This is a genomic window from Chloroflexaceae bacterium (genome assembly GCA_025057155.1).
In the GTDB taxonomy this organism is placed as follows: domain Bacteria; phylum Chloroflexota; class Chloroflexia; order Chloroflexales; family Chloroflexaceae; genus JACAEO01.
In genome coordinates, this window is the sequence record JANWYD010000002.1 from 288,357 (window position 1) to 332,499 (window position 44,143).

General features: G+C 64.5%; 45 protein-coding genes (1 of these 45 running past the window's edge). 15 read left to right on the forward strand and 30 right to left on the reverse strand.

The window, feature by feature from the left end; all coding sequences use genetic code 11:
- Nucleotides 1-51, forward strand: partial view of a cyclic nucleotide-binding domain-containing protein gene (locus NZU74_02465; GenBank protein MCS6880169.1) — the 3' portion only. Its footprint begins 2,145 nt before the window's first position; 51 of the gene's 2,196 nt are visible here — the last part of the coding sequence; the start codon falls outside the window, past its left edge; its stop codon occupies nt 49-51.
- Between the two features lie 54 nt (nt 52-105).
- On the opposite strand, the gene NZU74_02470 is transcribed toward NZU74_02465, so the two are convergent.
- The 19 genes from NZU74_02470 to NZU74_02560 all read right to left on the reverse strand — a co-directional run bounded on the left by NZU74_02470 (nt 106) and on the right by NZU74_02560 (nt 18,910).
- Entirely contained in the window at nt 106-1,416 is a 1,311-nt protein-coding gene (locus tag NZU74_02470; protein MCS6880170.1) for a hypothetical protein, read from the reverse strand.
- A 76-nt stretch (nt 1,417-1,492) separates the two neighbouring features.
- Nucleotides 1,493-2,683, reverse strand: coding sequence for a DegT/DnrJ/EryC1/StrS family aminotransferase (locus NZU74_02475; GenBank protein ID MCS6880171.1), 1,191 nt, complete (start codon nt 2,681-2,683; stop codon nt 1,493-1,495).
- Nucleotides 2,684-2,724: 41 nt separating this feature from the next.
- Nucleotides 2,725-3,678: an ACP S-malonyltransferase gene (fabD, locus tag NZU74_02480; protein MCS6880172.1), complete on the reverse strand. Its 954-nt coding sequence runs from the start codon at nt 3,676-3,678 to the stop codon at nt 2,725-2,727.
- 28 nt (nt 3,679-3,706) lie between these two features.
- Nucleotides 3,707-4,303, reverse strand: a complete 597-nt coding sequence (locus tag NZU74_02485) for a hypothetical protein (protein ID MCS6880173.1) — start codon at nt 4,301-4,303, stop codon at nt 3,707-3,709.
- A gap of 147 nt (nt 4,304-4,450) precedes the next feature.
- The gene (locus NZU74_02490) at nt 4,451-4,762 is read right to left on the reverse strand and encodes an acyl carrier protein (protein MCS6880174.1); all 312 of its coding nucleotides are present in this window, start codon (nt 4,760-4,762) and stop codon (nt 4,451-4,453) included.
- Nucleotides 4,749-6,131, reverse strand: a complete 1,383-nt coding sequence (locus tag NZU74_02495) for a fatty acid--CoA ligase family protein (GenBank protein ID MCS6880175.1) — start codon at nt 6,129-6,131, stop codon at nt 4,749-4,751. The genes NZU74_02490 and NZU74_02495 overlap by 14 nt, the downstream gene beginning before the upstream one ends.
- 1 nt (nt 6,132) lies before the next feature.
- On the reverse strand, nt 6,133-6,834 hold the full coding sequence (locus NZU74_02500; GenBank protein MCS6880176.1) for an SDR family oxidoreductase: 702 nt from the start codon (nt 6,832-6,834) through the stop codon (nt 6,133-6,135).
- Between the two features lie 212 nt (nt 6,835-7,046).
- Nucleotides 7,047-7,475, reverse strand: coding sequence for a 4'-phosphopantetheinyl transferase superfamily protein (locus NZU74_02505; GenBank protein ID MCS6880177.1), 429 nt, complete (start codon nt 7,473-7,475; stop codon nt 7,047-7,049).
- 3 nt (nt 7,476-7,478) lie between these two features.
- Nucleotides 7,479-8,543, reverse strand: coding sequence for a ketoacyl-ACP synthase III (locus tag NZU74_02510; protein MCS6880178.1), 1,065 nt, complete (start codon nt 8,541-8,543; stop codon nt 7,479-7,481).
- 62 nt (nt 8,544-8,605) lie between these two features.
- Complete coding sequence (locus NZU74_02515) at nt 8,606-8,848, reverse strand: hypothetical protein (GenBank protein MCS6880179.1); 243 nt, start codon at nt 8,846-8,848, stop codon at nt 8,606-8,608.
- 159 nt (nt 8,849-9,007) lie between these two features.
- Entirely contained in the window at nt 9,008-9,664 is a 657-nt protein-coding gene (locus tag NZU74_02520) for an acetyltransferase (protein ID MCS6880180.1), read from the reverse strand.
- An 83-nt stretch (nt 9,665-9,747) separates the two neighbouring features.
- The gene (locus NZU74_02525) at nt 9,748-10,398 is read right to left on the reverse strand and encodes a PIG-L family deacetylase (GenBank protein ID MCS6880181.1); all 651 of its coding nucleotides are present in this window, start codon (nt 10,396-10,398) and stop codon (nt 9,748-9,750) included.
- Between the two features lie 239 nt (nt 10,399-10,637).
- The gene (locus NZU74_02530; protein MCS6880182.1) at nt 10,638-11,507 is read right to left on the reverse strand and encodes a GNAT family N-acetyltransferase; all 870 of its coding nucleotides are present in this window, start codon (nt 11,505-11,507) and stop codon (nt 10,638-10,640) included.
- A gap of 225 nt (nt 11,508-11,732) precedes the next feature.
- Entirely contained in the window at nt 11,733-12,410 is a 678-nt protein-coding gene (locus NZU74_02535; GenBank protein ID MCS6880183.1) for a sugar transferase, read from the reverse strand.
- A gap of 119 nt (nt 12,411-12,529) precedes the next feature.
- Nucleotides 12,530-13,327: a polysaccharide deacetylase family protein gene (locus NZU74_02540; GenBank protein ID MCS6880184.1), complete on the reverse strand. Its 798-nt coding sequence runs from the start codon at nt 13,325-13,327 to the stop codon at nt 12,530-12,532.
- Nucleotides 13,324-14,583 carry a glycosyltransferase family 4 protein gene (locus NZU74_02545; protein MCS6880185.1) on the reverse strand — a complete coding sequence of 420 codons (1,260 nt, stop codon included), beginning with the start codon at nt 14,581-14,583 and terminating at the stop codon, nt 13,324-13,326. The genes NZU74_02540 and NZU74_02545 overlap by 4 nt, the downstream gene beginning before the upstream one ends.
- A gap of 20 nt (nt 14,584-14,603) precedes the next feature.
- Entirely contained in the window at nt 14,604-15,986 is a 1,383-nt protein-coding gene (locus tag NZU74_02550) for a hypothetical protein (protein MCS6880186.1), read from the reverse strand.
- 4 nt (nt 15,987-15,990) lie between these two features.
- On the reverse strand, nt 15,991-17,292 hold the full coding sequence (locus tag NZU74_02555; protein ID MCS6880187.1) for an oligosaccharide flippase family protein: 1,302 nt from the start codon (nt 17,290-17,292) through the stop codon (nt 15,991-15,993).
- A gap of 190 nt (nt 17,293-17,482) precedes the next feature.
- The gene (locus NZU74_02560; GenBank protein MCS6880188.1) at nt 17,483-18,910 is read right to left on the reverse strand and encodes a polysaccharide biosynthesis tyrosine autokinase; all 1,428 of its coding nucleotides are present in this window, start codon (nt 18,908-18,910) and stop codon (nt 17,483-17,485) included.
- Between the two features lie 762 nt (nt 18,911-19,672).
- On the opposite strand from NZU74_02560, the gene NZU74_02565 reads away from it, so the two are divergent.
- The 4 genes from NZU74_02565 to NZU74_02580 all read left to right on the forward strand — a co-directional run bounded on the left by NZU74_02565 (nt 19,673) and on the right by NZU74_02580 (nt 22,834).
- Nucleotides 19,673-20,206 carry a hypothetical protein gene (locus NZU74_02565; GenBank protein MCS6880189.1) on the forward strand — a complete coding sequence of 178 codons (534 nt, stop codon included), beginning with the start codon at nt 19,673-19,675 and terminating at the stop codon, nt 20,204-20,206.
- A gap of 273 nt (nt 20,207-20,479) precedes the next feature.
- Nucleotides 20,480-20,857, forward strand: a complete 378-nt coding sequence (locus NZU74_02570) for an ATP-binding protein (protein MCS6880190.1) — start codon at nt 20,480-20,482, stop codon at nt 20,855-20,857.
- 198 nt (nt 20,858-21,055) lie between these two features.
- Complete coding sequence (locus tag NZU74_02575; protein MCS6880191.1) at nt 21,056-21,478, forward strand: rhodanese-like domain-containing protein; 423 nt, start codon at nt 21,056-21,058, stop codon at nt 21,476-21,478.
- A 9-nt stretch (nt 21,479-21,487) separates the two neighbouring features.
- Nucleotides 21,488-22,834 (forward strand): FAD-dependent oxidoreductase, encoded by a 1,347-nt coding sequence (locus NZU74_02580; GenBank protein ID MCS6880192.1) that lies wholly within the window; start codon nt 21,488-21,490, stop codon nt 22,832-22,834.
- 120 nt (nt 22,835-22,954) lie between these two features.
- Here NZU74_02580 and NZU74_02585 read toward each other — a convergent pair whose 3' ends face one another.
- From NZU74_02585 to NZU74_02595, 3 genes are all read right to left on the reverse strand, one after another.
- The gene (locus NZU74_02585; protein MCS6880193.1) at nt 22,955-24,145 is read right to left on the reverse strand and encodes an NAD(P)/FAD-dependent oxidoreductase; all 1,191 of its coding nucleotides are present in this window, start codon (nt 24,143-24,145) and stop codon (nt 22,955-22,957) included.
- Nucleotides 24,146-24,395: 250 nt separating this feature from the next.
- On the reverse strand, nt 24,396-25,106 hold the full coding sequence (locus NZU74_02590) for a DUF1641 domain-containing protein (GenBank protein MCS6880194.1): 711 nt from the start codon (nt 25,104-25,106) through the stop codon (nt 24,396-24,398).
- Nucleotides 25,107-25,185: 79 nt separating this feature from the next.
- Nucleotides 25,186-26,592: a rhodanese-like domain-containing protein gene (locus NZU74_02595; protein ID MCS6880195.1), complete on the reverse strand. Its 1,407-nt coding sequence runs from the start codon at nt 26,590-26,592 to the stop codon at nt 25,186-25,188.
- A 623-nt stretch (nt 26,593-27,215) separates the two neighbouring features.
- Here NZU74_02595 and NZU74_02600 point away from each other — a divergent pair.
- The 4 genes from NZU74_02600 to NZU74_02615 all read left to right on the forward strand — a co-directional run bounded on the left by NZU74_02600 (nt 27,216) and on the right by NZU74_02615 (nt 30,579).
- Nucleotides 27,216-27,647, forward strand: a complete 432-nt coding sequence (locus NZU74_02600; protein ID MCS6880196.1) for a tetratricopeptide repeat protein — start codon at nt 27,216-27,218, stop codon at nt 27,645-27,647.
- 721 nt (nt 27,648-28,368) lie between these two features.
- Nucleotides 28,369-29,295, forward strand: a complete 927-nt coding sequence (locus tag NZU74_02605; protein MCS6880197.1) for a LysR family transcriptional regulator — start codon at nt 28,369-28,371, stop codon at nt 29,293-29,295.
- 194 nt (nt 29,296-29,489) lie between these two features.
- Nucleotides 29,490-30,164 carry a Crp/Fnr family transcriptional regulator gene (locus tag NZU74_02610; GenBank protein ID MCS6880198.1) on the forward strand — a complete coding sequence of 225 codons (675 nt, stop codon included), beginning with the start codon at nt 29,490-29,492 and terminating at the stop codon, nt 30,162-30,164.
- A gap of 193 nt (nt 30,165-30,357) precedes the next feature.
- Nucleotides 30,358-30,579: a DUF2892 domain-containing protein gene (locus NZU74_02615; GenBank protein ID MCS6880199.1), complete on the forward strand. Its 222-nt coding sequence runs from the start codon at nt 30,358-30,360 to the stop codon at nt 30,577-30,579.
- A gap of 125 nt (nt 30,580-30,704) precedes the next feature.
- Here the strand turns inward: NZU74_02615 and NZU74_02620 are convergent, their stop codons facing one another.
- Both NZU74_02620 and trxA read right to left on the reverse strand, forming a co-directional pair.
- Nucleotides 30,705-31,259 (reverse strand): NUDIX hydrolase, encoded by a 555-nt coding sequence (locus NZU74_02620; protein ID MCS6880200.1) that lies wholly within the window; start codon nt 31,257-31,259, stop codon nt 30,705-30,707.
- Nucleotides 31,260-31,416: 157 nt separating this feature from the next.
- Nucleotides 31,417-32,187 carry a thioredoxin gene (gene trxA / locus NZU74_02625; GenBank protein ID MCS6880201.1) on the reverse strand — a complete coding sequence of 257 codons (771 nt, stop codon included), beginning with the start codon at nt 32,185-32,187 and terminating at the stop codon, nt 31,417-31,419.
- Nucleotides 32,188-32,307: 120 nt separating this feature from the next.
- Here trxA and NZU74_02630 point away from each other — a divergent pair, with 120 nt between their 5' ends.
- From NZU74_02630 to NZU74_02650, 5 genes are all read left to right on the forward strand, one after another.
- The gene (locus NZU74_02630; GenBank protein MCS6880202.1) at nt 32,308-33,489 is read left to right on the forward strand and encodes an MBL fold metallo-hydrolase; all 1,182 of its coding nucleotides are present in this window, start codon (nt 32,308-32,310) and stop codon (nt 33,487-33,489) included.
- A gap of 88 nt (nt 33,490-33,577) precedes the next feature.
- Nucleotides 33,578-33,829, forward strand: a complete 252-nt coding sequence (locus NZU74_02635) for a sulfurtransferase TusA family protein (protein MCS6880203.1) — start codon at nt 33,578-33,580, stop codon at nt 33,827-33,829.
- A gap of 197 nt (nt 33,830-34,026) precedes the next feature.
- Nucleotides 34,027-34,602, forward strand: coding sequence for a DsrE/DsrF/DrsH-like family protein (locus NZU74_02640; protein ID MCS6880204.1), 576 nt, complete (start codon nt 34,027-34,029; stop codon nt 34,600-34,602).
- A gap of 16 nt (nt 34,603-34,618) precedes the next feature.
- On the forward strand, nt 34,619-35,119 hold the full coding sequence (locus NZU74_02645; GenBank protein MCS6880205.1) for a protein tyrosine phosphatase family protein: 501 nt from the start codon (nt 34,619-34,621) through the stop codon (nt 35,117-35,119).
- 113 nt (nt 35,120-35,232) lie between these two features.
- Nucleotides 35,233-37,005 carry a solute carrier family 26 protein gene (locus NZU74_02650; GenBank protein MCS6880206.1) on the forward strand — a complete coding sequence of 591 codons (1,773 nt, stop codon included), beginning with the start codon at nt 35,233-35,235 and terminating at the stop codon, nt 37,003-37,005.
- Between the two features lie 79 nt (nt 37,006-37,084).
- Here the strand turns inward: NZU74_02650 and NZU74_02655 are convergent, their stop codons facing one another.
- The 6 genes from NZU74_02655 to NZU74_02680 form a co-directional block, all read right to left on the reverse strand.
- Complete coding sequence (locus NZU74_02655; GenBank protein ID MCS6880207.1) at nt 37,085-37,345, reverse strand: zf-HC2 domain-containing protein; 261 nt, start codon at nt 37,343-37,345, stop codon at nt 37,085-37,087.
- Entirely contained in the window at nt 37,342-37,959 is a 618-nt protein-coding gene (locus NZU74_02660; GenBank protein MCS6880208.1) for a sigma-70 family RNA polymerase sigma factor, read from the reverse strand. Before NZU74_02660 ends, NZU74_02655 begins: the two co-directional genes overlap by 4 nt.
- Before the next feature lie 121 nt (nt 37,960-38,080).
- Nucleotides 38,081-38,737: a thioredoxin family protein gene (locus NZU74_02665; GenBank protein MCS6880209.1), complete on the reverse strand. Its 657-nt coding sequence runs from the start codon at nt 38,735-38,737 to the stop codon at nt 38,081-38,083.
- A gap of 189 nt (nt 38,738-38,926) precedes the next feature.
- A complete protein-coding gene (locus tag NZU74_02670) occupies nt 38,927-41,680 on the reverse strand; it encodes an HAD-IC family P-type ATPase (protein MCS6880210.1) in 2,754 nt (917 codons plus the stop codon).
- A 208-nt stretch (nt 41,681-41,888) separates the two neighbouring features.
- Complete coding sequence (locus tag NZU74_02675; GenBank protein MCS6880211.1) at nt 41,889-42,626, reverse strand: hypothetical protein; 738 nt, start codon at nt 42,624-42,626, stop codon at nt 41,889-41,891.
- Nucleotides 42,627-42,759: 133 nt separating this feature from the next.
- The gene (locus NZU74_02680; protein MCS6880212.1) at nt 42,760-43,248 is read right to left on the reverse strand and encodes a DUF1269 domain-containing protein; all 489 of its coding nucleotides are present in this window, start codon (nt 43,246-43,248) and stop codon (nt 42,760-42,762) included.
- A 653-nt stretch (nt 43,249-43,901) separates the two neighbouring features.
- Between NZU74_02680 and NZU74_02685 the strand changes: the two genes are divergently transcribed.
- On the forward strand, nt 43,902-44,143 hold a 242-nt coding region (locus NZU74_02685; GenBank protein ID MCS6880213.1), incomplete at its 3' end, for a hypothetical protein.

Sequence of the window (44,143 nt, forward strand, 5' to 3'; positions counted from 1 at the left end):
CGAGCGCTCGGTGCGCCGAGCGCTGGCGACGCAGGTGTTTCGTTCGCGTAAACACAGGGATGCGGAGAGGCCCGGCCTCCCGCATCCCGCTCAGAACTGTTTGCCTCAGCGCGCTGCCTTGAAAACATACACGTGCACGGCCATCGCTTCCAGCGACCCCTGCAAGCGGCCCGCATTGAAGGTCATCCCTCCTGGACGCCGGTCAAAGACAGGCTTTGCCGGCCCTGACACCGGCGTGGCCAGGTTGACCGTTACCGCGGACGCCCGATCGGTCGCGTTGACGACCATCACATACACTTCATCGCCGTAGCGCCACTGCGCCGCCAGGAGATCCGGCTTGCCGGTTGGCAAGGGTGTATAGAGGCCGTCGAGCAGTATTGGCGTCAGCCGTTGCACTTCGGGCGCCAGTTCCCGCAGCGCCCCTAATACCGCCGGATGCTTCTCCAGCCGCCAGTAGCCGTCATTGTAGGTGTAGTAGATAATGCCACGCACGTTGTTGACCAGCGCCTGGTAGGTCATATTGCGGATCTCAACCGCCGTCGGCTCACGCTGCTCTGGCCAGGCAAAGGCCTGGAGATTGGCGATAATCGGGCGATTGAAGGGTCGGGCCGCGGCGATTGCGGTTGCAAGCGCGTAGTTCACGTGCCCGATACGAGCGTGCTCCCAATAGGTTTTACCAATCGGATATGACTGCATCGCGACCGTATCAGCGCTCTGCATGAATAAATGGATGCGTTGGGGGACGAAACCGCTGATGTAGGTTGGATGCTGGCGATCAACGCTTTTGACCAGTTGATTGATCCGACTTACCAGTTCCGGGGTGTAGTACTCGCCGTCGTCCACATCGTCGGCGATACTGTAGGCCAGCAGCGCCGGCCCGTCTTTGACGTGTCGAATGGCGCGCACAATGCCGGCGTCATCGAGTTCATACGGGTAGATCTCGGCGATCAGGCGCATCCCCAGCCTTGCCGCATCGGCCTGGAGGTCGGGGTAGTTGAGGCGGATCGGGGCGAGCAAAGTATTAAACCCGCTGGCGGCAATCGAGCGTAGCGTCTCTGGACGAAACTCTTCGCTGTTGTACTGGGGGTACAGCCCAAAGCCAAAGGGAAAAAAGGGCTGCCCATCCACCAGCAGGGCGCTGTCGGCGCGGATACGCACCCCCCTCTCGCTCAGCGCGCCCCCGGCGGATGGAACAGCAGTTGGCGGCGTTGTCGGCGCGGTAGGCGACGGCGCCGGTTGCTCAGCGGGGCGCGTGGGTCGCTCGGTAGCCGGGGGAACTGGGATGGACATTGGCGAAACGCTGGCGACTGGCGGGCTGGAGACAGCCGTTCCGCAGGCCAGCAACAGGATGCAGCCGAGCGGCAGTACGGCGCTCCGGCGCAGCATCCAGGCGAGTATGGAAAGTGCATGTTGCATCGTCGCTGTTCTCTGATCTCCAGAGAGCGCCACTGGAAGGTTGGGTCTGGGAGGACGCGGCCCTCCGAGACCGACTTTAGCCGGCGAGGCAGCGTTGCAGTTGCGTACAGACGTAATCCACTTGATCCTCACTCATGACACTTGAGAATGGCAAGGCCAGCGACACGTCACCCAGGTGCTCGGTTACAGGCAAATCGCCGCGCCGGTAGCCAAAGCGACTCTGGTAGAAGGGCTGCAGGTGGATGGGAGTGAAGTAGGGCCGGCTGGGGACGCCCGCCTCTGCCAACTGGCGCATCACCTGGTCGCGGCTGGCGGGCGCCACGATGCGCACTACATAGACGAACCAGCTCATCGCAGTGGTGGTTGGCGCAATGTACGGGCGTTCGACCAGTTCCAGATCGGCCAGGCGCTCGTTGTACCAGCGCGCCACCTGGGCGCGCTTCGCCAGCAGCTCGTCCAGACGCCGCACCTGCACCAGCCCCAGCGCGGCGCTCAGTTCATCCAGGCGGTAGTTATAACCCAGGCGGGTGTGGTTGAGCCAGGCGTCAAAGACATCACGCCCCTGATTGCGCAGGCTGCGGAAGAGGTCAGCCCACGCCGCGCGGTTGGTGACGATCATGCCGCCTTCGCCGGTCGTCATTTGTTTGTTAGGATAAAAGGCGAAAACCGCCGCGTCGCCGATGGCGCCTGCGGCGCGACCTTTGTAGGTTGCGCCAATTGCCTCGCAGGCGTCTTCGATCACGGCCAGGCCGTGGTCGCGGGCCACTCCCAGAATGGGATCCATGTCTGCCGGTTGCCCAAAGGCGTGGACTGGCAGCAGCGCCTTCAGCCGGCCCTTTGGCGCATGGTCGCGCAGGGCGGGCGGCAGCCAGCGCCTGGCGGCCGGCCCGCCCCGCGCCAGATCCGCAGCCGCTTCCGCCGCCAGGTTTGGATCGATATTACCGGTTGCCCGATCAACGTCTATGAAGACCGGCACCCCGCGCTCGTACAGAATGCAGTTCGCCGAGGCGATGAACGAGAACGAGGGCGTCAGCACCAGGTCGCCGTCACCGATGCCGGCGGCGATCACGCAGAGGTGCAGGCCGCTGGTTCCCGAGTTTACGCCTACCGCGTGGGCGACTCCCACCCGGTCAGCCAGGGCCTGTTCAAAGGCCTTAATCTGTGGCCCGATGCTAAGGATGGGAGTATGCAATACCTCCGTGACGGCGGCAATCTCGGCATCGGTCAGATCCGGCGAGGACATCGGAATGGATACCGTTGTGGTCATGCTAAACTCCGCGAATGCTGCTAGATGTTGAGGCCGGCCCTTTACACGCCTTGCAGGGCCTCAACCAGTTCCGCGAGACCGGCCGGGTTGTCACCGAAGTTCATGCGCCCGACGCGCCGATCAATGGCCCGCATCAGGCCGGTAAGCACCTTCCCCGGCCCCACTTCGACCACGGTGCTAATCCCCGTTTCAATCAGGCGACGCATCGAGGCGACCCAGCGCACCTCGCGGGTAAGTTGCTCGCTCAACTCCTGTCGCACCGCCTCAGCCGAGGCGAGCCAGTCGGCAGATACGTTGCCGAGCACAGGGATCGCCGGCGCCGCAATCGGCGTCGCCGCCAGCACTTCCAGAAAGCTCCCTAGCGCGGGCTGCATGAGCGGTGTATGGGGGGCCACGCTGACCTTGAGCGGAGTGGGCGGGAGGGCGCCTGGCTGCTCCTGCACCAGCGCCGCGAAGGTCTCCAGAGCGCGCCGATCACCGGCAACTACGATTTGACCGGGGCAGTTATCGTTGGCAATGGTGATCACTGCGTCGGTGATTTGCGCCGCCCTGTCGCAGAGCTGGCTCACCGTGTCCCGCGACTGGCCCAGTACGGCCATCATGCCGCCGGGAGCCAGTTCGCCTGCCGCCTTCATGGCCAGGCCACGCGCCCGTACCAACCGCAGCGCGTCGGCGAACTCGAGCGACCCTGCCGCGACCAGGGCGGCATACAGGCCCAGGCTGTGACCGGCTACTGCGGCCGGCGGCGTCGTCAGGGCCTCGCGCAGCGTTCTCCAGGCCGCGATGCTGGCCACGAAGATCGCCGGCTGAGCGTTCGCTGTATCATTCAACTCCAATTCCGGTCCATCAAAGCAGAGCGTTGACAGGGCGAAGTCAAGCACAGCGTCGGCCTCGGCAAAGACTGCCGCCGCTACAGGCGATCCCTCGACCAGCGCCTTGCCCATCCCCACAAATTGTGAGCCTTGACCGGGAAAAAGGGCCGCGTACATTGTCATGGTCTCGTTTCGCTCCTTGTGTGCGCCCCTACCGCTCCGCGGCTTCTCGCGTAAAAACCGGCCTGGCGGGATTGCCTACCACCGTCGTATCCGCCGGCACAGAACGAGTCACCACCGCGTTGGCGCCGATTGTAACGTTGTCGCCGATGGTGATGTCGCCAAGTATCGCCGCTCCGGCGCCGATGGCGACATTATTGCCAATGCGAGGGGCGCCGATGTTCGAGATGCCAATAACCGAAACTCCAATGGTCACGCTGTGCAGCAGGGTGACATTGCTGCCGAGGATCGCCCGGTAGTGAATGACCGTTGGGCCGAGGTGCAGCACCTGCAACCCCGGTCCCACCGTGGTCTGCGGCAGCAGTTCCAGCCCCGAGTACATGCGCACCAGCGGGTAGAAGGCCAGGTAGCCGAGAAACGCCAGGAAAATGAGCGGATTGCGCCGGTTCAGCCACAACCAGTGCCCGATACGGTAGTACAAAACGCCCGCCAGCGCGGGGTGCAGATACGCTGATCGAAGGAAAACCACCAGCAGCGGAGCATCGCGGGAATAGCGGCGCAGGTCTTGCCGGATGGCGTCAATGGTCCAGGCCAGGGTCTTGCGGGAGGGGAATGGTACGGTGTTCACAACAGGCTCTCCGCGATGCGCTGTGTCCTCGTACTCGAATGCGATTTCGCTCCAGCCTCCCCCCAACGGGGGGGCGCCGGGGCTCTACCCCGCTGGGGGAGGATTGGAGGGGTAAGGGTTTAGCGAAAAATGTAGTTCGCAGACTGATCAGGCTGCCTGCTGGTGCTCCTCGGCCAGGAGGCGCACAATGTAATCGGCCAGACTGCCGACGCTGCGGAAGGGGCTGCGCTGCTGCGACATGGCCCGGCTGTCGGCGATGGTGATGGCGGTGTCCAGCCGAGCATTGATCTCCTGCTCCAGGTCGAGCACCAGGCTCACCAGGCGCAGCGAGTCCAGCAGGCCCTCGGGGCCATAGAGCCGGGTGCTTTCCTCGATCGGCAGGCCGGCTCTGGCCGGGTCGCCGGCCAGCAGATCCCGCAGGGTTGTCACGATCAGGTCCATCACGTCACTGCGGTTCATTCGTGATTCCTCCTGTAGCCGCCGGTTGACGGCGCATCTTCTTAAAGCGCTGGCTGTACTGTGCGTTCTCGACGATCAGGATCTTGGCCGGGATCTTGAACGCGGCCATGCGGTCACGGCAAAAATCGCGCACCCGCTTGCGGAACTGCGCCGCATCCTCCGGCTCGAACAGGTTGAAGCGTGCAACGACAATCTGCCCGGTTATCGGATTGGATTCACCGGTCACGGCCACATCGCGCACATTAGGCATCTGGAGCAGGACGCTCTCCACCTCGGCCGGATACACCTTCTGGCCGCCGACATTGATGATCTCCGACGTGCGTCCCAGGATGCGGATGTACTCGCCGTCCACCTCGACTGCATCGCCGGTGTTGAACCAGCCGTCGGCGTCAAAGGGCGAGGGCGCGTTCAGATAGCCGAGCATCGCGGAGCGCGCCTTGATCCACAGCGTGCCGTCCTGGATCTTCGTTTCGAAATCTTCGCCGCCAACTTTGACCCAGAGGGAGTCCGAGCTGCGCGACTTGGAGCGCATGATGCCGATCTCCGACAGGCCATAGGTTTGCAGCAGTTCTGCGTGGGGCAGGATCTCGTGGATGCGTCGGAGGGTATGCTCGGGCATCGGCTCGGTGCCGTAGGTGACCCGTTTGAGCGAGGAGAGATCGTGCCGCTTGTAGGCTTCGGAGATCAGCAACAGGTTGAGAAAGGTGGGCGAGGTGGGCAACACTTCCACCCGATGCCGTTCAATGGCCGCGCAGACCTTGTCGGGGTCGCGGTCCTCCACCGTGACGACGCAGCCGGTGTTGGAGAGTACATAGAGCAGGGTGTTGATGCCCCCGATGTGATCAAGCAGGAGGAAGGTCAGGGTGACCATCGAGTGGCGGGGCGTTTTGAACTTCTCCAGCAGATTGGTGAAGTTGTGCAGCGCGGCTTTGCTCTTGCCGGTCGAGCCAGAGGAGAAGAGCACCAGGCCCGGATCGCCACTGGCAATCAGTTTACGGGTCAGTTCGTTCGTCACTTCGGTGGGGCGGCGACTGATGCTGCTCTGCTCATTGCGGTCAATTGCAATCACCACCTGCACCTCGGCGATCTGCTTGAACTCCTCTTTGTGGACCTCGACGCTGGCGGTCAGCGGAACAAGGATCGTTCCCCGCTCGATAAGCGCCAGCATCAGGGCAACGACGTGGGGCGAATAATCGCCCTCAATCGCCACGACCGTTCCCGGTGCTACATCGGCGGCATCAAGGCGCGTTTCCCACTCGCGGATATGTTCCGTGAGCCACGCATAGGTGTAGGGTTGATCGCGCCAGATGATGAAGTTTCGCTCAGGTTCTCTGGCGAAACGCTCGAACAACCACGTCAGGCAACCCATATCAGGCTCCTCCCAGATAGATGATCTGGCCGGTAATGTAGTCGCTCTCTGGCCGGATAAAAAACTCCACCACATTGAACACATCGGCTGGCTGACCAAGCCGTTTGATCGCCAGCCGGTTCACAATTTCCTCAATTTTGTCGCGAGGAACGTTGCGGATCAGATCGGTCTCCACCGGCGTGGGACCGACGGCGTTCACCGTAATGCCAAACGGCGCCAGTTCGCGGCTCAGGACCCGCGTCAGCGCCTCAACGGCGCTCTTTGAAGCCACGTAAATCGACTCGCCCTCCAGCGACAGCGGAACGGCCACGGTGGTCAGATTAACGATCCGCCCGTACTGGCGCTTGCGCATCAAGCGGGCGCTCTCACGCGACACCAGGAAGGCGCCGCGCACGTTGATCTCCATGACCTGGTTGACCGTTGCGGCGGGGATCAGCAGAGCATGGTTCATCGAAGCGACGCCGGCATTGTTGATCGTAACGTCGAGCCGGCCAAAGCGCTGGCGGATCTGGCTCAGTAACCGTTGCACCTGCTGCTCATCACTGACATCGGCGCAGAGATGCCAGTAGCCCGCGCGTTCCCAGTCGGCAGGCTCGCGGCTGCATCCCACCACCTGGTAGCCGCGGTCGAGCAACTGTTCAGCAATAAACTTGCCCAGCCCCTTGCGACTTCCGGTTACCAGCGCGACACGTTGCGGTTCCATCTGGTTCGTTGTCCCTTCTGCTGTTAGAGCGCTGACCGATTGATTCACCGAGGACCCCGAGCCGTGTGGCTCGCTGCGCTCGCGCTGCTATCATGACGGGTCAAACTTTCGAGAAACGCTATAGCGCTCTACGGTCTGCGATCAGGAAGAAGAATGGGTTCGCAGGAAGCCAACGCGTCTTCCTCGCTTTCAGCTCTGTGACTAGAGAGGGGTCAAAGGTTATTCTGCGAGTTTTGCGACCTCCTGAAGCCTCCTGCTCCCGGCCAGGCGATGACCATGGCCAGCGCATAGGTGCGCGAGTGGGCGAAACTTACCGACCACTCGTGTAACGCCAGTTCAGCGGCGCGGATCCGCGCTGCGCCATGCAACCACACTTGAGACGGCCCGCGCGGGCCTGCAGCGATAATTTCCATCTCGCGAAGATCGACTCCGGTGGCGGCCAGGTAGTTCAACCCGGTTCCGAGCACCTTGGCGACCGCCTCTTTTGCGGCGAAGAGGCAGGCCAGCAGCGCCGCCTCCCGACCGCACTGCTTCTGCTCGCGGGGGGTGTAGATGCGGTCGAGGAACCGCGCGCCGTGCCGGTCGAGCAAGCGGGCAAAGGGGGCGATATCGGTCAGGTCGATCCCCATCGTAATAGACATAGGTTACTCGTCCGCTACACCCGGCTCGATTGGCGCCTGGACGACTGCAGCGCGTTCGTTCCACTCAAACGCCGTCACACCCCACGACAGCCCGTTGCCAAAAGCCGCGAGCAGCACGCGCATTCCCGGCTGGAGCCTGCCCTGGCGCGCCGCCTCGGCCAGAAGAATGGCCGTTGATGCGCCCGAGGTGTTGCCGAGTTCCTCCATCCAGTAAAAACGCTTCTCCGGCGGCACCTTGAGCGCCCGATAGATCTGATCAACCATCGTCTTGTTGGCCTGGTGCAGCAACACCAGATCAACATCATCGAGGGTACACTGGAAACGCTCCAGTGCCAGCCGGATCATCTTCGGAACATGCTGAACCGAAAAGAAGAAGACCGCCGGGCCGTCCATATGCAGGTGCTCCTGCGTGCGCACAATGCCCGTCTCATCGGTCTGCTCGCGGCGCGTCTCGGCCGTGCGGGGCATGCGTGCGCCCGAAGCGGGCATAATAATACTGCGGTAACCGCTGCCGTCTGTCCCCAGCAGGAAGCCCAGAAAGCCGCCTGACCCATTGATCGGTTCAAGCAAGGTTGCCGCGGCCCCATCGCCGAAGAGGGGCGCCAGCGCCCGATCCTGAGGGTGAATGTAGGGTGTGAGGGCTTCGGCGACCAGCACCAGGGCCTTGCGCGCCAGGCCGGCCGCCAGCATGCTGTGGGCCACGCTCAGGCTGTAAGGGTAGCTGGAGCAGCCCATCCCGATGTCGAAGGCGGCGCAGTTCTGGCTCAGGCCCAGGCGTTCGTGGAGCACGCACGCAGTTGCCGGCACCTGATAGTCGCCGGTCTGGGAGGCGAAGATCAGCAGATCAATGCTCGCCGGGTCAATCTGCCGGTCATCGAGCAGGCGCCGCGCGGCCCAGTAGGCCAGGTCGGCGGCCGTCTCACCCGGCGCGACGACGCGCCGCTCACGGATTCCCGACATTTTCACAATCGCTTCCATGTGCTGCGCGCCGAAGCGCTCAACCAGTTCAGCGTGCGTCAGACGCTGGCGCGGCACACAGTAGTGAACAGCCGTAATCGCGGAGTTCATCGGGCTATTCCACTTTCATTAGTGCAAGGCGTTTCCATCTCCGTCACGCTGCCGATCTTTGCTCAATCGCTTAGCGTGACGCCGTGCCGTTCGACCGCCGCCTCGATATCGCCGTACCGGCGGAGCTTGCTCGCCTCTTCAGGCAGAATCTTCACGCCCGCCTGCATGTCCAGTTCGATCATTAACGTCAGAACAGCCACCGACGTGAAGGTCTCGATCTGCGTCAATTCCGTGTCGCTCTGCAACAACTCTGGATCAACTTCGAGCACATCGGCCACAATGCGTCGTAGCTCTGCGCGGGTCATACAAAACTCCTTTCAGTCGCGACGAGTTGATTTTTTTCGGGAAGGGCTTCGCCCTTCCACGCCCTTTGCCGTTTGTATGTACTATCTTCCGGCTATCAGACCGGTAGTGCTGCATCCGAGTTGGGCCGAACGATTAGCGCGGCCAGTGCTATGGACTGACTATACCTGGCGATGAAACGCTACCCGTGCGGGAACACCAATGGCTGTCGCGCCATCAGGGATGTTTGTCATAGCGAAGGAACTGGCGCCCAGGGTGGCAAAGCGCCCCAGGGTGCGCCCCTGGGCAATGACCGCATTGGCCCCCAGCAACGCCCCTTCCTTGAGCACGCTGAAGCCGGACACGCGCCCGCCCGGCGCGACCTGGGCGAAGTCTTCGATAACGCAGTCATGCCCAATGGTCGTGTGGTTGTTGATCAGCACATAGTTGCCGATGCGCGCTCTGGGCGAGAGGATGGCCCGCGCGCCGATGTAGGTTCCCTGGCCGATCTCGACCTCCTCGGCGATCATCACCGAGGGATCAATGATGGTTGACGGGATCCAACCCAGGTCGAGCACGCGGGCTACAACTTTCTGTCTGGCCGTGTTGTCGCCAATCGAGCAGATGAAGCAGGCGGGTTCGCCGAGGGTTGCCGCCACCGCTTCCGGGGCGCCGAGCACCGGGTAACCCATGATTGTCTGCCCGTGTTTCGCGGGGTCGTCGTCGCAGAAGCCCAGCAGGGTGTAGGCCGCGCGCGCCGCATTGGCGTTCTGAAAGGCCCAGACGACATCTTTGCTGAAACCGCCGCTGCCAACCACGATAAGCGGGCGCTGAGGCATGAGCTGACCTCCACACTGGTAACCCTGGCCGGTTACAGGCATCGAACCCGGACGCTCCCGCCGGCCTGTCCGGCCGGGGCGTCCTAGCTGATCTCGCGAACCAGCATAAAGGCCTCGGCGGCCGGCATGCTGACAGTGCCGCCGCGCAGACGGGCCAGCGCCTCCAGCGATTGAAGCGAACGGGAGTGCGGTGGCGCCTTGAGCTGGGTGCGATAGCATTGCATCGCCTGTAGCTTCCGGTCCAGATAATCGGAAATATCCACGAACACTGTCGGCGTAAAGGTGCTGTGCCCGAAGGGAGAGGCCCAGTCGGTCTCTGACAGTGTCTCATAGCAGAGCAGACGCCGCACAGGGCAGCCATTAATGGGACGCGAAGCCACCAGGGCCGCCTGATACACTGCCTGGTGGTCAACGTGCAGATCGGCCTGATAGGGCGCGTACACCACCTCGGCCTGCAGGTCGAAGATCAGCTTGCGGAGCGCGTCAGCCAGGGCGTACCCCGGTACTGTGTCCAGCCGCGGCGAGGGGAAGTCCAGGAAATGGATCCCGGCGCCGCCCAGAAGCCGGTGCGCGGCTCGGAGTTCGCTGAAAATCTCTTCGACATAGGCCGGCGGAAAGACCGCGGGATCGCCCCGGGTGACCACGGCTACGTGCACCTTGTCGCCCCTGTCGGCGTGGCGAGCCATCACTCCGCCACAGCCGAGCACTTCATCATCCGCGTGCGTTGCGATCACCAATACATTCATTAGATTGCCCCCTTTCTTATGGTTTCGCTGCGCGGACGGTCGCTTAACGGTTGGGGGGGCCGCAGGAGGTGGAGTTTCTCTTCAATACCTTCGCTGCGGAGGAGAGCCTGAGGGGGTGAAGCCCTCCCAGGAAACCTCACAATTCTAGTTGTACAAATCGTCAACACTTCTGGTCACAATTGCCAGTGAATGGATTCAACTACGCATTCATTACATTGCGATGAACGCTAGAACACATCAGAGAGCAATAAACTAAAGCGCATCGTAGGCGGCTGAGCGCTGAGGGGGGCGTAGCACAACCGCAGCCGGTAGTCTCCATGCAGCCTCAGAGTGGCGAGATCGAAGCCCAGCGCCTGCGCATGCACTCCGCTCATCCGCGCCCTGGTCGCCCCGCTATGGGCAAGCAGCGCGCCGAGGTCGTGGGCGGCGCTTTCGGGATAATCGGTCTGGGCGTCAAGCACGGTGAGAATTCTGTCATCCGTTAGCTTGTAAATGAGCGCGAGTCGGTCGTTGACCAGTTCCGCCCGGTAAGGACAGTCGTAGCTGCGCCACTGGCGGTAAGTGGCGTCGAAGGGGTGGCCGATTTCGTCTCCCAGGCGAAAACGTTCCAGAGGAGTCACCATGACGGAAGAAGGCGCGGATGGGTGTGGATGCCAGTCGTACAGCCGACTCTCGACCAGGTCGCGCCAGCCGAAGCCGTGCTTGATCAACAGATAGGAGTTGGCATTCGGGAACGCCAGCAGGAATGGAACGCCCCGTTCGCGCGCTGCAGCGGTTGCCGCGCTGAAGAGGCTGTAAAACGTGGCGAAGCCCTCCCGATGTCGCGGATCGACCATCAGACTGATTGACAGGCTGTAGTCGTATTCTCGGCCACCGGCGTCTACCAGTTTCTGCGGAATCATTCCGCTGTGTCCGATCAATTCACCTGCCTCGTTGTACGCAAGTGTGACCAGTGGCGGACCATATGGGTTGAGGAAGTAGAGCTGCGACCAGCGGCGGCGGTCGAGTTCACGGTTGAAGCAGACACGGAACAGCGCCGCCGCTTCATCGAGGATCGCGCGCGCCGCTTCAACTGAATGCAAAACTTCGATGCGCATAGGTGACCCCCTGAAAATCAATGATTCCTCACCCTTCCCCTGCTGACTGCAGCGAGGCGGTGAAGGGTGAGGAGCGGCGCCCCGATGGCAGGCAAATTACGGAGAGTTACACGTGCGGGGAAACGCCAGTCTCCCCGGCCCCCCGCTCGCCGGGCAAGCGGTCGGAGCAGCATAGAGACAGCTCGTTTCCCGTCTGCGGTTGGCAGAGAGATGTACAGAACAAGGTTATGCCGCGACCGTCTGGTCGTGTTCCGGCAACCGGCTCATATCCAGCGGCGCGGCTGGCGGCGCAGGCGTGGCTGCCGTGCCCATGAACTCGGGCACTATGCCTTCTGAACTCCGGCTTACGCCTTTCCGTCTGATCACGACAATCAGTGTACCGAAGATGATTTTCAGATCCAGCCAGAAGCTCAAATGGTCAACATACCAGACATCCTGGGCCAGAATATCCTCCCAACTCTGATCATTACGCCCGAACAGCGCCGGGAGGCCGGTCAACCCCGGCATCACCTCGTGGCGCCGGTTCTGTTCAGGCGTGTAGCGATCGAGATACCTTACCAGCAATGGTCGCGGCCCGATCAGGCTCATCTCCCCGCGGAGCACGTTCCAGAGCTGGGGCAGTTCGTCGAGGCTGGTGCTGCGCAGGAAGCGACCGAGGGGCGTGATGCGCTGACAATCGGGCAGGAGCCGCCCCTCGGCGTCGCGCTCGTTGGTCATGGTGCGAAACTTGAAGATGCGAAAGGGTTTCCCGTGCAACCCGGCCCGTTCCTGAGTAAAAATGATCGGCCGGCCCATTTGTTTCCATATCAGCAAGCTGATCACCAGCATGATCGGCGCAAGCAGGATCAAAGCCGGAACAACCAGGACGAGGTCGAACAGGCGTTTGCCAAAGCTGCGGTACATGACCCATTCCCCCCCAGGGTGCGATGTAAGACAACAGACGCGCCAACGAACGATGGTGACCGACGTGCAGATGTCAGGCAACTACGCTACGCTCTACCGGGTCGCATTCCTCCCAACGATCAACTCAACTGTCTTTCAGGCACATCGTTATGCAGGCGATACAGCGCCTGACCAAGATCGTGGTACAGGCGCAGCGGGATAGCGCGCTTCACCAGTTCCAACGTGCCAGCGCGCAGTCGTCGCTGGCGCAGGTAATGCGCGTCGTGTTGAACGATGCGGGCGAAGAGGCTGAGCGGCATCCCTTGCCAGATCGCCACGCGTTTGACCAGCCGTTCGGCGTTCACAGTGACAGGTTCGTTCCACCATTCCACCGAGTTGCCCACGAGGGTGTAGCCCAGGTCACGGGCCTGTCGCAGAACGGCGCGGTTGATGAAGCCGCCAGGTGCGCTCATCGTCGTAACGGGCTTGCCGGTTACGTCTTCAAGCCAGGCTTTACTTTCAGCCAGTTCCGCGCGCGCCCGCGCGGCGTCGAGGCGCGAGAGAGGCACGTGGGCAACCCCGTGACCGCCGACGGAGCAGAGGCTGGCCAGTTCGCGGATCTCGCCGTCGCGCAGGAAGGCCGGGTTGTGGCGGCAGAGGTCGCGGGTCAGGAAGAACGTCGCCTGGGCGCCGGCCCGCGACAGGATCTCGGCGGCGCGCAGGTTGCTGCGATGCCCGTCATCGAAGGTCATCACAACGTAGCGCTGAGGGAGGGCGCCGCGCGCCAGGCGCGCTTCTAATTCAGGGAATCCCTCGATGACATAACCCTCGGCCCTGAGCCAGGCCACCTGCTGCTCGAATACTTCGATGGGCAGCGAGTAGCGGTTCGCCGGGTCGCGCTCCAGGTTGTGGTACATCAAGGCCACGAAGCGGCTCATTGCGCCACCTCCTCCAGCGGCGCGCGAGAAGCGCAGATGCGCTCCAGATCATCCACGTAGGCGGGATAAACGCTCTGCGCCGAAAAGCGCTCGGCGAAGACCTGCCGCACACGCTGGCGACAAAGCGCGGCAAAATCAGGGTCTTCGATCAGGCGCCGCAGCGCGCGCACGAGCGAGGGGACATTCTGCGCTTCGTAGGAGACGCCAAGGGGCTCGTTGTCAATCAGGCGCTGGAGTTCGCCTTTCAACGAGCTGATCAGCGGCAGGCCGAAGGCCATATACTCGTTGGGTTTATTAGGGATGGAGTACAGATTGCTGCGAAACGCGACCAGACCGGCAAATGAGCGCGTAAGCAGGGCGCGCAACTGGGTGATGTTCAAAAATCCAAGGAAGGTGATGTTCTGGAGGCCAAGTGTTTGCGCCCTTGTCTCCCAGGTTTCGCGCAGCGGCCCCTCGCCGGCGAGGAAGAAGCGCACCCGGGGCGCCTCGGAGGCGATAACGCCAGCGGCCTCGATCAGGGTGTCAATATCGTAGGAGGTTCCCAGGGTGCCAACGAACACAATGTTGGTGGTTTCGGGCGTGAAGCCGCGGGCCAGCAGATCGGGCAACCCCTCGTTGTCATTACCGTCCACGATGGAGGGGTCATAGCCCAGGTAGTAGACCTGGCCGTAGGCAAATGGCGCGCCGCGACGCTCGGTGACGACGCGCAGATAGTGCTGGCTCACGGCGACGCAGTGCTCTGCGAGCGTAAACACCTGGCGCGACCGGCGGAACATCGGGGTGAGCGCCAGCCGGGCCGCCCAGCGGAGTTGCTGTGGCGCCAGGGAGAGAAACTCGTCGGGCCAGATATCCTGCACATCAACCACCACCGGCACGCCGTGGGCGCGCCCGTAGCGCAGGCAATCCAGGGCGGCTTCGGGCAGCGGATAGCTCACGATGATGCCGTCGGGCGGAGCATTGCGCGCCATCCACCGGCGAACGGCAACGACATAGTCCCGGTGGTTGAGCAGCCGGGTGAGGGACACGTTCTTGCGGTACGGCCGGGTGTGGATCAATACGGCGCGCAGCCCGCGGGGCAGGTCGTTCAGGGTATCGGTGCGGCGATAGACCTTCGGGATATGGAGAAAATCTGAACAGAGCCACGTTACGGTATGACCCCGCCGCAGCAACTCGGCCACCAGCATCTGGTAGCGCATGGGCCTGACGCCCTGGTCGCTGGGCAGCGGGTCGAAGGGGTTGACCAGCCAGAAATGCATGGGACCGCTCCTTGCCGGTGTCAGCCGTTGCCGCCGATGCGCGCTGCGTGCTCGGCGGTTGCACGGGCGCGGGTCGGAAGGCTGCGAATATTCGGCTGCAGCGCGGGCGTCGTTTCGGGATGCCGCGCGTCGAGGCGTCGCAGCACCATTAGCAGCGCCAGGATGGACCAGAAGGTGGGATCGAGGTAGAACCCCGAAGCAAAATGCAGGGCGAAGACCATCACGAACATCGGCAGATAAAACTCGCGATTGCGACGCACGTCAGGACGCAGGACCGCAAACAGCAAGATGAGGTGCAACGCTATGCCGACCCAGCCCTGGGTGACGCGCACCACCGTAAAAATGTTGTGGATAAATGGTTCGGTAATCCCAAAGCGTCGCAAATACACTTCATCCATCACGGCGGCAAAGTCGGGGTTCTGTCCGAGACCGGTGCCGGTGAAAAAGTGGGGCAGATCCTGCGGTGGATGGACGAGTAGCGTGAGCGCGGCAAGCACGCGCACGTTAGCCGACTCATCTTCGCCAGCGGCTATCGTATTCAGCCGGTCGGTGACGACCGGTGCAACTCCGGCATACAAGGCCCAGATGACAACAGCAGTGACGATGATGATGAGCGGGATGGCAAAGCGCCGAAAACGGGCGTTGAGCACGCTGACGGCCAGCGCCGGAACCGCGATTGCCCATCCCGACAGGGAGAGGGTGAGCAAACTGGCCGTCAGCAACACGAGCACGCTGACCAGCAAAAGCTTGCGGTTCTTGAAGGAATACACGCTGGTCAGCATCATCAGCAACACGAGGGCGAATGAGAGGGCAATCGAGAAGGTGGAAGGTTCGTATGACAATCCGGCCGGTCGCAGCACGCCTCCCGTCCGGTAAATATCAATAAGGGGATTCCAGACCACGGCGGAGAACGCTTCTGGCAGCGCCAGCACCACACCGAAGAAGTTGAGCAATACGAACTGGATGATCCCGAACGAGCCGAACATGATGATCATCACGGCAGCGGTTGCTACCGCCCAGCCAATATCATCGGCGGTGATCATCAATCGCGCCGCGCTTGCGAAGCACAGCGCATAGATGAGCAGCAGCCCGAATGGCTGGATCCACTCACGATTGGTTGTCAGGCCCAGGACCAGACCAACGAAGATCTGCCAGCCGATCAACACGACCGCGAGGATCACTGGCGTGTCATCGGCCGGTCGGGGGACGGGAGTAAAGAAGGCCAGGGCCGCCGCTGCGCCAAGGATCAACAGCGGAACAGTAATGGCGAAGGACTCGCTGATACGCACCAGCGCAATGTTGTTGAAGAGCTGGCCGAGCGCGCCAGCGACCAGCAGCGACAACACGAGGCGCCGCCGGAGGGTCGTTGGTGATGAGGCCATCTGGGCAAGCGAAGGGTTCATACCGTTACCTCGCCTCACTTCTCCTGCGGGCCGGCAGCGCACCGATGGCGTGGGCCAGGATCAGCACCGTTCCGATCAGATGCACCGCCGACGCTGCGATCATCACGATGGCGACCCCGGTCATACCCATCGAGGGGATGAGCCAGACGCTCAGCGCGGTCAGCACCACAACCTGAACCCCAAACAGCACCACCTGCACGCGTAGGTAGCGCGCGGCCTTCATCCCTTCGCCAATCAGCCAGGAGACGTAACCGATGGCGGCGGAGACCATGACCCATACGAAGAACCAGGTGTAGGTTGCATACTCGGGCTGATAGATCAGCGTGAGCAGCGGGCGACCGGCGACGAGAGCCACGACGACTCCGCCCGCGCCAAGCGCCAGGCCAATGGCCCCCATCTGCAACAGCAGGCGCGAGAAGGCCTGACGGTCGCCCGTGGCGTAGTGCCGCGACAGGCGTGGCAGGGCCGACTGCCCCAGGGCGCTCACGACGGTCATCCCGGCCACCTGCAAATAGGTGAGGGCGGCGAAGATACCGAGGGTGTATTCGCCCAGGTAGTGCCCGACGAAGAAGCGCGGCAGGCTGGTGACGAGAGAGATCAGCAACATGGAGATGCCCAGCGGCAGGGCCAGCCATGTCAGTGCCAGCAGGGTGCGCGGGCGCCAGCGGGGGCGCAGGCTGCGCGCCAGTTGCACGGGACTGGAGGCGCCGGGTGTCGGGCCCTGAATGAGCATGACGCTGCGGAGGTCGTACAGCAGCACCACCCCGATCCCGGCGAAGGCCAGGCCCATTACTCCCCAGAAGACGCTGCCGGTGAGGTAAACCAGGAGGCCCAGGGCTGCCAGGGAGAGCAGGCCCCTGAGGATCATTGACCGGGCGACGCGATCCATGCGTTCGTGATGCTGGAGCATGCCGAAAATGACGTCGCTGATGGCCTCAACCGCCTTGAACAGGCCAAAGGCCACGACGACCAGGGCGGTTTCCACCGGGTAGCGCAGGGCCAGAACGATCCCGCCGATGATGAGCATCGCCAGAGCGACGGTGATGAGGCGCAGGCCGAAGTAGTCGGCGAATGCGTATTCCTCCCGCGCGTCGGTCGCCTGGACATCACGCAGTTGAAGGTTGGTCAGCATCAGCACCGGTACGGCGATGGCGGAACCGAGCGCGAACTGGCCAACCATCTCCGGGGTGCCGAGCTTTGCCAGCACGATCAGCATGCCCCATTGGCACGCGGCAAAGATGACGTTGCCCAGGAAGGTCCACGAGAAATTGGCGCGCAGCGAGAGGCGCGATGGGGTGCCTGCCACGGATGGTTTCAAGCTTTCTGCCATGTTCCTGCCGCTGATATCGTGTTTTCTAGTCTCTTCTGGGCGGCGTCATCCAGGCCGGGATGAAACTGCTGCGTCCAGGCTGGCGCGGACTGCGACAATCGAAGTGAACGCGTCTTGATCTCAGGGGCGCCGGCCGGCCTTCCGAACGACCCGCGGCGCCCGTTGATCACTCGGCGATAGCGGGATAGCCGGAAGTAGATGTCGTGCCGCCGGGCTCATCACGGCTAGCGGTGACGGTCTGGGGAGAACGGGCCGGGACGGCGGAGGGGCGGGACGACCTGGTCTGGTAGTAGCGCCTGTGCTCCCCTTTATGCGCGTTCAACACCACACCGAGAGGTTCGATCTCGAACTGGGCAAGTTGATCGAGGGCGCTGACGAGCGCGTCGCTACGCAGGCGCCCGGAACGCACCACCAGCACGGTGGCGTCGCAGAGACGGGCCAGGGTAATAGGATCGGCCACTGCCAGGAGGGCAGGGCTGTCGAAGAGCACAATATCGGCGTGTCGCTTCAGTCGCTCGACAAGGCTGGCCATCTGGGACGAGCCGATCACCTCGGCCGGATTTGCCGGCAGTGGACCACTGGGCAGCAGATCGAGGTTGGTGACGCCAGTGGGCGTGAGATGGCTGGCCAGGCTGGCGGCGTCACTATAAAGCGCTGTGGTGACGCCGCGTGTATTCGGCTGCTGAAAGATCGTGTGCAGGGTAGGCTTGCGCAGGTCCGTATCCACCAGGATCACGCGCTTGCCAGACTCGGCCAGCACGACAGCCAGGTTGGCCAGGGTGGTGCTCTTGCCTTCGCCGTCGGCGGCGCTGGTCACCAGCAGGGTGTGGATGGGTCGCTGTTTCGCCGCATGCTCGATGTGCACGCGCAGACGGCGATAGGTCTCGGCGACCGGCGAAAGAGCGTCGCGCAGCACCACCGGCTTGTCTGGACCGGCGGCCTGGGGCGGGACGGTGACCAGGGTTCTGGCGCCAGTGAGGCGGGTGATTTGATTGGCGGAGCGCACGCGGTCGTCAAAATACTCGCGCAGCAGGATGCCGCCAGCGGCGAGCATCGCGCCGACAACCATAAACACGGCGACGTTGAGGGGGATGCGCGGGCTGGCCGGGCGCGTTGCTGGCAGGGCGGGTTCAACGACATACAGGTTATAGCGGCTGAAGGTTACATCGTTGCCAAGCAGCTCGCGCCCTTGTTGAGCCACCAGATTGACGATTTCGTTGGCGATAGCGGCTGCCCGTTCGGGATCGGAGTCGCGAACAGTCAACACAATCAACGGAGTATTGCGGGTGAGCGAAACGCGCACGCGCCGTTCAAGCGCTTCGGGCGTCGTATTGAGCTGCAATCTGGCGATAACGCTCTCCAGGACGGGGCGCTTGCGCAACAGTTCCATGTAGGTGGCGATGGGGCGTTCGTTCACACCCCAGATCTCGCTGTCGGGTGCGCTTCGACGAGTAACCGTAACGGTCGTCCGTGACTCGTAGGTCGGAGTGATTTGCAGGCTCACTACATAGGCCAGCGCGCCGCTGAGCAGTGAAATCAGGGCAATCAGCCACGCCCAGCGCCAGAGCAGATTTGCAAACGCCTTGAATTCCATGTGCTTTCCTCCATTGAGGTGGTTGCGGCTCTTCCATCCTGGCCTATGTGATCCGTTGACGTTGCCCAGGGAAGTACAGGCCTCAGAAGTTCAGCGAATGAACGGTTTTCACAGTAGCGGCGTTGGATGCTTTCCTGCGCAATAATCGCTCTGCATTTCAATAATATTAGAGATTTAATGGCGAATGTCTTTTTGGCAAGCGAATTGCAACGCTGCCAGACGGTGGCGAAGACGCCGCGGGATTGTCTGGAGCGCGTGCAGCCTCTGGCATGTGTAGATCGCATCAGCGCATTTCGAGTGCGGCGTTTCTTTTTGTCTTTCTAAAGAGGAGCGCTGTCACTCGCGAGGCGCTGAAGCCCGGCTGGATGTTATTCGAGAATGTGAGCTGCAACCTGCTTGCGCGCTAGCAAGTATAGCAATTTGAGCGTACTACATCAAGAAATAGGGATTTGAAAACATTCATATTGACATGATTGTTAGGTTTCGGTTGTCTTTTTGTTTATTTTCGGCCTGACTACGGCGCTGCTATGCCTGGCGATATGACGGTTTATTCATCAATTGTCTGTGTTGTGCGAAACCTCCAGGAGGACGCACAGGTTTCTCGGAGGTGCAGCCCTCTCAAACCAGCGCAGGCGCGGGTGTGTCCCGGAGAGTTCCAGGAACCTTCCAGGCGTTCTCCACCGAAATCTCCATACCTGGTTGCTACAGTGAAGGTGTGATAAGCGCCGCGCAGGAGCGGAAAGCAAGCACAGGAGGATAACGATGCAACGCCTGATAATGTTCATGACGATGGGCATTCTGGCGGCCGCGCTGGCGCTCGGCGCGCCGGCGGGGGCCTTCGCCCAGGGGCCTGCTGGCCGCGCGCAGTGGATCCGCGCCCGTCTGGGCGGCCCGGAGCAGTCGCTGGTCGGGACGGCGGCGGCACAGCCTGGGGTGAGCCGGGTGGAGTTGCTGGCGCAGTTGCGGAGCGCGATGACGCTCGCCGAGGCGCTCAGGGCCGGGGGTGTTGATGTCGCCTCGTTCGCAGACAGCTTTATCGCTTCGCGCGCCGAGCGTCTCAGCGCGGCGGTTGCTGCCGGCGCCCTGACCCGCGCCGAAGCCGACGCGCGTCTGGACGCGCTGCGGGCCAATGTGACCGCACGGCTCGAACGGCCCGTTCAGCGTGGTTGGTCCCGCCGGTCAGGGCGCGCGCACCGCGAGGGACTTCGTGGACGCCGACGGGGACGGGGTCTGCGACAATATGCCCGCGGGCGGCCGTCAGGCCCGCGGGGGGCCCGGCGCGGCCCGCGCCGGTAGCCCGATGTTCACAACGGCGGGCGAGGTGTTTACCCTCGCTCGCCGTCTGATTGTTTACGATAAGACAAGGGTTTTAGAGCGCCGACGATCAGTGAGGAGACTGAGCCACTGAGGACACGGAGGGGGGCCGGCGTTTCGAGAAACGCTCTAGGAGGTGTACTCTCTGATCCGGGACGAAGTGGCGCGGATCTACGAGGCCAGTCTGGGCCTGAGCCGATTGGTGGACGATCTGCGGATGCTCTCGCTGGCCGAGGCGGGGCGGCTGGATCTGCAGTGCAGCCTGTGGCGGTGGGGCCGCTGCTGGCGCGCGAGGCGGCGCTCTTCGCCGACCTGGCCGCCGGGCAGGGAGTGCATCTGCACGTCGAAACCCCCGGCGACCTCCTCGAAGCCCTGGCCGACCCGGAGCGCCTGGCGCAGGTGCTGCACAATCTGTTGAGCAACGCTCTGCGCCATATCCCTGCCGGCGGCCGGATCATCCTGCGGGCGCGGGCGGCAACAGCAATGAATGGATCGTTACAGGTGGAGGTGGAAGACACTGGCGCGGGCATCGCTCCCGATGATCTGCCTCATGTGTTTGAGCGTTTTTACGGCCGACCGGGGCCGTTCGCGGGAGCGCGGCGGCAGCGGGCTGGGGTTGACGATCGCCCGTGAGTTAGTACGTCTCCGGGGGGCGCGATGGGGGTTGAGAGCGCGTCGGGCCAGAGCGCCCGCTTCTGATTCACCTTGCCGAGGGCGCGGAATGCCGAAGCGGGTTGTAATACGCCAGGGGCGACAGGCATCTAAAAGATGTTTTATGAGGGCGCTGACCGGAATGCTTGATCCACGCACGTTGCAGAGAAAGGTGCTGCTATGCGCGCAATATTTCGTCTGGTTCTGCTGGCGCTGGCGGCGCTGACGCTGGCCGCCTGCGGTATGGCGACGCGCCCGGCGGGGCCCGTAATGGCGCCGGCAGGCTACGCCAACATCTCCGTCGCCGAACTAAAGGCCCGTCTCGACGCCCGCGAGCCGCTCATCCTGCTGGACGTGCGCTCGCCGGAGGAGTACGCTCAGGACGGGCATGTGGCCGGAGCGGTGCTCATTCCCCTCCCTGAACTGGCGCGGCGCATAGGGGAGCTTGATCGCCAGCGCCCGATTGTCTGCATCTGCCGATCAGGTAACCGCAGCCGTACCGCCTGTGAGCAACTGGCGCTGGCTGGCTTTACCCGACTAGCGAATGTCGAAGGCGGAATGCGCGCCTGGGCTGCGGCCGGGTACGCGATTGAGCGACCGTGAGGGATGCATATGGCAAAACGAGTAATCATTGTCGGGGGAGTGGCGGCGGGGATGAGTGCGGCGGCGAAGGCGCGACGCAGCGATCCCGGTCTGGAAATCGTGGCCTATGAGCGTTCGGGGTACGTGAGCTATGGCTCTTGCGGCTTCCCCTACGCGATCAAGGGCGAGATCCCCCGGGTCGAGGACGTGGTGGTGCGCACGCCGGAACGCTTTGCGCAGCAGGGCATCACCGCCCTGGTGCGCCACGAGGTGCTGGAGATCGATCCAGCGGGCGGGACGGTGCTGGTACGCAATCTGAACAACGGGACAGAGTTCCGGGATCGCTGGGACGCCCTGGTGCTGACGACTGGCGGCGTGGCGAGCCGTCCGCCTTTTCCGGGTGTGAACCTGCCAGGCATTTTCACCCTGCGCACGGTCGAAGACGCGCTGGCGATCCAGCAGTGGATCCGCGAGCATCGTCCCGCGCGCGGGGTGATTATCGGCGGGGGGTACATCGGGCTGGAGATGGCCGAGGCCCTCGCGGCCCATGGCATTCGGCTTGCGCTGGTGGAACGGTTGCCGCAGGTGTTGCCGAACCTGGATCCTGAGATGGCCGGCCATGTGCAGGCCGAGCTGGCGCGGCAGGGCGTGGAGGTGCGCCTGGATCAGCCGGTTGAAGGTTTCGGCGGCGATGAACGGATACGCGAGGTGGTAGCCGGAGGACAGCGCATCCCCGCCGATATCGTGATCCTGGCCGTGGGAGTCAGGCCGAATGTAGAACTGGCCCGCGCCGCGGGCATCGCCCTGGGGCCGACCGGGGCAGTGGCGGTGGACGATCACCAGCGGACGAACCTGCCCGGCATCTGGGCGGCGGGCGACGTGGCCGAGGCCCTGCACCGCGTCACGGGCAAGCCGGCCTGGGTGCCGCTGGGCACCACAGCCAACAAGCAGGGCCGCGTGGCCGGTGAAAACGTCGCCGGTGGCGACGCGCGCTTCCCAGGGATTGTTGGCACCGCGGTGGTGAAGGTTTTTGACCTGGAAGCGGCGAGCAGCGGCCTGTCCGAAGCCAGGGCGCGGGTTGGCGGTTACGAGGTCGAGACGGTCAGCGCCACGGCGAACTCGCGGGCGCACTACATGCCGGGACACCAGCCCATCCACGTGAAGCTGGTCTACGAGAGCGGTTCGCGCCGGCTGCTTGGCGGCCAACTGGTAGGCGCCGAGGGGGTCGCAAAGCGGATTGACATTATCGCCGCGGCGCTGCACCAGGGCTGGACGGTGGACGAACTGGCCGAGTTGGATTTGAGCTACGCCCCGCCCTTCGCGCCGGTGTGGGACCCGATCCTGGTGGCGGCCAATCTGGCGCGTCGCGAGGGGTGAGACCTGGGATTTGGGATTTGGGATTTGGGATTTGGGATTTGGGATTTGGGATTTGGCGCCGACCGCGTCAGGACGCGGCGTGTCAGATCCAAAATCCAAAATCCCAAATCCAAAATGGCATTACATCCGCCCGCGCAGCATGCCGTTCCAGTACATCGCCGGGAGGCCGTAGGCTTTCAGGGCGTACATGCTGTAGCGCTCCTGGGCCTGGTCGAAGGGGAAGGTCTCCTTCGGCTCGAGGGCGTAGTCGAACTCCGCCAGAATCAGGCGCCCGTAGCCGGTCACCAATGGGCAGGAGGTGTAGCCGTCGTAGACGGCGGTCATCGGCTGCCCGGCGATCAGGGCGCGCAGGTTCTCGACCACCACCGGGGCCTGTTTGCGAATCGCTGCGCCGGTCTTTGAGGTGGGCAGGTTGGCGCAGTCGCCGAGGCTGAAGACGTTGGCGTAGCGCTGGTGCTGCAGGGTGTACTGGTTCACGTCCACCCAGCCGGTTTCGTGGGCCAGGGGGCTGGCCTTAATCACATCGGGCGCGCTCATCGGCGGCGTGACGTGCAGCATGTCGAAGTGAACGGTGACGGGTTCGCCGGTGGCCAGGTTGTGGAAAATCGCCTCGCGGGCCTCGCCGCGCACCTCGACGAGTTCGTGCTGAAAGTGCAATGCGATGTCTTTGCGAGCGACCACCTGTAGCAGGGCATCGGCATACTTCTTGACGCTGAAGATCGAGGTCCCGGCGTGGTAGAACTGCACCGTGCTGCGCTCGCGCACCCCGGAGCGGCGGAAGTAGTCGTCAGCCAGGTAGGCGATCTTCTGCGGCGCGCCGCCGCATTTCACCGGCGTGCCGGGCTGGGTGAAGACCGCGTTGCCGCCGCGGAAGGTGCGGATGCTCTGCCAGGTGCACTCCACGGTGTCGTATGAGTAGTTGGAGCAGACGTTGTGCTTGCCCAGGCTCTCCTTCAGGCCCTTGATCTTGTCCCAATCAATTTGAATGCCGAGCGCCACTACGAGGTAATCGTAGGTGATGCTGGCGCCGTTGCTCAGGGTCAGCCGGTTGGCGTCGGGATCGAAGCTGGCGACGCTGGTCTGGAGCCAGGTCACACCGCGCGGGATGTAGTCGGCCTGGTCGCGCACTGACTGCTCGCGGGGGAACACCCCGCCGCCGACGAGGGTCCAGAGGGGCTGGTAGTAGTGGCGCGTGGAAGGCTCAATCAGGGCCACCTGGGGCGGCGAGGGCAATTCCATCAACTGGGCGGCCACCATGATGCCGGCGGTGCCGCCGCCAGCAATGACGACCTGGTAGTGGGTAGTGGACATGGCGGGTTCTCCTCCTGATTAGTACTCTGTGAACGAAGTTTTTCGGTAACTCCGCCCCCTCCCCAACCCTCCTCTGCTGGGGGAGGGAGTCCGGCTCCTCCCCCCGTTGGGGGGAGGCTGGGAGGGGGGCGGGAATGCCAGGAAACTTTTCACAGACTCATTAGCTATCTGTGGGGCTGCGTCGCGCGCCACAGGGTTAAGCAAGGTTTTTTTTCAGAAGGGCTTTTCGCCCTCCCGGCTCCTCCCTTTTTCAGCCGTTTGTCGTTTCGGCAGGCGCGGCGGGCAGATTCTGACCGAAGCGGGCGGCGAAGCCCAGGGCGAACCCCAGGGAACGCTGGATGTCACGGTCGAACAGCGACCGCAGCAGGGTGAACGGCCCGGCGCGGCGCGGTTCGCGCTGCGTCTTGACGAGGGCGTCGGCGGCGGCGCCGATGACCTGCAGCGTTCGGGGGTCAATGACGCCGGAGTCGAGCAGGGCGCGCACCTCATCGGAGTGCAGCAGGGTAACGAAGTTGCGAAAGGCGACCAGACCCTCCTTCGCGGTCTCCTCCAGATTGACGCCCTGGCGGCCAATGGCGGCGTAGAGTTCGTCAATCATATCGACGGTCATGGCCATAAATCCGGGCGCCTGGCGGGTCACCTGGTCGAGGACGCGGAGTTGCTCGGCCAGCCCGGCGATTGCGCGCAGGTTTTCGGGGGTGGTGAGCCGCTCCAGGGCGATCAGGCCCAGCTTCAGGCGCTCGTCAACGTCCACGCCGGCCCGGGCCCCGTCGCGGTAAAGGCTATCGAGGGTATCGGTCGCCACCGCCAGGGCCATCGGGGCCTGGTCGGCGAGGGCCTCGACGCGGGCCAGTTTCTGTTCGATGCGCTCCAGGCGCTCGAGGAGGGCGTTCATTACACTGGCGAGTTCGGCGGGCGCCGGTTCGACGACGGTTGCCCCATTCGAATATATGTGTGTCATAGCATGCCCCAATACCTTATTCAAGGAGAGCGACCCGCAGCAGTGGAGCGGGCCGGGCCGCGGGCCACTGCTCCACCCTTTACGCCACAGCCGCGGTAGCGACCAGTTCCTGCCAGCGGCCCGCAGGGTCAACCAGGGTGGCGACGCGGGTCACCCCCAGGCGACGGAGCAGGCTGGCGGCCACGTGCGAGCGGTAGCCTGAGGCGCAGTGGACGATCACCTGCCGATCGCGCGGAATGGCGTCGAGGCGGCGAGGCAGGAAGCCGAGGGGGATATGCAGCGCGCCGGTGAGGTGGATCGCGTCGTACTCGGTCTGGCCGCGGACGTCGAGGATCTGGACGTCGTCGCGGTTGAGGGCCTCGGCCAGGTCGTCGAGGGTGACAGTCGGCAGCGACTCCAGGGGCTGGCCGAGGCTGGCGGCGGGGAGGTAGCCGGGGATGTCGTCCACGCCAATGGCGCGCAGGGCGGTGAGGACGCTCGCCAGGTCGGCGCCTTCGGGCAGCACCAGGTAGGTCGGCCGGGAATAGTCAACGAACCAACCCACGTAGGTGCTGTACATCGCGGTGGTAGCCGGAACGCTGAGACTGCCAGGGATGTGACCGGCGACGAACTCCTCCTGGCTGCGAAGGTCCACCACCAGCGCGCCTTCGCTCAGGGCGAGGTCAATGGCGGCGCGGTCAACGACGACGGGGGCGGCAAGCTCGCTGAGCAGGGCCGGGCCGACCTTGTTGACGTATTTCATGCGGGCGAAGTAGCGGGGCGGCTCGGGCTGCCCGCTGAGCAGCCAGCGGACGAAGGCGTCTTCATCGCTGAACTGGAAGGCGGGATTGAAGCGCTTCTCGTAGCCCAGGGTGGTGGATGGGACGGCCCCCAGGGCCTTGCCGCAGGCGCTGCCGGCGCCGTGGGCCGGCCAGATCTGCAGATAGTCGGGCAGGGCCTTGAAGCGTTCGACGGAGTGAAACTGCATGCGCGCGCCGGGCTCCTTGGTGCCGACGAAGCCGGCGGCCTCTTCGAGCAGATCGGGGCGCCCGATGTCGCCAACGAAGAGGAAATCGCCGGTAAACACGCCCATCGGAGCATTGGCGGCGGCGGTGTCGGTAATCATGAAGGCGATATGTTCGAGGGTGTGGCCGGGGGTGGCGATGACCTCCACCTTGATGTTGCCGACCATCCAGCTATCCCCGTCGCGCACCAGAATGGCGCGATCCACTTCGGGATAGGCATATTTCCAGGCTGCGTCACCCATATCGCTGAGGTACATTTGCGCCCCGGTGCGAGCGGCCAGTTCGCGCACGCCGCTGACAAAATCGGCGTGGATGTGGGTTTCGGTCACGTGGGTGATGCGCAGCCCCTCCTTCGCAGCCACCTGGAGGTAGGGCTCGACGTTGCGCATTGGATCAATGACCATGGCCTCGCCAGTTCTGGCGCAGCCGATGAGGTAGGAGGCCTGGGCCAGGGTTTCGTCGTAGAAGTACTTCAACAGCATCGTCGTTTTCCTTTCCGTAAGACACGGTTGCGCTACGTGGCCGCCCGGGTTGCCGTTCGGGGGAGGCGCAGAGGCCGCGCCCTCGGCGGTCCGCTGGTTCCGCCCGCGGCGGGCGTTCTGGCGAAACCAGGGCGCCTCTGCCGCCCCGGGCGGCACTGGGGTTGCGGAGAGGCTACGCCGCTCCACGCCGAGTACGACGAAACGTTCTGTACGTGCCGCGGCCCACCGGCCCGCCGGGCGTCTGATGAAGATAAAGTATACAAACCGGGTATTTGCCCTGTAGCCCGGCGGCTGAAGCCGCGGGCTACCGATGCGAAGCCCGCCTGCGCGGGCTATACCAGATTTATTTCTTAATGATCATCAGCCGCCGGGCGTAAGGGGAGCGTGCAAGACTTTTCGTCACACCCCTCCACACCTCTCCCATCGGAGGGCAAAGCTCTCCCGGACCCTGCGGGCAGCGCGAACCAGCGCCGGGCGCGGCTGGCGCCTGACGATCCGCATTAACGAGGCGGAACTTGCGCGATGTGCGCAACGCTTGCTTGTCCGGGCAATGGCTGGTGGGGTTCGCGCTTCGGAGGAAACAATATCAGATCCGGGAGCTATGCACAAGCTACGAATCGCTTATGCTATCTCTAAGCTGTGACTTATACCAGGGGATTGCCTGCTGTGAGCCGGGGCAAGCCGGGCGCCCGGCCCCTCCTGACCCGGCCAGTTTCACCCCGGACCCGGCGCAGCGAAGCGCGGGGAACTACGCGGCCGCCCGGCCGCTCTACGAACGGGCCCTGGCCATTCGCGAGCGCGCGCTCGGCCCCGACCACCCGGATACCGCCCAAAGCCTCCACAACCTCGCCGAGCTCTTCCGAGTCCAGGGGAACTACGCGGCGGCTGAGCAACTCATGATCCGCGCCCTGCGGATCTACGAGGCCCGGCTAGGCCCGGACCACCCGGACACGCAGCGAGCACGTCGGAACCTCGCTGCCATCCAGCAGCGCCTCGGTGGAACGGCGCCGCCGCTCTGGCGGCGTATCCTGGGCCGCTGGCGGAGCGGGCGCTGATGCGCGCCGGGCCGGGGGGTGGCTGCGCCGAGCGGGGGCGCTCGGCGGGTCGGCGAGGAACGCGAAGGGGGCAGGGGGGTGAGGATCGCATTGGAATGCCGAAAACCCCTTCTCGCTCGAAAAACCCTACACCTGAGAGCTTCATCACACCCCCCCTTGCGGCGCTTGCGCCAGGCCCCCTTGGGGCGATAGCAGCCGGCGGCCGGCATCGCCGGCGCGACCAGGCGCTCAGCGTCCGCGCCCCGCCAAGCCGTGCACCAGCACCACACCGCCGTGGCCGGCTTCGTCGGGCGCGAGGCGGAGATCGCCGCTCCGGCCACCAACTCGGCACCCTGCTCCCGCGGACAGGATGATCGTGGTACCATGGGACTGCTATGAGGGTTCCATAGTCGTCCCGCCATCCACCATGCAACTCCCGCACGGGCGCGTGCATCAATCCAGTGCAACGACGAACCTGCCAACCATCCATCGCACACGGGGGGCGGGTCGCCGGGCGTCGATGCAGGTGAATGCCGCCGTCCGCACGGACGGCCGGCTTCAGCCCGCGCTGGCGCGATGTCAATCGCCGGATGCGTGTTGTAGGTCACGGATCGCCCGCCCGTGAGAGAGGAGCGATCCGGGCTTCCCAATGCCCCGGATCGGGATGGGATGCGAGGAGGCTGGAGAACCTGTAAGGTGAGCGCCGCCCCGGGCCTGCCGTTTTGTCCGTTGTGGAACAACGATGTTCACTCTGGATCTGTACAAGCTGGAGATCTTCGCCCGGGTGGCCGAGGCGGGGAGCCTGAGCCAGGCGGCGGCGCAGTTGCGCATGACCCAGTCGGGGGTGAGCCAGCACATCAAGGCGCTGGAGGATGGGCTGGGGACGCCGCTCTTCGAGCGGGGGCGGCGGGGGGTGCGGCTCACGCCCGCGGGGCGGCGGCTCTACGACTATAGCGAGGCGATCTTTCGCCTGGTGGCCGAGGCCGAACTGGCGGTGACGAATGTGCGCGGGTTGCGCGAGGGCCGCCTGACGATCGGCGCGACGCCCGGGGTGAGCGCCTACCTGCTCCCGGAATGGGTGCAGGCCTTCGGGGAACGCTACCCTAACCTCACCGTGATCGCCCAGACAGCCACGACCCCGGTGATCACCAGCGAACTGCGCGGCGGTCAGATGGACCTGGCGGTGATCGAAGGCGAGCTTGATGGCGAGACGCTCTTCGATCTGCGCGCGCGGGAACTCCAGGAGTTCGACCAGTACGTGGTGCTGGGGCGGCAACATCCCTGGTGGGACCGTCCGGCCGTCGCCCTGGAGGAACTGGCCGGCCAGCCGATGGTGACGCGACAGGCGGGCAGCCAGACCCGCATCTGGCTCGACCAGACCCTGCGCGAGCATGCGCTCACGCCGCGGGTGGTGGCCGAGCTGGATAATCTTGAATCGATGAAGCGCATGGTGATGTTGAGCGCGAGCCTGACCATCCTGCCGCTGTACACGGTGCGAGCCGAGGTGGAGTTGGGTCTGCTGCGGGCCATCCCCATCCACGGGCGTCCGCTGCGGCGCACGCTCCGCCTGCTCTGGCACGCCGCCCGCCCGCTCGGACCGGTGGCGCATACGTTTTTGCAGTTTCTCGGTGAACGGTTCCAGGCGAGCGATGCCCCGGCGAACCGTTAGAGCGCTGGCCGGAATGCCTGGTTCACCCCCGCGTTTTCCCGGAGGGGCGCGGGGAGGCGGAGCCTTCCCACATCCCCGTTCCGCCCGCGGCGGGCGCGCGCCTGCCGCACCTCCCCCGAGCGGTCGCCCACAAGGCCGCGCCGCGAAACCGCGTGTGATAAAACCCATAGCGCGAGTCAAAACAGGAGAGCATAATGTTGAGCCAGCAGGAGTGGCGCGAAGCGGCGGAGATGCTGCCGTTCCTGGCCGATCCCAACACCGAGATCAGCCGGGCCTTCGTGGCGCAAGCGATGTCAATCCACCTGCCCACGGGGGCAACGGTGTTTGAAGAGGGCGATCTCTGCGACAACTTCGCCATCCTGGCCCGCGGGCAGGTGCGGGTGTTCAAGATCGGCGAGACGGGGCGCGAAATTACCCTCTACCGCTTCGCCCGCGGCGAGAGTTGCATTCTCACCGCGAGTTGCATTCTCGGTGACCGGCACTTCCCGGCCATTGCCACGGTCGAAGAGCCGGCAACGGCCTTCGTGGTTCCGTACCAGGTCTTTCAGGAATGGATGGAGGTCTTCGCACCGTGGCGCGCCTATGTGTTTCAGTTGCTCGCGCGGCGCCTGGCGACGGTGATGGCCGTGGTTGATGAGGTGGCCTTCCGGCGCATGGATACGCGGCTGGCCGAGTTTCTGCTCCGCCGGGCCCCATCCGGCGGCCCATTGCACCTCACCCACCAGCAGATTGCGGCTGAGCTGGGCACCTCGCGCGAGGTGGTGAGCCGCATCCTGGCCGATTTTGCCGCCGCGGGGCTGGTGCACCTGGGACGGGGCAGCATCAGCGTGGCGGATCGCGCCGGCCTGGAACGCCGCGCGGCTGTGTGACTTTGTCACGGATCGGTGAGTCGAGATTGATTATACTTCGAGCTGCAACCCGGAGGACTGCGGCGCAACCCGGAGGGATGCGGCACAACCCGGAGGGTTGCGCCACCCAGGTCCTGTCGGGCAGGGGGACGGGGAAACCTGGTTTCTCCAAGTTCTCCTGAGATAGCAGAAAGCTATGAACAGGAGCAAAGAGATGCAAACCAATATGGGAACCATCGATCGTGGGGTGCGGGTGGCGCTGGCGGCGCTGTTCGCCATCCTGATCTTCACCGGCGTGATCAGCGGCTGGCTGGCGATCGTGCTGGGGGTGCTGGCGCTGGTCTTTGTGGGCACGAGCCTGATCGGCTTCTGCCCGCTGTACCTGCCGTTCGGGATCAATACCTGCGGGCGGCCGGCGGGGAAGGGGCGCGTGTAGTAAGCGCGCAGGTCGTCTCTGCTGTGACGCAAGGGCGCGAAGACGCAAAGCACCGGTGATATTCATGTCGCCGCTTTGCGTCTTCGCGTCTTTGCGTTAACACTTCTGAGCGATGCTCTCCGAAATCAGTCCATTTCCGCCAGCAGTTCCAGCACCACGACGCGGCACTGGAGGCATTCGAGCCGTTCCAGCAGCGCCCGCAGCCCCGCCCGGTCGAAGCTGAGCGTCTCGTGGGGCAGGGTTGGCGCCCGGGCGGGATCAATCGAGGCCACGACGCCGTAGAGCAACTGGTCGGAGAACGAGCTATTGATCGCCCAGCCCTGCCGGTTCAGCGGGCGCATGGTGGTGATAGCCCCCGCAGGGAGGCCCAGTTCGCGGACCAGGATGGCGGTCGCCGCCGTGAGGGGCGTCTGGCCGGCGGGGAGCCGCCCCCCCGGCAGGTCGAGGGTGGGGCGCCCGAGGCCGGGCCGGAACTGGGGACGGGGCAGCAGCAGCCGCCCCGTCTGGATCGGCGCGACAATGACCGAATGGGCGCGTTCGACGCGCCAGTAGTCGAGCAGGCGTCCCTGGTCATCGCGCCAGCGTTCGGCGATCAGGCGCACCCAGGGCGACTCGATGGTGACGATGGTCTCGCCGCGTTCCCAGGCGGGCGCGTCGGGGGAAGGGTTGTGGGCGTTCACGGATGATCCTTATTAGTCTGTGAACGAAGTTTTTCGGTAACTCCGCCCCCTCCCCAACCCTCCCCCGCTGGGGGAGGGAGTCCGGCTCCTCCCCCCAACGGGGGGAGGTTGGGAGGGGGGCGAAAATGCAAGGAAACTTACTTTACAGACTACTGCGTCACATATGCCTTGCCAGGGCCTGGCGCAGCACCGACTCGGGCTGGGCGCCAACCAGACGCTCAACGACCCGCCCGCGCTTGAAGATGTAGAGGGCCGGGATGCCGCTGATGCCGAAGCGCTGCGCAGTGTAGGGGTTCTCGTCCACGTTGAGTTTGGCCACCACGGCGCGCCCGGCGAACTCACGGGCCAGCCGTTCGACCGCCGGGGCGACCATGCGGCACGGCCCGCACCAGGGCGCCCAGAAGTCAACCAGGACCGGCTGCTCGCTGGCGCCAACGATCCGGTCAAAGGTAGCGTCGGTGAGCACGACGGGGCTGTCCGCGCCCCGGGGCGGAGGCGCGCTGGCGGCAGGTCCGGAGCGCGCTCCGGCGGCGGGTGGCGGGGGCGCCTGGCCCTCGATGGGCACGCTCGGCCCCTCGGGCAGCGGCGGGCGCGCGCCGCCGGCGGTAAGATGCTCGAACCAGGCGCGCAACGCCGCCTCGGCGGCCACGCCAGCGGAGCGGGCAACCGGCTGGCCGCGCTGTACGAAGACCAGCCCCGGCAGGCGCGTCACCTCGAAGCGCCGGGCCAGATCGGGGTACTCCTGCACATCCACCTGGGCGATCAGGGCGCGCCCGGCGTAGTCGGCGGCCAGGCGGTTCAGGGCCGGAGCGAGGTGCGCGCAGGTCTGACAATCGCGCCGGGTAAAGACGAGCAGCACCGGCACGCCCGCGTTGAGCACGCGGTCAATGCTCTGCGGGTTGGTGTGGATCGGGGCGGAGATCGTCATAGATTTCCTATTCCTTACCAAACTCTTACGAAACACTCGCGCGGGCCTTACATTCGAACGGTAACATTCTACCCGGAAATTATTCGTTCCGTATTGCACAAGAAATCAGGAGTTGCTACCATGACTATCGCCGAAGGCCAGACCGCTGTAGCCGCGTTTACTCCGGCCGAGCTGTACGCTCGCATGCTGCGCGACGAACCGCTGTTCATTCTCGACGTGCGCAACGAGGAGGAGTTCCGGCGCAGCCCCATCGAGGGCCGCGCGAACCTGACCGCGGTTAATGTTCCCTACTTCGAGTTCATCGAAGATGAGGACAGCGCCGTGGCGCGCGTTCCGGCGGGTCGCGAGATCCTCGTGGTGTGCGCCAGGGAGGGTTCCTCGCAGTACGTTGCCGGGGTGTTGCAGGAACGCGGCTACCAGGCGCGCTATCTGGAGGGCGGCTACGTGAGCTGGGGGAACTTCTACGACGTGCGTGATGTGGTAACGGCGGACTGGGGGCGCATCGTGCAGATCGCCCGCCCGGCTCGCGGCGACCTGAGCTTCGCCGTGATCAGCGGCGGCAAAGCAGCCCTGATTGACCCGATGCGCCACACTCAGGTTTACCGCGATGTGGTCGTTGAGGCCGGGGCCACCCTGACCCACATTTTTGACACTCACGTTCACGCTGACCACATCAGTGGCGGTCCGGCCCTGGCGCAGGAGACGGGCGCGTCTTACTACGTGCATGCCTACGACGCCATCCATCCGATTGACATGCTGCCCGCGGTAATCGCCTATACGCATGTTCAGGAGGGCGACCGCTTCGAGATCGGCGCAGTGACCATTACAGCCCGCTGGTTCCCCGGCCACACCCTGGGCCAGGTCAACTACCGTCTCGACGCGCCCGACGGCCGCAGCGCGCTCTTCACCGGCGACGGCATCTTCCTGCGCTCCTTCGGTCGCCCTGACCTGGGCGGCAAGGGGGAGGCCTGGACGCCGATCCTCTACCGTAGCATCACCGAGCGGCTGCCGCGCATGGCCGACGACGACACGCTGATCCTGCCGGCCCACTTCAGCACCCTCGACGAAGGCGATGCCAACGGCGTCTTTGCTGCCCCCTTCGCCGAGGTGCGCGCTGCCAACGACGCCCTGCGCCCGCGCGACGAGGCCGAGTTCACCAGCTACGTCCTGAGCCGCCTGCCGGTCTTTCCACCGGAATACGTGGAAATCAAGCGCGTCAACATTGGGCTGGTGACGCCCTGCGATGCCAGGGCCAACGAACTGGAGCTGGGCAAGAACATCTGCGCGTTGAGTGATGTCTGAGCCTTTCAGCGGGACTTCCGCTGTCCTGTTAACCAGAAACCGCACATCTATCGCGGCGCAGAGCCGCTGATCATGGAGGAAACTAGAGATGTCCATCGCATACGATCAGACCCTTGACGTGAAGGGCGCCAGGTGCCCGATGCCGCTGGTCAAGAGCCGCAAGGCGGTCAACGAACTGCCGGTGGGCCAGGTGCTCAGAGTGATCGCCACCGACCGCGGCTCCGTGGCCGATTTCCAGGGCTGGGTGAAGACGGCCCGGAACGTCGAACTCCTGGCCCAGGAGACCGTCACCGAAGGCGGCCAGGAACTGTTTGTGCACTACCTGAAGCGCACGGCGTAGGTGGCCGAGAAGGTCAGGGCGCCCGCTGTCCTTCCGTCAGGCAGGGGCGCGGGGAAACCCGGTTGCCGCTGCCGCAGCCCGGAGGGTTGCGCTACCGCCGGTCCGATTGGGCAGGGGCGCGGGGAAACCTGGTTTCCCCGCGCCTGTTCACATCAGTGTTGTGCAGCGAAATCGCGTTGAAACGAGGAACCAGACCAATGACCATAGAGACGATTGATCAAAAGGATACGCAGGGCCTGCTAGACCGCATTGCCGCCCTGGAGGCCCGCGTGGCCGCGCTGGAGGCGCACCCCTCGCAGGGGATCGAGGACCGTCTGGCGATAGTGGTCTTCTCCGGCGACCTCGACAAGGCCATTGCTGCCTTCATCATCGCCACCGGCGCGGCTTCGATGGGCCTGGAGGTGAGCATGTTCTTCACCTTCTGGGGGCTGAGCGCGGTGAAGAAGCAGAAGGTCTTCAGCGGCAAGGGCCTGCTGGAGCAGGGCTTCACGGCCATGCTGCCGGGCAAGCTGGGCGAGATGGGCCTCTCGCAGATGAACTTCTTCGGCGCGGGCGCGCAGATCATCCGCAGCCTGATGCGGAAGCACGAGGTCTCTTCGCCGGAGGAGCTCTTTAGCCTGGCCCGTGAACTGGGGGTGCGCATGGTCGTCTGCGACATGTCGCGCGAGTTGCTGGGAATCAAGGACGAAGAACTGGTGGACGGGCTGGAGACCGGCGGTGTGGCGACCTTCCTTGGCGACGCGGCGCGGGCCAAAGTGACGCTGTTTATCTGAGAGGAGGGCCCCCGACGTGACCAACGAACTTCCCTGTGCGGCGTTACAGCAGCGTATCGCCAGCGCCGCGCTACTGAGTTACGCCGTCACTCCCAGGGTGCTGCTGGCGGCGCAGCCGCAGCCTGAAGACTGGGAGAGGCTGGCCGAGGCCGGCTACACGACGGTCATCAACCTGCGGAGCGATCCCGAACGCTCGGCCATAGAGCAGCGCAATGCCGAAGCGGCGGGGCTGCGCTACTTTCACCGGCCCTGGCCGGCGTATGAACTGGAACGCGAGCACGTGGACGAACTGGCCGAACTCCTCGAGGACCCCGACGCGGGCCGGGTGATCTTCCATTGCCGCAGCGCCACCCGTGTAGGGCTGATGTGGCTGCTCTACCGGCAGATCCGCCATGGCTGGAGCCGCGAGCAGGCCGAGGCCGAACTGCGCGCCGCGGGCTACGACGATGAGGCTCTCGAGACCTTTGGCTTCTGCGCCGATGACTATTTCGAACGCACGGGGGAACAGGTGACCTGAGGCGGCGTAACCTGGAAGGTTGCGCCTACCAGGCCAACATAAGCCTTTTTCCCACTGGCGCGGACGTGCAGGCCCGGCGCCGCGCCGGTCTACACAGGCATAAGGACGTCCGAATGGCAACCTCTCAACCCATACCTTCCTCGACCCAGACCAGGGTCGCGACGCGGGCCGCCGGCTTGAGCCGCTACCTGCCGTTTACCCGCTGGCTGCTGCACTACCGCCGGGCGGACCTGCCAAGCGATCTGGTGGCCGGCGTGGTCACAGCAATCATGCTTATTCCGCAGAGCATGGCCTACGCTCAACTGGCGGGATTACCCCCACAGATGGGCCTCTACGCCTCGGTGGTCCCGCTGATCATCTATGCGCTGCTGGGCACCTCCGGGCAACTCTCGGTGGGGCCGGTGGCGATCACCTCGTTGCTGGTCTTCAGCGGTGTCAGCGCTCTGGCCGAACCGGGCAGCGCGCGCTACCTGCAACTGGTGCTGATCCTGGCCCTGATCGTCGGGGCGATCAAACTCTTGCTGGGGATGTTCCGGCTAGGGGTGATCCTCAACTTCATTTCACACCCGGTGCTGGCCGCCTTCACCTCGGCCTCGGCGCTGATCATCGCCGCCGGGCAACTCAAGCACCTCCTGGGCTTCAACGTTGCCGGCGACCGCTTCTACGAGGTGCTCTACCACGCCGTGCGGGACCTGGGGAAGACCAACCTGGTCACGTTGAGCATCGGCCTCGCCAGCATCGCGCTGCTGCTCTTTTTTCGCAAGGGCCTGCGGCCAATTCTGCAACGTCTGGGTCTGCGCCCGCTGGCGGTCACCCTGGTTGTGAGCGGGGCGCCGCTGGTGACGGTGCTGCTGGGCACGCTGGTTGCCTGGCTGTGGCGTCTCGACCAGCGCGCCGGGGTAACAGTTGTAGGGGCCATTCCATCCGGTCTCTCGCCGTTCCGTTGGCCCGCGCCGACCATCGGCGACGTGCAGGCGCTGTTGCCGGCGGCAGCGGCGATCGTGCTGGTCAGCGTGGTCGAATCGATCGCCGTAGCCAGGGCCCTGGCCAGCAAGCGCCGGCAGGCGATTGACCCGGACCAGGAACTGATCGCCCTTGGCGCGGCCAACATCGGGGCCGGGCTGTTCAGCGGCTACCCGGTGACCGGCGGCTTCGCCCGTTCGGTGGTCAACTTCCAGGCCGGCGCGGTCACCGGCGTGGCTTCGCTGGTGACCGCGGGGGGCATCGCGTTGATCCTGCTCTTTTTCACGCCCCTGTTCTACTACCTGCCCCAGGCGGTGCTGGCGGCAACGGTCGTCGTGGCCGTGTTTGGCCTGGTGGATCTGAAGGAAGCCCGACACATCTGGCAGGCCAACCAGAGCGACGCTATCACCTGGGGCGTCACCTTCGCCGCAGTGCTGCTGCTGGGCATTGAAACGGGCATCTTCCTTGGCGTAGGCGTCTCGTTGCTGCTCTACCTCTGGCGCACCAGCCGGCCGCACATCGCGGTGGTGGGCCGCCTGGGGGAGAGCGAGGTGTACCGCAACATTCTGCGCTATGACGTGCAGACCTGGCCCCACGTGGTGGCGGTGCGGGTAGACGAGAGCCTGTACTTCGCCAACACGCGCTACCTGGAGAACGCCCTGCTGCAAATTGTGGCCGAGCGGCCCGAGGTGAAGCATCTGGTGCTTATCGGCTCGGCGATCAACTTCATCGACTCGAGCGCGCTGCACACGCTTGAGTCGCTCATCGCAGAGTTAGGCGACGCGGGAGTGGAACTGCACCTGGCCGAAATCAAGGGGCCGGTGATGGACGGGCTGAAGCGGGCCCATTTTGTGGAGAAGATCGGCCCCGAGCGCATTCATCTGACGACCCATGCGGCGATGCAGCGCCTGGGGTGCCTGTAGGGCAACCTGGAAAGTTGCCCTACAGGCCTTACCCCGCCCGCAGCCGGGCGAGGCAACCTGGAAGGTTGCCCTACAGGGCTTACCCCGCCCGTAGACGGGCGAGAAGGCGCGCCTCCAGCTCAGGGGGCAGCGGCGGCGGGGGATTGGCGTCCAGATGGTGAAGGATGCGCACCGTCTGGCCTAGGGTATCGAGCACCACACGGCAGTCGGGGCAATCGGCCAGGTGCAACTCCAGCTCGGCGCAGAGATCGGCGGGGAGTTCACCGTCAAGGTAATCGTTCAGTTGCGCTACCAGTTCGCGACAGCGATCCAGATCGTGCGAATGGCCCGCATGGCTCATGCCTGATCCTCCGATCGGGCGGCGAGGTAATCGGCAAGGGCCTCGCGCAGGCGCAGGCGCGCCCGGTGAAGGCGCACCTTGACTGCACCCGGACTGATGCCGAGCTGCGCCGCAGTTTCCTCGGTGCTTAACCCCTCAACATCACGCAATACCACCACGACACGCAACTGCTCGGGCAACGCGGCGATAGCCCGCTCGATCTGGGCGCGCAGTTCACCGTCGAGCGCCACACGCTGCGGGTCGGGCGACCACGCCTGGAACTGGTGGGGCACCTCCTCGGGTTGAAGGTTTTCGGCAACATCTTCGAGAGCGATGTGCGGCTTGCGCCGCCGCAGCACCATCAGCCCCTCGTTGGTGGCAATGCGGTAGATCCAGGTTCCCAGACTGCTGGCGCCATCGAAGTTCGTCAGCGCGTCGCAGACCTTGATGAACGTGGATTGCAACACGCTCTCAGCCTCGTCAGGGTCGCCGGTGAGGCGCAGGGCGCGGGCGTAGACCAGCGGCGCGAAGCGTTTGACCAGGCAGGTGCAGGCATCGGGATCGTGGCGGCGAAGGGCGGCCAGCAGGGCGGCTTCATCGGCGTAGAGAGAAAGATCGATCGTCGGTCCGGGCATGGATTATCCCTCCACAGGCAGTATGCTTTCAGTATAACACGCCGCCTGTGGGCGGCTACAATGATGGACCGAAGCACCGGCAGCGCCGGTGCTTCGGCGTTACAGGGCACATGCTCGGACACTACGCGGCGACGGCCTCGCGCAGCTTCTGCAGCATCATTGACTCGGGGGCGGCCCCCTCGATGGAGACGAGATCGCCGATCACGGTCTTGGGCACGCCCATCACGGCGTAGCGGTCGCCAAGCTCGGGGAACTCGCTGACCTCGATGCCCTCGGCGCTGACGTGGGGGCTGGCGATGGCCAGGCGATAGGCCAGCACCACCGCGCGGGGGCAGTAGGGGCAGGTCGGCGTCACGAAGACCTGGAGGCGCAGAGGAGCGTTGAGACCCTCCAGAAACGCCGTGGTCGCGGGCATAAGTGAGGTGTCCGCCGCGCCGCCCATCATACGGATGGTCTCGATCAGGGTAGCGAACTCATAGCCGCTGGGCAGGCCGGCGAAGCGCACGCCGTGATCGACACGCTCGGCGCCGGCGAAGAACGCCACCGTCGGGGCCTTATCCACTCCCAGGGCTCCGGCCCGCTCCGCGTCAGTCTCGATGTCAAGCACTTCGAGGCTGATCTGGTCGTGCAGCGCGGCGACCTCCTCGAGCAACTCGCGCGCCACCTCGCTATACTCGCCGCTCTCCTCCGAGGTCACCAGCACCAGGTGTACCGGCTGCACCAGTCCCTCAAAGGCCTCCCGCACCGCGGCCCGGTCCTTGTCCTGTAAGAGGCTCATACTCGCAATCCTTCTCGGTTAGCCTGTTCCACTACCCGTTCGATGCCGCAGCCGCGAACGTGGTTACAGCTTACCATATATCGGCCGGTTCATGGGCGGTGGAAATGGTCGCGGGCGGCTGGCCCGAGTTGCCCGGTAAACGGGTTGTCTGACGCCATCGCACTCTGAACGGGTCATGGCGCGCCCCGGTCAGGCCAATGCTCCCTTCGGCGCCAGTTCAGGTTCGCGGCGGATGAGCTTGTAGAATTCCATCACTACCAGGATGGCGCCGGCGAGGGCCGCAAGGATCAGGAACTGCTCCAGGGTTGCCGGGGCGATGCGCAACAGCGATTGCATGAAGGGCACGTGCATCACCAGCGTATGCAAACCCAGGGCCGCGATCACCGCCACAAAGGCGAAGGGGTTGTTGCGGAGGGGCATGCGAAACGCCGAGACGTACTCCGAGCGGCAGTTGAAGACGTGGTAGTTCTGAAACAGGACGATCAGCAGCAGGAGCAGATTGCGCGCCGCTTCTACTTCCCAACCCGCGTTGAGCAGATAGATCCAGACTCCGAAGCCGATCAGCCCGATGGTCAACCCGGAGAGCGCCACCTGCTCGACCATGCGCCGGTTGAAGATGCCCTCGTCGGGCCGTCTGGGGGGCCGGCGCATCAGCCCTTTTTCCCCCGCTTCGAAGGAGAGGGCGATGTGTTGGATGCCGTTGGTGACCAGGTTGAGCCAGAGGATCTGCACGGCGATGAGGGGCAGGGGGAAATCGAGGGCCACCGCCAGCAGGAAGAGCAGCACCTCTGCCGCGCCGGTAGATACCAGCAGCAGAATGACCTTGCGCACGTTGGCGTAGGCGTAGCGCCCCTCCTCCACGCCATGGACGATCGAGGCGAAATTGTCGTCGGTGACGATGATGTCGGCGGTGTCTTTGGCAATGTCGGTGCCCGATCCCATGGCCACGCCGATGTTGGCGGCCCGCAGCGCCGGCGCGTCGTTCACCCCGTCGCCGGTGACGGCCACGAAGTGCCCCTGCGCCCGCAGGGCCTCGACGATGTGCAACTTCTGCAACGGCGTAACCCGCGCGAAGACGTGGACGCCGCGGGTGCGCTCCAGAAAGTCCGCTTCGCTGCCGCTTTGCACGTGGGGCAGGTCACGGCCCACTACCAGGTCGTCGGGTTCGCTGGCGATGCTCAGGTCGCGGGCAATGGCCAGCGCCGTGGCAGGATGGTCGCCTGTAACCATGGCCACCTGCACCCCGGCGGCGCGGCATTCTGCCACCGCGTCTCTGGCCTCCGGTCGCAGCGGGTCAATCATGCCCACCAGGCCGAGCAGCGTCAGGCCCTCCAGGTGGTGTTCATCGAGGGCAGCGGGGTCGCCCACGTAACGGCCCCGAGCCACGGCGATCACCCGGTAGCCGCGGGCGGCCAGTTGGTCCGCGGTGGCAGTGATGGCCTCCGGGGTTAGCGGCAGCGGACCATCGGACCCCTGCATTGTGTCGCAGAAGGCGAGGACGCGCTCGGTGGCGCCCTTTACGGCCACCGTGACCTGCCCGTCCTGCTCAAAGGCCACGGCGGCATACTGGCGCTCCGACTCGAAGGGGATGGCGCCCAGCGCCGGCATGGCCTGCCGCAGGCCGGGCACGTCCAGGCCGGCCTTGTAGCCCAGGGCCAGGAAGGCCACGTCAACCGCGTCGCCCGAGTGCTGCCAGGTGTCGTCAATCTGGCGCAGTTCGCCCTCGTTGCAGAGGGTTCCCGCCAGGGCCAGGGCGGCGGCCCGCTCCGCGAGCGGCGGGGGCGCTGGCTCGTCATCGACGTTGATGGCCCCCTGGCCGTTGTAACCCTCCCCCGAAACCGCCAACTGCTCGCCGGTGGGCAGGACCAGCAGGCGAATGGTCTGCATATTCACCGTCAGCGTGCCGGTCTTGTCGCTGGCGATGATGGTGCAACTGCCCAGGCCCTCGACGGCGGTCATTTTCCGCACGATCACCCGGCGCCGGGCCATGCGTTGCACGGCGACCGAGAGGGCCACCGTCAGGGCCACCGGCAAACCTTCGGGGATGGCCGAGACCGCCAGGGCCACCGCCAGGAAGAAAATCTCGGTGAAGGGGGTTCCCCGCGTGAGCGAGATCGCCACCAGCGCGCCCGCGGCGACCAGCACCACCACGCTGATCCAGCGGCTGAAGCGTTCCATGCGGATCACCAGGGGCGGTTTCACCTCCTCGCCCCTGGCCGTAGCCTCGGCAATTTTGCCGATCTCGGTGTGGGTGCCGGTGGCGATCACCACCCCGACCGCTCGCCCGGTGGCCACCGTGGCGCCGGCATAGGCCAGATTCGCGCGATCGGCCACGGGGGTTTCTGGAGCGAGGGTGATGGCGGCGGTTTTGGTGGCCGCCTCGGACTCGCCGGTGAGGAAGGCTTCGTTCACCGCCAGGTTGGTGGCGGTGAGCAGGTAGAGATCGGCCGGCACCCGATCGCCTGACTCGATCAGCACCACATCACCTGGCACGAGGTCCTCGGCGCTGCGTTGCTGCACCCGCCCATCGCGCCGCACGCGGGTGGTGACGGTAAGCAGGGTGCGCAGGGCCGCGGCGCTCTGTTCGGCCCGATTCTCTTGATAGGCGCCGAGGACGGCATTGATCAGGATCACGGCGAAGATGAACACGGCGTCCTTGACATCGCCGATGAGCAGCGAGACCACCGCGGCGGCCAGCAGAACGTAAATCAAGGGGCTGAGGAACTGCCGCAGGAAGATCTCCCAGAGGGGCGGGGCGGCGCGGGTGGGAAACTGGTTCGGGCCATAGTGGGCCAGGCGACGCTCCGCCTCGGCGCTGGTGAGACCCTCGGGGCCGCTGTGCAATGCCTCGAGCGCCTCGTTGGGCGGAAGGGTGTGCCAGAGCGTGCTGCCCGGGGGAAGGACGGCGTGTCGCACGTCCGGATCGGTGGTATGCAGGGTCATGGGACTTGCTTTCTGTCGGTGGCGGACGAGCGCAGCGCGTGAGGAGGATTCGGCAGCGGAACCGCTCCCGGAAGAAGCAGGGGTTGGCGGGGAACGGCGAGGGGTGAGAAACGGGGGATCCTCAGGCGCGGTCATCGGCGCCAGGCTTGCCTGGCCCCAGTATAGCAAGTTTATCGTTAGGAACCAATGCCCCACGCGTGAAGGGTGGTTATCCCCCCAGGGGGATCGCAATCGCCACCATCACCACCGCCAGGGTCATAACCAGCAGTCCCGTTTTCCAGGGATTGGCGCCGGTATACACGCCCCAGCGATAGCCGAAGACGAAGAGCATCCCAAAGGAGATAAGGTTCGACAGCCGCAGCGCCAGGTCGAACTGGCCGCGCAGAAGAACCAGCGGGAGCAGCGAGGGGAACACCGCCACCAGCGCGACGACCACCGAGCCAAGGGCGCCCAGCACATCGGCGGCCTGCAACCCCACCGGGCGCGGATAACCCTGGCGCAGGTGTTGCAGCAGGTAGCGATAGACCACCTGCCGATCCTCTTCGCTGGTGATCGGCTCAAGGATGTAGTCGAGTTCCTCGGCGACGATCGTGATGCCGGCCTGCTCGCTCTCGGCCTGCTGGACCTCTTGAAGAAAGCGATACCGCTCACGCCGCTGAAACATTTCGAGCAGCATGTACATCAGCCCGTCAATCAGGCCCCAGGCCAGAATGGCCCCGACAGCGGCAACCACGAACTCGGTCGCATAGATCGCCGAGGACGGCGGCTCAACCTGTCCGGCAACGGTAAGCGCGCGGAAGGCCAGGGTGAAGGTGAGCAAGATCAGCACGCTGTAAATGGCCTCGGAGAGCAGATCGATCGGGTCGAGGAAACGGGCGAGGAGGGCCTCCCCTGGCGCCCGGGGCGCGGGGCGCGAAGGACGCCGTGATTGCTGGCGAATGGACATAGTCATTAGAATGGAGCGGGGCCGGTACCTCCCCCTTCAACCGGCATTCAGGTCGCTGAGGCCCTTCCATGGGCAGGGGGATGGGGAAACCTGGTTTCCCCATCCCCCTCCAACAACGCTATTCACATCAGGACTATTCCTCGCTGAAGATTTCGCGGAGTTTTGCCTCCTGCTCGGTCGAGAGGTTGCTGGCGATCAACTCGGCGTCGAGGGTCCCTAGCTCGCTGCGGATGCGATCGACCACTTCATCGGCGCTCATCAGGAATAGCGCCGAAGTGCCCGGAACGACCTTTTCCCGGACCTCTTTGATAAAGTTGTCATCAATGCCTACATCGGCGAACGAGCCGGTGATCGCGCCGGTGGCTGCGCCGATCAATGCCCCCATAAACGGCATCAGGAAGATCAGCCCGAAGAGCATGCCCCAGAAGGCGCCGGTGAGGGCGCCGGCGCCGGCCAGATTGTAGAGTTGCCGCGTCCTGGGCTTCTTCTTGTCAGCGGGCCAGGTGACGATCGCCGCGTCGAGGATGGTGATCAGTTGCTGCTTCTGAAGATCCTGCAACTTGCTGAGGGTCTGCTCGGCGCCATCGGGGGTCGGAAACTTGAACACGGTCAGCGTGGCCATCGTGCGCTCCTTACTTCGAGTTGCGAGTTCCTGAGGCGGCATTCATCGCCCGCCACGTCCATCGATTCAGGTGAAAACTGATCGTGTAGCAACAGGCATAGAACGGCGAAGTTTACTCGGCCCGCCCTTCCGTGGGGTGGGGACGGGAAACTGCCTTCCGCATCTTAAGGCGAAAGATGTTCGCCCGCGGCAGGGCGATGGTGCACTCTGTTCAGTGTAGCACATACGCCTCTGCTGGCGTCACTCAAAAAGGAGTATTTTTGTCGGCCCTGAGCGGTCTGTAAATTAAGTCTTGCGCTAGACCCTCGCCCCCTCCCCAATCCTCCCCCGCCGGGGGAGGAAGCCCGGTGCCTCCCCTCCTACGGGGGGAGGCTGGGAGGGGGGCGGAAATTCCAGGAGACGTACTCTACAGACTAAGCAGGCGCCCGGCGGGCCGATGGGCCGCGGCACGTGCAGAACGTTTCGTCGCACCCCGGCCCCGATTTGTTCGCTGCCAGCGACTCGCGTATACTGTAAGATATAACTCTGTTTACGGCACGAACGGTCAGTCTACAGCATCCATGAGAAAAGTCGCCTCTCTGGACCGCCTGGTTATTCCAACCAAGTTGACCCCCCCCTCCTACCGTGAGACGTGGGTGAGGCGCGCGCATTTAGTGGAACGGTTGGGCTTTCCCCCGACCCGGCGGCTGACCGTAATCGTGGCGCCAGCAGGCTTCGGAAAGTCCACTCTGGCGGCCCAGTGGCTCTTTGGTTCACCCCATCGTGTGAATGGCAGTTCGATTGGCCGCCACACGTCACGATACCCGGTGGCCTGGCTCACGCTCGACGAGCACGACCAGGACCCGCTGCGCCTCCTCGCCTACCTGGCAGGCGCGGTCGAGCACGCCGCCCCCGG

Excerpts from the sequence above, each read along its gene's own strand:
- NZU74_02470 (MCS6880170.1), bottom strand. The coding sequence starts at position 1,416 with ATGCAACATGCACTTTCCATACTCGCCTGGATGCTGCGCCGGAGCGCC.
- NZU74_02475 (MCS6880171.1), bottom strand. The coding sequence starts at position 2,683 with ATGACCACAACGGTATCCATTCCGATGTCCTCGCCGGATCTGACCGAT.
- fabD (MCS6880172.1), bottom strand. The coding sequence starts at position 3,678 with ATGACAATGTACGCGGCCCTTTTTCCCGGTCAAGGCTCACAATTTGTG.
- NZU74_02490 (MCS6880174.1), bottom strand. The coding sequence starts at position 4,762 with ATGAACCGCAGTGACGTGATGGACCTGATCGTGACAACCCTGCGGGAT.
- NZU74_02495 (MCS6880175.1), bottom strand. The coding sequence starts at position 6,131 with ATGGGTTGCCTGACGTGGTTGTTCGAGCGTTTCGCCAGAGAACCTGAG.
- NZU74_02500 (MCS6880176.1), bottom strand. The coding sequence starts at position 6,834 with ATGGAACCGCAACGTGTCGCGCTGGTAACCGGAAGTCGCAAGGGGCTG.
- NZU74_02505 (MCS6880177.1), bottom strand. The coding sequence starts at position 7,475 with ATGTCTATTACGATGGGGATCGACCTGACCGATATCGCCCCCTTTGCC.
- NZU74_02510 (MCS6880178.1), bottom strand. The coding sequence starts at position 8,543 with ATGAACTCCGCGATTACGGCTGTTCACTACTGTGTGCCGCGCCAGCGT.
- NZU74_02515 (MCS6880179.1), bottom strand. The coding sequence starts at position 8,848 with ATGACCCGCGCAGAGCTACGACGCATTGTGGCCGATGTGCTCGAAGTT.
- NZU74_02520 (MCS6880180.1), bottom strand. The coding sequence starts at position 9,664 with ATGCCTCAGCGCCCGCTTATCGTGGTTGGCAGCGGCGGTTTCAGCAAA.
- NZU74_02530 (MCS6880182.1), bottom strand. The coding sequence starts at position 11,507 with ATGCGCATCGAAGTTTTGCATTCAGTTGAAGCGGCGCGCGCGATCCTC.
- NZU74_02535 (MCS6880183.1), bottom strand. The coding sequence starts at position 12,410 with ATGTACCGCAGCTTTGGCAAACGCCTGTTCGACCTCGTCCTGGTTGTT.
- NZU74_02540 (MCS6880184.1), bottom strand. The coding sequence starts at position 13,327 with ATGAGCCGCTTCGTGGCCTTGATGTACCACAACCTGGAGCGCGACCCG.
- NZU74_02545 (MCS6880185.1), bottom strand. The coding sequence starts at position 14,583 with ATGCATTTCTGGCTGGTCAACCCCTTCGACCCGCTGCCCAGCGACCAG.
- NZU74_02550 (MCS6880186.1), bottom strand. The coding sequence starts at position 15,986 with ATGAACCCTTCGCTTGCCCAGATGGCCTCATCACCAACGACCCTCCGG.
- NZU74_02560 (MCS6880188.1), bottom strand. The coding sequence starts at position 18,910 with ATGGAATTCAAGGCGTTTGCAAATCTGCTCTGGCGCTGGGCGTGGCTG.
- NZU74_02565 (MCS6880189.1), top strand. The coding sequence starts at position 19,673 with ATGCAACGCCTGATAATGTTCATGACGATGGGCATTCTGGCGGCCGCG.
- NZU74_02575 (MCS6880191.1), top strand. The coding sequence starts at position 21,056 with ATGCGCGCAATATTTCGTCTGGTTCTGCTGGCGCTGGCGGCGCTGACG.
- NZU74_02580 (MCS6880192.1), top strand. The coding sequence starts at position 21,488 with ATGGCAAAACGAGTAATCATTGTCGGGGGAGTGGCGGCGGGGATGAGT.
- NZU74_02585 (MCS6880193.1), bottom strand. The coding sequence starts at position 24,145 with ATGTCCACTACCCACTACCAGGTCGTCATTGCTGGCGGCGGCACCGCC.
- NZU74_02590 (MCS6880194.1), bottom strand. The coding sequence starts at position 25,106 with ATGACACACATATATTCGAATGGGGCAACCGTCGTCGAACCGGCGCCC.
- NZU74_02595 (MCS6880195.1), bottom strand. The coding sequence starts at position 26,592 with ATGCTGTTGAAGTACTTCTACGACGAAACCCTGGCCCAGGCCTCCTAC.
- NZU74_02600 (MCS6880196.1), top strand. The coding sequence starts at position 27,216 with ATGCTATCTCTAAGCTGTGACTTATACCAGGGGATTGCCTGCTGTGAG.
- NZU74_02605 (MCS6880197.1), top strand. The coding sequence starts at position 28,369 with ATGTTCACTCTGGATCTGTACAAGCTGGAGATCTTCGCCCGGGTGGCC.
- NZU74_02610 (MCS6880198.1), top strand. The coding sequence starts at position 29,490 with ATGTTGAGCCAGCAGGAGTGGCGCGAAGCGGCGGAGATGCTGCCGTTC.
- NZU74_02615 (MCS6880199.1), top strand. The coding sequence starts at position 30,358 with ATGCAAACCAATATGGGAACCATCGATCGTGGGGTGCGGGTGGCGCTG.
- trxA (MCS6880201.1), bottom strand. The coding sequence starts at position 32,187 with ATGACGATCTCCGCCCCGATCCACACCAACCCGCAGAGCATTGACCGC.
- NZU74_02630 (MCS6880202.1), top strand. The coding sequence starts at position 32,308 with ATGACTATCGCCGAAGGCCAGACCGCTGTAGCCGCGTTTACTCCGGCC.
- NZU74_02635 (MCS6880203.1), top strand. The coding sequence starts at position 33,578 with ATGTCCATCGCATACGATCAGACCCTTGACGTGAAGGGCGCCAGGTGC.
- NZU74_02640 (MCS6880204.1), top strand. The coding sequence starts at position 34,027 with ATGACCATAGAGACGATTGATCAAAAGGATACGCAGGGCCTGCTAGAC.
- NZU74_02650 (MCS6880206.1), top strand. The coding sequence starts at position 35,233 with ATGGCAACCTCTCAACCCATACCTTCCTCGACCCAGACCAGGGTCGCG.
- NZU74_02655 (MCS6880207.1), bottom strand. The coding sequence starts at position 37,345 with ATGAGCCATGCGGGCCATTCGCACGATCTGGATCGCTGTCGCGAACTG.
- NZU74_02660 (MCS6880208.1), bottom strand. The coding sequence starts at position 37,959 with ATGCCCGGACCGACGATCGATCTTTCTCTCTACGCCGATGAAGCCGCC.
- NZU74_02665 (MCS6880209.1), bottom strand. The coding sequence starts at position 38,737 with ATGAGCCTCTTACAGGACAAGGACCGGGCCGCGGTGCGGGAGGCCTTT.
- NZU74_02670 (MCS6880210.1), bottom strand. The coding sequence starts at position 41,680 with ATGACCCTGCATACCACCGATCCGGACGTGCGACACGCCGTCCTTCCC.
- NZU74_02675 (MCS6880211.1), bottom strand. The coding sequence starts at position 42,626 with ATGTCCATTCGCCAGCAATCACGGCGTCCTTCGCGCCCCGCGCCCCGG.
- NZU74_02680 (MCS6880212.1), bottom strand. The coding sequence starts at position 43,248 with ATGGCCACGCTGACCGTGTTCAAGTTTCCGACCCCCGATGGCGCCGAG.